General features: G+C 59.8%; 61 protein-coding genes and 1 tRNA gene (2 of these 62 running past the window's edge). 18 read left to right on the top strand and 44 right to left on the bottom strand.

The genetic code is table 11. The features are described from left to right. The 4 genes from MEFOE_RS03420 to MEFOE_RS03405 all read right to left on the bottom strand — a co-directional run. Positions 1–186, bottom strand: the 5' end (the start) of a protein-coding gene (locus MEFOE_RS03420) for a sugar phosphate isomerase/epimerase family protein (protein WP_067048354.1). 549 nt of this gene lie to the left of the window's left edge; 186 of the gene's 735 nt are visible here — the first part of the coding sequence; the start codon lies at positions 184–186; the stop codon falls past the left edge of the window. Further along, positions 183–1,451 carry a heme ABC transporter ATP-binding protein gene (locus MEFOE_RS03415; RefSeq protein ID WP_067048352.1) on the bottom strand — a complete coding sequence of 423 codons (1,269 nt, stop codon included), beginning with the start codon at positions 1,449–1,451 and terminating at the stop codon, positions 183–185. Before MEFOE_RS03415 ends, MEFOE_RS03420 begins: the two co-directional genes overlap by 4 nt. Continuing rightward, on the bottom strand, positions 1,448–2,395 hold the full coding sequence (locus tag MEFOE_RS03410) for a FecCD family ABC transporter permease (RefSeq protein ID WP_067048349.1): 948 nt from the start codon (positions 2,393–2,395) through the stop codon (positions 1,448–1,450). Before MEFOE_RS03410 ends, MEFOE_RS03415 begins: the two co-directional genes overlap by 4 nt. A gap of 143 nt (positions 2,396–2,538) precedes the next feature. Next, entirely contained in the window at positions 2,539–2,739 is a 201-nt protein-coding gene (locus MEFOE_RS03405; protein ID WP_160329479.1) for a hypothetical protein, read from the bottom strand. A 159-nt stretch (positions 2,740–2,898) separates the two neighbouring features. On the opposite strand from MEFOE_RS03405, the gene MEFOE_RS03400 reads away from it, so the two are divergent. The 8 genes from MEFOE_RS03400 (at position 2,899) to MEFOE_RS03365 (ending at position 14,584) form a co-directional block, all read left to right on the top strand. Continuing rightward, positions 2,899–5,652 (top strand): outer membrane protein assembly factor BamB family protein, encoded by a 2,754-nt coding sequence (locus tag MEFOE_RS03400; protein WP_067048345.1) that lies wholly within the window; start codon positions 2,899–2,901, stop codon positions 5,650–5,652. Next, positions 5,637–7,235 carry a DUF4430 domain-containing protein gene (locus tag MEFOE_RS03395; protein WP_067048343.1) on the top strand — a complete coding sequence of 533 codons (1,599 nt, stop codon included), beginning with the start codon at positions 5,637–5,639 and terminating at the stop codon, positions 7,233–7,235. Before MEFOE_RS03400 ends, MEFOE_RS03395 begins: the two co-directional genes overlap by 16 nt. Before the next feature lies 1 nt (position 7,236). Then, positions 7,237–9,207: a helical backbone metal receptor gene (locus MEFOE_RS03390; RefSeq protein WP_083523312.1), complete on the top strand. Its 1,971-nt coding sequence runs from the start codon at positions 7,237–7,239 to the stop codon at positions 9,205–9,207. Then, positions 9,204–10,277, top strand: coding sequence for a WD40 repeat domain-containing protein (locus MEFOE_RS03385; RefSeq protein ID WP_153015859.1), 1,074 nt, complete (start codon positions 9,204–9,206; stop codon positions 10,275–10,277). The genes MEFOE_RS03390 and MEFOE_RS03385 overlap by 4 nt, the downstream gene beginning before the upstream one ends. Before the next feature lie 40 nt (positions 10,278–10,317). Further along, positions 10,318–10,512 (top strand): hypothetical protein, encoded by a 195-nt coding sequence (locus MEFOE_RS03380; protein WP_067048338.1) that lies wholly within the window; start codon positions 10,318–10,320, stop codon positions 10,510–10,512. Between the two features lie 81 nt (positions 10,513–10,593). Continuing rightward, positions 10,594–11,157: a LemA family protein gene (locus MEFOE_RS03375; protein ID WP_067048336.1), complete on the top strand. Its 564-nt coding sequence runs from the start codon at positions 10,594–10,596 to the stop codon at positions 11,155–11,157. Positions 11,158–11,168: 11 nt separating this feature from the next. Then, positions 11,169–12,986, top strand: a complete 1,818-nt coding sequence (locus tag MEFOE_RS03370) for a DUF2207 domain-containing protein (RefSeq protein ID WP_067048334.1) — start codon at positions 11,169–11,171, stop codon at positions 12,984–12,986. 617 nt (positions 12,987–13,603) lie between these two features. Next, entirely contained in the window at positions 13,604–14,584 is a 981-nt protein-coding gene (locus MEFOE_RS03365) for a flavodoxin domain-containing protein (RefSeq protein WP_067048332.1), read from the top strand. On the opposite strand, the gene MEFOE_RS03360 is transcribed toward MEFOE_RS03365, so the two are convergent. Then, positions 14,523–15,119 carry a phosphoribosylanthranilate isomerase gene (locus MEFOE_RS03360; RefSeq protein WP_067052898.1) on the bottom strand — a complete coding sequence of 199 codons (597 nt, stop codon included), beginning with the start codon at positions 15,117–15,119 and terminating at the stop codon, positions 14,523–14,525. The genes MEFOE_RS03365 and MEFOE_RS03360 overlap by 62 nt on opposite strands. A gap of 76 nt (positions 15,120–15,195) precedes the next feature. Between MEFOE_RS03360 and MEFOE_RS03355 the strand changes: the two genes are divergently transcribed. The 3 genes from MEFOE_RS03355 (at position 15,196) to ftsA (ending at position 17,650) form a co-directional block, all read left to right on the top strand. Then, positions 15,196–15,384 (top strand): NUDIX domain-containing protein, encoded by a 189-nt coding sequence (locus MEFOE_RS03355; protein WP_067048329.1) that lies wholly within the window; start codon positions 15,196–15,198, stop codon positions 15,382–15,384. Positions 15,385–15,422: 38 nt separating this feature from the next. Continuing rightward, on the top strand, positions 15,423–15,554 hold the full coding sequence (locus MEFOE_RS14605) for an NUDIX hydrolase (protein ID WP_268872604.1): 132 nt from the start codon (positions 15,423–15,425) through the stop codon (positions 15,552–15,554). A gap of 746 nt (positions 15,555–16,300) precedes the next feature. Continuing rightward, on the top strand, positions 16,301–17,650 hold the full coding sequence (gene ftsA / locus MEFOE_RS03350; RefSeq protein ID WP_067048321.1) for a coenzyme F390 synthetase: 1,350 nt from the start codon (positions 16,301–16,303) through the stop codon (positions 17,648–17,650). Positions 17,651–17,843: 193 nt separating this feature from the next. On the opposite strand, the gene MEFOE_RS03345 is transcribed toward ftsA, so the two are convergent. After that, positions 17,844–18,263 carry a hypothetical protein gene (locus MEFOE_RS03345; protein WP_153015858.1) on the bottom strand — a complete coding sequence of 140 codons (420 nt, stop codon included), beginning with the start codon at positions 18,261–18,263 and terminating at the stop codon, positions 17,844–17,846. A 53-nt stretch (positions 18,264–18,316) separates the two neighbouring features. Between MEFOE_RS03345 and MEFOE_RS13285 the strand changes: the two genes are divergently transcribed. Next, the gene (locus tag MEFOE_RS13285) at positions 18,317–18,604 is read left to right on the top strand and encodes a YwbE family protein (protein ID WP_201785174.1); all 288 of its coding nucleotides are present in this window, start codon (positions 18,317–18,319) and stop codon (positions 18,602–18,604) included. Here the strand turns inward: MEFOE_RS13285 and MEFOE_RS03340 are convergent. Further along, complete coding sequence (locus MEFOE_RS03340; RefSeq protein WP_067048306.1) at positions 18,533–19,459, bottom strand: AEC family transporter; 927 nt, start codon at positions 19,457–19,459, stop codon at positions 18,533–18,535. The two genes, MEFOE_RS13285 and MEFOE_RS03340, sit on opposite strands and share 72 nt — an antisense overlap. 259 nt (positions 19,460–19,718) lie before the next feature. On the opposite strand from MEFOE_RS03340, the gene MEFOE_RS03335 reads away from it, so the two are divergent. Continuing rightward, positions 19,719–19,955: a hypothetical protein gene (locus MEFOE_RS03335; protein ID WP_067048290.1), complete on the top strand. Its 237-nt coding sequence runs from the start codon at positions 19,719–19,721 to the stop codon at positions 19,953–19,955. A 284-nt stretch (positions 19,956–20,239) separates the two neighbouring features. Here the strand turns inward: MEFOE_RS03335 and cmk are convergent, their stop codons facing one another. From cmk to MEFOE_RS03195, 28 genes are all read right to left on the bottom strand, one after another. Beyond that, positions 20,240–20,767 carry a (d)CMP kinase gene (gene cmk / locus MEFOE_RS03330; protein WP_067048279.1) on the bottom strand — a complete coding sequence of 176 codons (528 nt, stop codon included), beginning with the start codon at positions 20,765–20,767 and terminating at the stop codon, positions 20,240–20,242. After that, complete coding sequence (locus tag MEFOE_RS03325) at positions 20,768–21,361, bottom strand: DUF106 domain-containing protein (RefSeq protein ID WP_067048270.1); 594 nt, start codon at positions 21,359–21,361, stop codon at positions 20,768–20,770. 2 nt (positions 21,362–21,363) lie between these two features. Further along, positions 21,364–21,936 carry an adenylate kinase gene (locus MEFOE_RS03320; RefSeq protein ID WP_067048262.1) on the bottom strand — a complete coding sequence of 191 codons (573 nt, stop codon included), beginning with the start codon at positions 21,934–21,936 and terminating at the stop codon, positions 21,364–21,366. Next, on the bottom strand, positions 21,937–23,370 hold the full coding sequence (gene secY / locus MEFOE_RS03315; RefSeq protein ID WP_067048259.1) for a preprotein translocase subunit SecY: 1,434 nt from the start codon (positions 23,368–23,370) through the stop codon (positions 21,937–21,939). It lies immediately after the preceding gene. Positions 23,371–23,393: 23 nt separating this feature from the next. Next, entirely contained in the window at positions 23,394–23,819 is a 426-nt protein-coding gene (locus MEFOE_RS03310; RefSeq protein WP_067052896.1) for an uL15m family ribosomal protein, read from the bottom strand. Between the two features lie 5 nt (positions 23,820–23,824). After that, complete coding sequence (locus tag MEFOE_RS03305; protein ID WP_067048256.1) at positions 23,825–24,286, bottom strand: 50S ribosomal protein L30; 462 nt, start codon at positions 24,284–24,286, stop codon at positions 23,825–23,827. Continuing rightward, positions 24,286–24,903 (bottom strand): 30S ribosomal protein S5, encoded by a 618-nt coding sequence (locus MEFOE_RS03300; RefSeq protein WP_067048253.1) that lies wholly within the window; start codon positions 24,901–24,903, stop codon positions 24,286–24,288. Before MEFOE_RS03300 ends, MEFOE_RS03305 begins: the two co-directional genes overlap by 1 nt. A gap of 1 nt (position 24,904) precedes the next feature. Further along, positions 24,905–25,432, bottom strand: coding sequence for a 50S ribosomal protein L18 (locus MEFOE_RS03295; protein ID WP_067048250.1), 528 nt, complete (start codon positions 25,430–25,432; stop codon positions 24,905–24,907). Between the two features lies 1 nt (position 25,433). After that, entirely contained in the window at positions 25,434–25,886 is a 453-nt protein-coding gene (locus MEFOE_RS03290) for a 50S ribosomal protein L19e (protein ID WP_067048246.1), read from the bottom strand. After that, complete coding sequence (locus tag MEFOE_RS03285) at positions 25,883–26,323, bottom strand: 50S ribosomal protein L32e (RefSeq protein WP_328585434.1); 441 nt, start codon at positions 26,321–26,323, stop codon at positions 25,883–25,885. Before MEFOE_RS03285 ends, MEFOE_RS03290 begins: the two co-directional genes overlap by 4 nt. Then, entirely contained in the window at positions 26,323–26,847 is a 525-nt protein-coding gene (locus tag MEFOE_RS03280) for a 50S ribosomal protein L6 (protein WP_067048243.1), read from the bottom strand. The genes MEFOE_RS03285 and MEFOE_RS03280 overlap by 1 nt, the downstream gene beginning before the upstream one ends. A gap of 9 nt (positions 26,848–26,856) precedes the next feature. After that, a complete protein-coding gene (locus tag MEFOE_RS03275) occupies positions 26,857–27,249 on the bottom strand; it encodes a 30S ribosomal protein S8 (RefSeq protein WP_067048239.1) in 393 nt (130 codons plus the stop codon). Positions 27,250–27,258: 9 nt separating this feature from the next. Next, positions 27,259–27,417: a 30S ribosomal protein S14 gene (locus MEFOE_RS03270; protein ID WP_067048236.1), complete on the bottom strand. Its 159-nt coding sequence runs from the start codon at positions 27,415–27,417 to the stop codon at positions 27,259–27,261. Beyond that, a complete protein-coding gene (locus MEFOE_RS03265; protein ID WP_067048233.1) occupies positions 27,417–27,926 on the bottom strand; it encodes a 50S ribosomal protein L5 in 510 nt (169 codons plus the stop codon). Before MEFOE_RS03265 ends, MEFOE_RS03270 begins: the two co-directional genes overlap by 1 nt. Then, positions 27,926–28,648, bottom strand: coding sequence for a 30S ribosomal protein S4e (locus MEFOE_RS03260; RefSeq protein WP_067048230.1), 723 nt, complete (start codon positions 28,646–28,648; stop codon positions 27,926–27,928). The genes MEFOE_RS03265 and MEFOE_RS03260 overlap by 1 nt, the downstream gene beginning before the upstream one ends. After that, complete coding sequence (gene rplX / locus MEFOE_RS03255; RefSeq protein WP_067048227.1) at positions 28,649–29,014, bottom strand: 50S ribosomal protein L24; 366 nt, start codon at positions 29,012–29,014, stop codon at positions 28,649–28,651. A gap of 11 nt (positions 29,015–29,025) precedes the next feature. Next, positions 29,026–29,424: a 50S ribosomal protein L14 gene (locus MEFOE_RS03250; protein ID WP_067048223.1), complete on the bottom strand. Its 399-nt coding sequence runs from the start codon at positions 29,422–29,424 to the stop codon at positions 29,026–29,028. Between the two features lies 1 nt (position 29,425). Next, the gene (locus MEFOE_RS03245; RefSeq protein WP_067048220.1) at positions 29,426–29,746 is read right to left on the bottom strand and encodes a 30S ribosomal protein S17; all 321 of its coding nucleotides are present in this window, start codon (positions 29,744–29,746) and stop codon (positions 29,426–29,428) included. A gap of 10 nt (positions 29,747–29,756) precedes the next feature. Beyond that, complete coding sequence (locus MEFOE_RS03240; protein ID WP_067048217.1) at positions 29,757–30,032, bottom strand: ribonuclease P protein component 1; 276 nt, start codon at positions 30,030–30,032, stop codon at positions 29,757–29,759. Further along, positions 30,029–30,241, bottom strand: a complete 213-nt coding sequence (gene rpmC / locus MEFOE_RS03235; protein WP_067048215.1) for a 50S ribosomal protein L29 — start codon at positions 30,239–30,241, stop codon at positions 30,029–30,031. The genes MEFOE_RS03240 and rpmC overlap by 4 nt, the downstream gene beginning before the upstream one ends. After that, positions 30,241–30,957: a 30S ribosomal protein S3 gene (locus tag MEFOE_RS03230; protein WP_067048213.1), complete on the bottom strand. Its 717-nt coding sequence runs from the start codon at positions 30,955–30,957 to the stop codon at positions 30,241–30,243. Before MEFOE_RS03230 ends, rpmC begins: the two co-directional genes overlap by 1 nt. A 1-nt stretch (position 30,958) precedes the next feature. Continuing rightward, positions 30,959–31,420, bottom strand: coding sequence for a 50S ribosomal protein L22 (locus MEFOE_RS03225; RefSeq protein WP_067048209.1), 462 nt, complete (start codon positions 31,418–31,420; stop codon positions 30,959–30,961). 5 nt (positions 31,421–31,425) lie between these two features. Then, positions 31,426–31,839 carry a 30S ribosomal protein S19 gene (locus MEFOE_RS03220; RefSeq protein WP_067048205.1) on the bottom strand — a complete coding sequence of 138 codons (414 nt, stop codon included), beginning with the start codon at positions 31,837–31,839 and terminating at the stop codon, positions 31,426–31,428. Positions 31,840–31,848: 9 nt separating this feature from the next. Then, positions 31,849–32,565, bottom strand: a complete 717-nt coding sequence (locus MEFOE_RS03215) for a 50S ribosomal protein L2 (protein WP_067052890.1) — start codon at positions 32,563–32,565, stop codon at positions 31,849–31,851. Positions 32,566–32,575: 10 nt separating this feature from the next. Next, on the bottom strand, positions 32,576–32,824 hold the full coding sequence (locus MEFOE_RS03210) for a 50S ribosomal protein L23 (protein ID WP_067048201.1): 249 nt from the start codon (positions 32,822–32,824) through the stop codon (positions 32,576–32,578). Positions 32,825–32,826: 2 nt separating this feature from the next. Further along, positions 32,827–33,570, bottom strand: coding sequence for a 50S ribosomal protein L4 (gene rpl4p / locus MEFOE_RS03205; RefSeq protein ID WP_067048198.1), 744 nt, complete (start codon positions 33,568–33,570; stop codon positions 32,827–32,829). A 7-nt stretch (positions 33,571–33,577) separates the two neighbouring features. Next, complete coding sequence (locus MEFOE_RS03200) at positions 33,578–34,591, bottom strand: 50S ribosomal protein L3 (protein WP_067048196.1); 1,014 nt, start codon at positions 34,589–34,591, stop codon at positions 33,578–33,580. Between the two features lie 568 nt (positions 34,592–35,159). After that, complete coding sequence (locus MEFOE_RS03195; RefSeq protein ID WP_067048194.1) at positions 35,160–35,564, bottom strand: Tfx family DNA-binding protein; 405 nt, start codon at positions 35,562–35,564, stop codon at positions 35,160–35,162. Positions 35,565–35,697: 133 nt separating this feature from the next. Between MEFOE_RS03195 and MEFOE_RS03190 the strand changes: the two genes are divergently transcribed. Next, positions 35,698–36,540 (top strand): F420-dependent methylenetetrahydromethanopterin dehydrogenase, encoded by an 843-nt coding sequence (locus MEFOE_RS03190; protein ID WP_067048183.1) that lies wholly within the window; start codon positions 35,698–35,700, stop codon positions 36,538–36,540. 378 nt (positions 36,541–36,918) lie between these two features. On the opposite strand, the gene MEFOE_RS03185 is transcribed toward MEFOE_RS03190, so the two are convergent. Next, positions 36,919–37,839, bottom strand: a complete 921-nt coding sequence (locus MEFOE_RS03185; RefSeq protein WP_067048179.1) for a galactose-1-phosphate uridylyltransferase — start codon at positions 37,837–37,839, stop codon at positions 36,919–36,921. Between the two features lie 126 nt (positions 37,840–37,965). Then, entirely contained in the window at positions 37,966–38,955 is a 990-nt protein-coding gene (locus MEFOE_RS03180) for a 5,10-methylenetetrahydromethanopterin reductase (RefSeq protein WP_067048172.1), read from the bottom strand. Between the two features lie 391 nt (positions 38,956–39,346). Between MEFOE_RS03180 and MEFOE_RS03175 the strand changes: the two genes are divergently transcribed. After that, positions 39,347–41,194 carry a tubulin/FtsZ family protein gene (locus tag MEFOE_RS03175; protein ID WP_083523487.1) on the top strand — a complete coding sequence of 616 codons (1,848 nt, stop codon included), beginning with the start codon at positions 39,347–39,349 and terminating at the stop codon, positions 41,192–41,194. On the opposite strand, the gene MEFOE_RS03170 is transcribed toward MEFOE_RS03175, so the two are convergent. Beyond that, positions 41,187–42,134, bottom strand: coding sequence for a DUF128 domain-containing protein (locus MEFOE_RS03170; RefSeq protein ID WP_067048165.1), 948 nt, complete (start codon positions 42,132–42,134; stop codon positions 41,187–41,189). The two genes, MEFOE_RS03175 and MEFOE_RS03170, sit on opposite strands and share 8 nt — an antisense overlap. Then, on the bottom strand, positions 42,131–42,568 hold the full coding sequence (locus tag MEFOE_RS03165; RefSeq protein ID WP_067048163.1) for a dCTP deaminase: 438 nt from the start codon (positions 42,566–42,568) through the stop codon (positions 42,131–42,133). Before MEFOE_RS03165 ends, MEFOE_RS03170 begins: the two co-directional genes overlap by 4 nt. Before the next feature lie 135 nt (positions 42,569–42,703). On the opposite strand from MEFOE_RS03165, the gene MEFOE_RS03160 reads away from it, so the two are divergent. Further along, positions 42,704–42,775, top strand: a tRNA-Arg gene (locus tag MEFOE_RS03160). A 23-nt stretch (positions 42,776–42,798) separates the two neighbouring features. Here the strand turns inward: MEFOE_RS03160 and MEFOE_RS03155 are convergent. The 4 genes from MEFOE_RS03155 to MEFOE_RS03140 all read right to left on the bottom strand — a co-directional run bounded on the left by MEFOE_RS03155 (position 42,799) and on the right by MEFOE_RS03140 (position 52,191). Then, complete coding sequence (locus MEFOE_RS03155; RefSeq protein ID WP_083523307.1) at positions 42,799–45,798, bottom strand: VWA domain-containing protein; 3,000 nt, start codon at positions 45,796–45,798, stop codon at positions 42,799–42,801. A 218-nt stretch (positions 45,799–46,016) separates the two neighbouring features. After that, positions 46,017–49,007, bottom strand: a complete 2,991-nt coding sequence (locus MEFOE_RS03150) for an Ig-like domain-containing protein (protein WP_067048158.1) — start codon at positions 49,005–49,007, stop codon at positions 46,017–46,019. A 237-nt stretch (positions 49,008–49,244) separates the two neighbouring features. After that, entirely contained in the window at positions 49,245–50,654 is a 1,410-nt protein-coding gene (locus MEFOE_RS03145) for a carboxypeptidase regulatory-like domain-containing protein (RefSeq protein ID WP_067048155.1), read from the bottom strand. Beyond that, a complete protein-coding gene (locus tag MEFOE_RS03140) occupies positions 50,644–52,191 on the bottom strand; it encodes an AMP phosphorylase (RefSeq protein WP_067048152.1) in 1,548 nt (515 codons plus the stop codon). Before MEFOE_RS03140 ends, MEFOE_RS03145 begins: the two co-directional genes overlap by 11 nt. 254 nt (positions 52,192–52,445) lie before the next feature. On the opposite strand from MEFOE_RS03140, the gene MEFOE_RS14345 reads away from it, so the two are divergent. Together MEFOE_RS14345 and MEFOE_RS03135 are read left to right on the top strand one after the other, a co-directional pair. Beyond that, positions 52,446–52,901, top strand: a complete 456-nt coding sequence (locus tag MEFOE_RS14345; RefSeq protein WP_328585457.1) for a helix-turn-helix domain-containing protein — start codon at positions 52,446–52,448, stop codon at positions 52,899–52,901. Next, positions 52,817–53,737 (top strand): RNA-guided endonuclease InsQ/TnpB family protein, encoded by a 921-nt coding sequence (locus tag MEFOE_RS03135; RefSeq protein ID WP_235809641.1) that lies wholly within the window; start codon positions 52,817–52,819, stop codon positions 53,735–53,737. Before MEFOE_RS14345 ends, MEFOE_RS03135 begins: the two co-directional genes overlap by 85 nt. A 360-nt stretch (positions 53,738–54,097) precedes the next feature. On the opposite strand, the gene MEFOE_RS03130 is transcribed toward MEFOE_RS03135, so the two are convergent. After that, positions 54,098–55,142, bottom strand: the 3' portion of a protein-coding gene (locus tag MEFOE_RS03130) for an MEMAR_RS02690 family S-layer glycoprotein (RefSeq protein WP_083523306.1). Its footprint extends 1,331 nt past the window's final position; only the last 1,045 of its 2,376 coding nucleotides appear in the window; its start codon lies beyond the right edge, outside the window; the stop codon is at positions 54,098–54,100.

Here is a 55,142-nt window from a genome sequence, read left to right as displayed (position 1 = left end):
GGAGGTGGGGGCATGGACGGTGTACCTGAGATCGAATGATGTGCAGACGTCGGCACAGGAGAAGAGTGAGTGGGAGGAGTCGGAAAGAATTTCGACGAGGGGGACGGCACGGGCAAGGGCCTCCAGCGCCTCGACGAGGGGTCTGTCCATGAGGCAGTAGGTGGAGGCGCCGACAGGGACGGTCATGCCCCGACCGCCACCAGGCCTCCCAGTTTCTCCAGGAGTTCGGGCACGCTCCTGACGGCCACGGCACCGTCACGGCAGAGCGTCGAGAAGATAGCGGTCGCCTCGCCACCCGTATAGTCGCGCACTGAAATGGGTGTCCCCGAATGCGCCAGGACGAAAATGGGAGGGCCCTGCAACCCGGTGAGGGCCCTCAGGTTGGCGATGTTCCCCGGCCCCACCGGCATCTCGGTGACGACGACGGCATTGGCGGTCTGGAGAACACCGGCAAGGGACGCAAGGGACGTGGACGAAATCGGGGCGAAGGGGGATTCCCTGACGACGTCGATGCCGAGGGCCTCGGCTGTAGTACAGTCTGAATCGTTAGCCGAAAGAACGCCAGCCGTGAGGCGGTACCCCCGGGCAGAGAGGGCGTACATCGTCTCGGCCCCGGTGGCCCCGCCGCAGACGACATGGATGTGCAGACCGCCGCCATCCCCGGTCAGGGCCTGATCGTACCGCGGGACGAGGTACGGCCGGCCGGTGAGGGGGTGGGTCCGGACCATCATCCCGACCCCAAAGACCCTGCGGATGGTCTCGTCGGTGAGCACCTCTGCCGGGGTGCCGGCGGCGACGACCCGCCCCTTCTCCAGCAGGACGATCCTGTCGCAGAAGCATGCCGCAAGGTTGAGGTCGTGAAAGACGCCGATGACCGTGACGCGGGGGGTCAGTCCCCTGATAATGGAGAGGATCTCGATCTGGTGGCTGATGTCGAGGTGAGAGGTGGGTTCGTCGAGGAGGAGGACCTTCGGTTGCTGGGCGAGGGCACGGGCGATGAGAACCCGCTGGCGCTCGCCCCCGCTGATCTCGGTGATCAGGCGGTCGGCAAGGTGGGCGGTGTTGGTCTGCTCCATCGCATGGCGGCAGATCGTGTAGTCCTCCTCTTTCAGCGAGGAGAGAGGGCCGAGATAGGGGTGGCGGCCCATCTGCACGATCTCCTCGACGGTGAAGGCAAAGGTGACGCCGGTCTCCTGCGGGACGGCACCGACCCGCGTGGCAAGTTCTCTGATCGAAAATTCCGAGAGTTCTTTCTGCTCGATAGAGACCGTCCCGGCCGAAGGTTCGAGGATCCGGGAGAGCGCACGGAGGAAGGTGGTCTTCCCCGAACCGTTCGGCCCGAGGACCCCGATGAAGGACCCTTCGGTCACTGCAAGGGAGACCGCCTCCAGCACCCGGACGTCTCCGTAGGCGACGCCAAGGTCTTCTGTCCGGACCATTATCTCTGTCATGTCCGTGTCCTGCTCCGGAGGAGGTAGATGAAGAACGGTGCGCCGAAGAACGACGTGACGATGCCGACGGGGATCTCGCTCGGCAGGGTGCGGGCGAGGGTGTCGGCCCAGAGGAGGAGGATCGCGCCAGCCATCATGGAGGCGGGGATGAGGATCCGGTGGTCCGGGCCGACAAGAAGGCGCATCACGTGCGGCGTGATGAGCCCGATAAAGCCGATGGCACCGGCGACCGAGACGGCGATCCCGGTGATGAACGACGAGAGGAGGAGGAGGGCGACCTTCAGCCTCTCGACATCGACGCCGAGGTGGACCGCGTCCTCCTCACCGAGGGAGATGACGTTCAGGTCGCGTGCAAAGACGAAGAGGACGAGGCAGCCGAGAGGTATAGAGAGGGCCACCCAGACGTTGTCCCACGAGATGTTCCAGAACCCGCCCATCAGCCAGAACATGATCTGGTGGAGGCTGCTCCCGGAGAGGTACATGATGAAGGAGAGTATGGCGGAGAGGAACATCGACACCGCAATGCCGGAGAGGAGGAGGGTCTCGACCGCCACCCTGCCGTCCCGGCGGGAGATGAGAAAGACAAGGATGGTGGACGCGGTTGCGCCGACGAACGCGAAGACCGGCAGGCCCATACCCGCAAAGAAAACGATCGCTATGGCGGCGCCGAGAGCGCCGCCCGACGAGGTGCCGATGATGTAGGGGTCGGCCATCGCGTTCTTGAAGAGGCCCTGCATCGCCGTGCCGGCAACGGCAAGGCCGGCGCCGACGAGGAGGGCGGCCAGCACGCGCGGCAGGCGCACGTCAAAGAGGAGCATGGAGACGGTTTCCGGGTCCATCTGGAGGAGGGAGAGACCGCTCGTCCCGATGGCGGTGGAGAGGACGATACTCAGGAGAAGGAAAAAGAATAAGAAAACCAGTATCGTCCAGTTTTTTCTTTGCATGAATTCTTCTACAAATGATGCAATCTTAATGCAAATAAATTTACTCAAGTGAAAAAAAGAATGCATTCCTCGTCACGTGCAGAGCGGCATGTGTGCACCTCCAAAAGAGGGGCACGCGTCCCGCCTTCCCCCACCCGATGATCTCAGACCTCGTACGCGACGAGAGAGAGTCCGAGTTCCTTCTCCAGGGCCTGGATCTTCTTGAGGTCGTCGTCCTTCAGCGTCGAATAGGTCGGTTTCGCGTATGCAAGGAGCGTCACGCCCATCTCCTTCTCAAGTTTCTTCATCTTCTCCACCAGTTCGGGAGAGATGCTTGCATATCCCATGCAGATCATGGCACTCACCAGTATCCTCAATACATAATATCATATTTATATATCGTCTGGGATGGTAGGCGAGATCGAGAGGATCGCAACGCGCGAAAACAAAATATATTTGAACTAAAACCATATCATCTTATCAAATAATTCTGTGTTAAGTATAATAAAATAGGGAGAATGTGAATGGCTGAAAAATCCTATGGTACAGAGATATTCTGCATATTCCTGCTGATACTGGCCGCACCGGCTGCGGCGGCCGATTACCCGATGTTCCACGCGGACAGCGGACGGACGGGGGCGGCGCTCTCCGCCGGTCCCCTGACAAACACCACCCTATGGGTGGCGGAGACCGCCGAGTACGCCGACGGTTCGCCGGCAGTCCATGACGGAAAGGTCTTTGTACCTACCTGGCCGGACATGGACTCCACCAACAGCGGACCGATGGGGCTTGTCTGCTATAACGCGACCACGGGTAGAGAACTCTGGACGAACGAACTCGGCGGTCCGAGCGTCGGGTCAGTCTCGGGCGTTGCCGTCGCCGACGGACATGTCTATCTTGGCGGGACAGACGGGAAACTCTACTGCATCGACGAAGGAACAGGGTCCACGCTCTGGTCGAGCGACCAGATCGACACGACGGGATATTTCGGTCTCTCCTCCTCACCCCTCGTTTATGAAGGGAAGATCTACGCCCTTTCGGCCTCGGACAGCGTGCTGCATACCTTCACGCCTGAAGGCGTCGGGTCATGGTCCTTCCCCACGAGCGGAGCCGTAGGCTACTTTACCTCTCCTGCAGCAGCAGACGGGAAGGTCTTTGTCGCCGGAAATGAGAGCAGTATCTTCTGCATCAATGCCTCAACCCACGCAGAAGTATGGAACGCCACCTTCCCGACCGCCGTGAAATCGACGCCGGTTGTCGGCGATGGAAAGGTCTATGTGACGACGGCAAACAGCCTCTACGCCCTCAATGCAGCCAGCGGTGCGGCGGCCTGGAACACAGGCATCACCGGGACAGCGTCGACGCCCGCCGTCGCGGATGGGACTGTCATCGTCGGCTCGTCCAACGGCCTTCACGCCTACAATGCCACTGACGGCACCGCACTCTGGGTCTACCAGAGTGCACGGATTGATGGTTCGCCGGTGATCGCGGGAGGGGTCGTATATTTCGGAACCAACGAGAAGACCGGCACCGTGTACGCGGTGAACATGACCACCGGAAGTAAAATCTGGTCATATGCCCTGCCAGACCCCGGCGACGGCACCTTTGCCGCTTTCTATGCCTCATCGCCAGCGGTCTCCGACGGCGTCCTGTATATCGGCGCGGAGAACAACAGATTCTATGCCTTCGGTGCAGGAAAACCCGCTCCGACAACGATCTGGGACGGCAGTGTCTCTCTCTCCGACACCACCTTCACATTCGTACCGTCGAACAACGCCTCCGCCTCCTATGAGATCAACCGCACCACCGACCTCGGCGCACTCGACACAGCCGCAACCGAAGTGGGGTTCACCTTTAACGCATCGGACGCGTGGTACGCATCATACGGGTCATTCCTCCTCGAAGACATCGAAGGCATTGCCAACGAGGACTGGACAAAATCCAATGCAAAGTCCTGGTCGATCTTCGTCAATGGTTCGCCGGCACCCTCCGGACTCGGGGCAAACGACCTGAAAGATGGCGATGAACTCACATTCTACTACTGCCCCACGAACTCCACCACCTATGCGCCTCTCATCGACGAGGCGGCATATGTCGTCGCCATCGATATCAACGTCTCATCCGGCCCCACAGTGATCTGGGACGGCAGTGTTGCACTCTCCGACACCACGTTCACATTCGTACCGTCGAACAACGCTTCCGCCTCCTATGAGATCAACCGCACCACCGATCTCGGCGCACTCGACACAGCCGCAACCGAAGGAGGGCTCACCTTTAACGCATCGGACGCGTGGTACGCATCATACGGGTCATTCCTCCTCGAAGACATCGAAGGCATCGCCAACGAGGACTGGACAAAACTCAATGCAAAGTCCTGGTCGATCTTCGTCAATGGTTCGCCGGCACCCTCCGGACTCGGGGCAAACGATCTCGAAGACGGCGATGAACTCACATTCTACTACTGCCCCACGAACTCCACCACCTATGCACCCATTATCGATGAAGCCACGTACGTCCTCATCATCGACATCAACGCCTCCTCCGGCCCCACAGTGATCTGGAAAGGCAGCGTCGCACTCTCCGACACCACCTTCACATTTGTCCCGTCGAACAACGCCTCCGCCTCCCATGAGATCAACCGCACCACCGATCTCGGCGCACTCGACACAGCCGCGAAGGCAGGAAGGTTCACCTTCAACGCATCGGATGCGGATTACACATCATACGGCTCATTCTACCTCGAAGACATCAATAGCATTGCAAACGAGGATTGGACACAGCCGAATGCAAAGTCATGGTCGATCTTCGTCAACGGCGTAGCGACACCCGCAGGGCTCGGGGGGAACGACCTTGTTGACGGCGACAGACTCACCTTCTACTACTGCCCCTTCAACTCCACCACCTATGCGCCTCTCATCGACGAGGCGGCATATGTCGTCGATATCAATGTCACGGTCACAGAGGCAACAGTCGGTACCCCTCCACTGACAAACGGGACGCGCGGCGGGTATATCATCACAGAGGTCGAGGCCTCGGCAGACAGGAGCGGATGGTATAGTATTGTCGTGGGCGGGACGAACAGCGGCGGCGACGCAATCGCCGGGATCGGCACAGTCATGCTGGACGCCGGAGAGACCGTCCGTATCCCGGTGATCGTCTCCGTCCCGGCCAGAACAGGTACCGGCACATACACCCTGTACGCCGGCATCTACTCTCTGGACAACTATCCCGCCGGCCTGATCTCCCACAGCGGAGGATCCGAATGCACCATCGCCTGACCCTGATCTGTCTGCTGCTGGCGGTCGCCGTCTGCGCCCTGCCGGTTGCGGCCCTGACCGTAGAGGTCTCGGGGAGCACGGCAGGATCCGCGGTGACAGTCACCTGCGACGAGGAGGCATTCGTCATCTTCCAGGAGAACAACGGGACGCCGATCTTCGTACAGGGAAGAACGGTCAGGTACATCCCCTACACCACCGGCACCCTCTCCGTCACCGCCACCGCAGGCGGCGAGACGACCACGCGGTCGGTTGCCATTGCGAAGAGTGGTGGCGGCGAAGGCCCCGGCAACGGGGGTGGCGGCGGCGATAGCGATTCGACCGTCTGGAAAGACGTGTACCTCGGGTCGGGCACCTTCAACGTGACCGCGGAGAGCGGGAAGTCCTACTCCGTCGACCGCAGGACCGCCCTTGGTGCGCTCGACGCCTCAGGCGCGTCCTACGTGATCCGCGACTCATGGTACGCCGCCTACGGCACCCTGTACCTCACCTCCGTCAACGGCCGGGCAGGGCAGGGGACGAGCGGGTGGATGTACCAGGTCAATGGCGTCTCCCCGGCCGTCGGCGCCAACTCCCACCATGTGAACAACGGAGATAAGGTCGTCTTCTACTACAGCGAGAGCATGAGCGCCACTCCTGAAACCTCGACAGACCCCATCTATCTCAAGGTCGTCTTCGGGAGCGGGAGTTCTGACGGCGGCGATTCTGAATCCGCCGGCACGGGCACTGTGGCCAGCCCCGGACCCGCCACCGGACCGGTGATCACGCTCGGTCTTCCGGCAGGTGTTTCCATCGTCACCGAAGGCGGCATGTCGCGGATCACGGTCGACACGACCCCCAGAAACACCGGAGAGCAGGTGACCGTGAAGGGAGACCGCATCATCATTGCACGTCCGGGCCTTCTGATGACCGTGCTGACCGGCGACATTACACAGACGAACGGCGTGGCCAGCGGCTTTATCAGGGGCGTCACCGCAGAACTGGACCCGGTCACCGGAACGATCGAGGGGATAGGAGAGGTTGGGGGAAGGATCAGCCTCTCGCTCAGGGGCGTGCCCGCCGAGGCGCAGGTGAACGTGACCTATGTCCCGGCCCTTACCCCTGCGGTACGGTCGGCGATCGCGCTGGTCGCAGCGGATGAAGAGAAAGGCATCGGCGCTGTCGCCTGCGTGATGCACCTGGAGAAGACCGGCATCGCCAACGGCGAGGACATCCTCGGCGCCACGATCAGGATCTCCGTTCCCCCTGCATGGGTTGAGGAGCACGGGGGCGCCGGCGCCGTGCGTATCGCCCATATCGCCGACAACGGGGCGGTGGAGTTCCTGGAGACGCATCAGGCCGGGACTGACAGTGCAGGCAACCCGATCTTCGAGGCCGAATCCCCGTCAGGACTCTCCGGGTTCGCGCTCCTCGCCCTCGGCGAGAAGGAAGCACCGGTGAATGCGACAGATCCAACCGCACCTCCCTCCACGGAAGCGCCGCCGGCAACGACCACACCGCAGAAGACGCCGATCGGCATTTTTACGGTGTTTACCGGCGTTCTTATTGGAATAGGTGCATACATGATACGAAAAAGGGATGACTGAAATGAGACTGACACTTCCTATTCTTATTCTTCTCTGCACCGCCTGCTGCGCCCTCGGTGCCGCCTACCCGACGGACGCGGCCGACCCGGCCGTCCAGAAGAGCATGGACTACATCAGATCCTGCCAGCAGGCCGACGGCGGTTTCGCCGAACCAGGAAGGGAGACAAACCCGGGTACCTCGTGGTTTGCCGTGATGGCGATCGTCGCCGCAGGCGATGACCCCCATACGTGGACGGTGAACGGCACATCGGCTATCGACTACTGGAAAAACAGCGAAGAAGCCTCGAAGCCCGAGGGGACGGCCGAACTCGGAAAGATGGTGACCCTCATCGCCGCCGTCGGCGAGGACCCGCACTCCTTCAACGGGCGCGACTATCTCTCCGACCTGAAGGGGCGGATGAAGGCCGACGGTCAGTTCGGTGACTTCGTCTACACCACGTACTGGGGCCTCCTCGGTCTCGCCGCTGCGGGTGAAAAGACAGAGAAGCCCACGGCCTGGTTGAAGAGCCAGCAGAACGAGGACGGTGGCTACGGCTGGATGCCCGGCGCGGAGAGCGACTCCGACGACACGGCGGCCGTGGTCATGGCACTCATCGCCACGGGTGAACCGAAGGACTCTCCCGCCGTTGCAAAGGCCATCGACTATCTCAGAAAGCACCAGATGGACGACGGCGGCTTCAACTACGGCGGGTCGTCTTCGTCAAACGCTGCATCGGTCGCATGGGTGGTCCAGGCCGCCACTGCCGCGGGCGAAGACCCCTCGAAGTGGTCAAAGAACGGCAAAGACGCGGTCTCGTACCTGCTGGCCCTCCAGCAGACCGATGGTTCGTTCAACTGGACGCCCTATACCGCGGACAACCCCTGCGGCATGACGGCGCGGGCGGTCCCGGCCCTGCTCGGGAAACCCTATCCCATCCTCCCCGGCCAGAAGACGCCGTCGCTCTCCACGCCGAAGGCGAGCGCCACGACGACGACGGTAGCAGCACCGACGGTACAGACGACCGCGGCACCGACCTCCTCTGCGTGGCAACCGGTGACCGTCACCGACGACTTCGGTGTGAGCGTCACCGTCGCCGGGGAACCCCGGCGCATCGTCTCCCTGTCTCCGGCAAACACCGAGATCCTCTTCGCCCTCGGCCTCGGCGACCGGGTGGTCGGCGTCACCGATTATTGCAATTATCCTGCCGAAGCACAGGACAAACCAAAGGTCGGCGGGTATTCCACCGTGAACATCGAGAAAGTAGTGGCGGCAAAGCCCGACCTCGTCCTTGCGGCGTACGGGAACACCGAGGAGGTCGTCAACCACCTCAGGAACCTCGGCCTGACGGTCGTCGCCCTCAACCCCGACTCCCTGCAGGGGACGCTCCGCGACATCGCCCTCGTCGGGGAGGCGACAGGACGCAACGCCGAAGCGGCCGCCCTGAGAACGTCCATGCAGACGCGGATCGACGCCGTGACCGCCACCGTCGGGACGACCACCGAGCGCCCAACCGTGATGCACGCCGTCTGGTACGACCCCATATGGGTGAGCGGCAACGCCACCTTCCAGAACGAACTCATCACCCTTGCCGGCGGGAAAAACGCATTTTCCGGCATTGAAGGCTGGCAGATCGTCACCATGGAGCGGTTCATCACCACCAACCCCGATATCATCCTGGTGAACTCCGGGACAGGGATGGGGGACGGCGGAACCGACATGATCTACCAGTACTTCGTGAACGAACCCCGCTTTGCAAAGATGAAAGCCGTGCAGGACGGCAGGGTATACATCGTCAGTTCAGACATCATCGACCGCGGCGGCCCGCGGATCGTCGACGCCCTTGAAGAGGTCGCCGCCGACATCCACCCCGAACTCTTCCCTGAAGCCGGGGCAGCCGCACCCACAACCGCCGTGCCGGCACCCGGGTTCGGCGCCGTCGCCGGTATGATCTCACTCCTCGGGACCTGTATTCTTCTTCGGAGGACGGGATGAGAACGCCACAGTTGCTCCTCATCGCCGTCCTCTTTTTTTCCATGACAGCGGCTCCTGCACATGCCGGGCCGTCCTTTGCACCCACATGGGAAAAGACGGTTGCAGATACCGTCAACGACGTCGCCATCTCGGCAGACGGATCGACAGTTGCCGTCCTTACCGACTCCACTCTTTCCTGCTACTCTGTCGGCGGCGCACTTCTCTGGGAGGTACCTGGCAACCACGCCCGGACTGTCGGGATATCAGGGGACGGTTCCCTTGTTGTCACCGGTGGGGAAGACCTCAGGGCATATGACGGCACCGGCAGCAGGATCTTCAGGCATGCGAACGGCTACTTTGCCCTCGGAGCCGGGGTCTCCCCGGACGGTTCCTGCATTGCCGGGGCCTTTGACAATGAAAGCCTGGCGCTCTTCAGGAAAAACGCCACCGGAGTCTTTCTGCAGTCATGGTCAGTTCAGACCGACGATGACATCGTCACCCTGGACCTCGCCGACAACGCCACGTCCCTCGTGGCAGGAGCGAAAAACGGGATGGTGCTGAGATACGCGGGCGATGGACGACTGCTGTGGCGCTATGGCACCGGAAGCAGCAGTCTCTCCTGCTCAGTCACAGGTGACGGGTCATATATCGCCGTCGGTGCCGACCACGGCGTGGCCTCCTGCATCAACAGGAACGGCAATCTTCTCTGGACAACGGTTTCAGGAGACAGACTTCCGGGAGTTGGGATTGCAGAGGAAGGAACCCTGATCGCCGTGGGCGGCGAGGGGATCGTCCTCCGCTCGCCAGGGGGCGAGATCATCGGCACTGTCGTCGACACTCCGGCGCATGCCCTTGCAGTCTCCGGCAACGGAAAGAGGATCGTGGCAGCAGACGAAGGAAAAAGAGTGACTCTCTATCAGGCCCGGGAGGAGATGCCTGCTAGAGAAACCGCGACCACGCCGACAGCACCTGCCCTGAACGCCCCCGATGAGACGAGACCGGCAGAGTCAGAGGCTGCCCGCTCCCCTCTCGGGGCGTTTTCTGTCACCCTATCTCTTTTCGCCGCGATGTACGCCGTGCGGCGGGACTGATATTGTATATCGGAACCCGCCAGAGCGCGGGTCCCCCCCCATGGGCCGGGCAGTTCCTGACGCAGAAGCCACAGACGGCACAGCGCTCACGTCAATGACCGGCCGCGCCGCCACAAGACTGCCGACGATCTTCACACCAGAGATCGGCAGGGAGGGACGCAACGAGACGGGGGGCCGGACAAAGACCCTGACGCCCACCCGGTCAAGAGGGGCTGCCGGGCAGAGAGGAGGGTGAGTGTGACAGAGACACGCATGCCGGACCGTCTGACATATATCTTCATATCCCGGGAAAGCGACCTTTCAGCAAGGTGAATATATGGATTTTGGTACTATCATCCTCATCGCCGTCATCGCGATCGTCCTGATCGTCATCGTCGGCTGGTTTATCAGCATCTACAACAGGTTCATGAACCTGAAGAACTCAGGCGAGGCGACCCTCGGCCAGATCCGCGTTGCCATGAAGAAGAGGCTCGACCAGATCGAGCAACTCCTCGGCTCGGTGAAGAGTTACGCCTCCTTCGAGAAGGAGACCCTCACACAGGTCACCGCGATGCGGGCAGGCGTCGGCAAGGCCGACCCCGGCGACCTCAACGAGGTCGAGAAGCAGTCCAGGTCGATCATCGGCAGACTCTTCGCAGTCGCCGAGGCCTATCCCGACCTCAAGACGCAGACGACAGTCTCGGAACTGATGTCCTCCATCAGGAACATCGAGGACGAGATCGCCCGCCAGCGCTACACCTACAACAACATCGCCCAGCAGCTCAACACGATGACCGAGACGATCCCCTCAAACATCGTCGCCTCCCTCATCCACATGAAGAAACTCGATTACCTGGAGTTCGAGGAAGAGATCGAGAAGGCGCCGAAGATCGAGTTCTGAGGTGACAGAGGTTGAGTGAAAACAGGCAGATCGCTGCCCTCGTCCTCATCACCCTTTTTGTTGGTGTTCTCGCCGCCGGTGCCGCAGTCGTCCTGCCCCCCCTCCTCGAGGGCGACCTCGTCGTCGACGACTACCAGGTGACCCTCTTCGAGAATGGTACCCTGATAGAGAGATACACCTACGAGGTGAGTGCGGACGGAGAGTACAGGATGCTCTTCCGCTACTTCGACGACTCCCTCCTCTTCTACGACGGATCGTTCCCGCACATCAGGTACGTCGGCATGGACGTGCCTGCAGGGACCGTCGGTTACGCGAAGGACGACACCGGCGGGATCACCGTCTCGCCGGGCGCGTCCGAGTCAGATAAGGCCTTCATCAGGAGTAAGGCCTACCACAACGAGGTCGGCATCTACAACCCCGGATACTTCGACAAAGGAACGTACTCTGTCGAATATACCTTCCAGGTCAGGCCCCCCATCGAGTACGACAGCACTGCCACTCACCTGAACATCAAACTCGTGAGAGAGCACATCCCCTACCGCCACCTCTCAATCACCCTCCCTGACTGGGAGGGGATCGAATCCGTGTACGCCTACCCGTCGAGTCTTGAGATGAAGCGGGAGGGCGGCACCGTCACGATCACCGGAGAGGCCGCGGAGAACGACCCCGTCGCCGTGGAACTCCTCCTCCCTGCCGGTGCAGCGGAGAAGCTCGATGGGTTCCCGCGGCAGGTGGACGATGTCAGAGGACAGACCGAGTCCGGCGCGTTCTGGTACAACCTCCCGTACCAGGCGGCGTCAGGGTTGCACACCCTTGCCGTCCTGCTGGTCCTCGCGCTCCCCCTCGTCTTCTTCTGGCTGTACCGCCGGTACGGTCAGGAGAACGGCTACACTGTCCCCGAGTACCTCAGTGTCACGCCGAACACCTCCCTCAAGCCCTGGCAGGTGAACCTCCTCTTCAAGGGCGACGTAAACGAGTTCGATGAGAACGGTTTCTATGCGACCGTGCTCGACCTCCACAGGAAGGGCGCGGTGACGGTCAAGGAGAAGACAGACGGGAAGGGCGTGCTGATCACCGTCAACAGGACACGTTCGGACGACAGGTACGAGCAGAGGGTGCTCACCTATCTTTCCAACCTCACGAAAGGCGGGACCTTCGACAGCGCCACTCTGGAAGCCCTCTCGGCAAGGGCCGCACACGACAGGACGGTGGAGACGACGCTTACCCAGTTCCAGAGCAGCCTGAAGGCCCTCCAGAGCAGCGTGGACACCTCCCTCTCCGGGAAATACGCGGTGGACGGCCGGGGCTTTGTCGCACCGCTCCTCTTCCCCGGCCTTCTCGTCCTCGGCCTCGGCATCCTGGTCATCGTCCTCGCTCCGGCGACGGAGTCCATCGCCGTCCCCGCGACTCTCCTCGCCGGCGTCGCTGTTGTCCAGGTGGTCCTCGCCCTCGTCTTCCCCTCCACTCTCTTCGGTCACTGGAAGGACGACCACTACAAGGAAAAACTGGAGTGGGACGCCTTCGCGCATTTCCTCTCCGACCTCGCGCAGATCAGGAAGTACACCCCTGAAGACGTCTCGATGTGGGGCGAGTGGCTGGTCTACGGCACCGCCCTCGGCGTCGGCGACAGGGTCGAGGAGGCGATGAAGGGTCTGAACATCAACGTCGAAGACGTCGGCATGCCCCTCTATTCCAACATGCACATCGCCTTCGTCCCGATCGTCGCCTTCTCCCCGCCGTCGAGCGGCGGCGGTGGCGGCGGTTTCGGCGGTGGCGGCGGTTTCGGCGGTGGCGGCGGCTTTGGCGGTGGCGGCGTCGGCGGGAGATAAAATCCCGACGGCCACACAATCTTTTTTTGACTCTGAGCATATCCCAAAACTCTCGTTCATTCCCCTTTCCCCGCATGCTGACCTCGGGAGAAAATCTCATGATCGGGTCGATGTCTTCCCGAATTCCCTGAAGAATCGTGCGAAACCACCGCCTTCCCCTACCTCTTCGCCGGGGGACTGACGCCCCCTGATCCCCGAAACAGGATAGGGTCGGGGAAGAGAGACCAGAGATCCTGATGAAGGAGATTGTCATCCACCTCCTATCGCAATGGGGGGACCGGGGGGTGAAACCCCCCGGACAGGACGCCAGAACAGGATTTTTCAGAACCACATACCGATCATTCCATCGACAGGACAGAGGGTATGATCAGTTTTGGGATGACCTCTCTGAGAATTTTCAACTCTGAACCTTATGCATTCTTGACGAACCCCTCATTCAGATAGGGGGAGGGAGGGCAATCACCCTCTTCAGAATGCCGTTTTCGTTCTTCCCTGACCCGAGAACGTATCATTACGGAGAGCCGAGAGAGAAATAACGGCGGATTCACCCGGGTCTCTGTCCGGGGTCCGGCCCCGGACACCAGATATTTAATAGTATGCATGCCAGAGGGGAGCACATGCAGCGGACATGTGTCATCTACGAGAGCAAGTACGGGGCGACAAAGGAGATTGCCGGGGCGATCGCACTTGTACTCGGGCCGGCACGCACCTGCAGGCCCGATGAATTCACGGGCGACCTCATGTCCTTCGACCTCTTCGTGATCGGCACGCCCATCTACAACGGCGACATCGCCCCCTCGATCCGGCGCTTTGTCGAGACCAATGCAGGCTGGCTGAAGAAAAAGCCGGTCGCCCTCTTCTGCACCTGCCTGAACATCCCGAAGGGCCGGGCCTACCTTGCCGAGCTCAGGGACCATCTCGGGAGGGAGGTGCCTGCCGTCGCCTTCGGTGGCCGTCTCAGTACCGCACGGCTCGACAGGGACGACCTGACCGCCCTCACCCTCTATGCCCGGAAGACCGGATTCGTCCTCGAAGACCACGACCTCACAGACATGGGGGCGGTCGCCGCCTTCGCCCTGGCCCTGCGGGAGAAGAACGAGTGCCTGGAGGGCCGGGTGCCTGAGGAGGAACTCCTCGCCGGGATCGAGACCTTCCTCCGGGCCCACCGGACCGGTGTCCTCGCGACCGGCCACGGGGACCGGGTGAGGGCGACACCTATCGACTACATCTATGCCAACGGCATGGTCTACATCTACAGCGAAGGGGGGGAGAAGTTCGCCCACCTCATCCAGAACCCCGCGGCCGCCCTCGCCATCTACAATGACGATACCTCGCCGGAGGAGATCAGGGGGCTCCAGCTCATGGGCCGGGCCGAGGTTCTCAGGCCGGAGAGCCCGGGTCACAGGGAGGCCCTCACTCTCAGGGGCATCGACATGGAGAGGCTTGCAGGCCTCACGATCGAGATGAACGTCATCAGGATCACGCCCCTCAAGGCCGAGTACCTTAATGCCGTATTCAAAAAAGAAGGGTGCGCGATCAGGCAGGTCTACCGCTTTCCTCAGGCGAAAAGCCGCGTGCCGCTGCTACAAATGCCCTGATCAGGGCAGGATCCTTTACGCCCGGTTCCTGCTCCACGCCCGAACAGACGTCCACGGCATAGGGGCGGAACGCCTCCACCGCGGCCCTGACATTCCGGGGACCGAGCCCTCCCGCGAGGACCACCGGCACATTGCTCGCCCGCATGACCGCACGCACCGCCTCCGCGTCAAAGAGCCTGCCTGTCCCGCAACTCCTGTCCACGATATAGGCATCGGCACGGGGCGGGAGGGGGACGCCTTCGACCACCCTGATCACCTGCACACCCGCACCCGGCGGCACCGCATGGGGGTGTGAGACCTGCACGGCCGACGGGTGCAGGGCAAACACCCGGTCGAGGTCGGCCGGAGACGTTGTGTGGGTCACCACAACCCGCGCCACAAAGGGGCCGAGCACTGCAAAGATCTCCGCCGCCCTCTCCGGTCCGATGGAGCGGGGGGAGTCGGAGTACATCACCACGCCGATGGCATCGGCACCCGCCTCCTCGGCCGTGACGGCGTCCTCCACGCGCGTCACGCCGCATATCTTCACCCTCACGTAAGGTTTGTTTCGCCTCAGGTCATACATCGCTATCAGAACCTCTTTGCATCGATGAGACCATAACCCTTCTTCGATGGCAGGCGCATACGACCGGCGAAGGGGGACGGCAATCATCGAGAGTCAAAGAGGGATCCTCGTTGTTACTCACGGTAACAGAGGGGCCTATCTCCTCCCTGGCGGAGGTGCAAGAGAGGATGAACTCCAGATCATAGCTGCGATCAGGGAGTTAAAGGAGGAAACAGGACCCTATCCCATGAAGTAAGATATCTCTTCACCCACCTCAAAGCAAAAGTCTTTAGGATGAAGGTGAAAGGGACGCCGAGGCCGTGCAATGAGGTCAAAAAGATTGCATGGTACCGACCGGGGAGTCACATCAATGTCTCCAGGAACACCCGGGCAATCGTCGACAGATATCTTCTGATGAAGGAATGAATTGCTTTTGTATAATCGGGTATGAGTCGAGAGCACGCCTCGGGCATACCGCATGAAATGTTTTTCCATGAGGTCATCCCAAAACTGATCATACCCTCTGTCCTGTCGATGGAATGATCGGTATGTGGTTCTGAAAAATCCTGTTCTGGCGTCTTGTCCGGGGGGTTTCACCCCCCGGTCCCCCCATCATTGCGATAGGGGGTGGATGGCAATTTCCTTGATCCGGATCTCTCTTCCCGGGGCCAATCCTGTTTCGGGGGTCAGGGGGCGTCAGTCCCCCGGTAGAGAGGTAGGGGAAGGCGGTGGTTTCGCACTATGCTTCAGGGAATTCAGGAAGATATCGACCCGATCATGATATTCTCTCCCGATCCCTGCATGCAGAGATGGGGGGAATGAACGAGAGTTTTGGGATATGCTCCATAACAAACTATCCTGCTCAGGTCGATGTATCCCTGATCCCCCCGGGGGTGTCTCGGGTGCCGGGGGACTACGCCCCCGGACCCCCCCTCAGGATAGGGACGGGATGACAATCCCCTTCTCGGGATATCCCGCTCGCTTTTCCCGGGGCACATCCTAATTTCGAGGATCCGGGGGTTGTGAACGGGGTGAGCACAAGAAAATCTCTGATTTTCGGTGTTAGTCCCCCGGTCTCGATTGCGGGGAAGGCAGGGGATCCCCGCTTCCCCTCCAGAAGTGATCCTCCATAACCGAACAAATATAATACCTTCAAACACCTCCTCCAGCACATGGCCCCGGAGATGTACTGGAACGAGGAGGTCGAGACGATGGAGCGCGGCGACCTCGACGCCCTCGTCGACGAGCGGGTGAAGTACACCGTGCGCTACGCCGCCGAACACTCCCCCTTCTACAGGAGGTGGTTTGCCGCCCACCGGATCGACCCGGCCTCCGTCACCGCCCACGAAGACCTCCTCGAACTCCCGATCGTCGGGGGCAACACGATCCGGGAGAACCAGCCGCCGACCACGCCCGACTTCGCCTTCCTCTCCGTCAAGAATAAGGATATCTTCACCATCCACGAGACGACCGGCACGAGCGGCATCCCCAAGTCCTTTTTTCTCACCTGGGAGGACTGGGAACGCTACGCCGAGAAGTACGCCCGCACCTTCACGATGGAGGGTCTCGTCCCCGGCGACCGCCTTGTCGTCTGCGCGTCCTACGGCATGAACATCGGGGCGAACACGATGACCCTCGCCGCACACCTGGTGGGCCTCTCTGTCGTCCCCGAGGGGAAGTGCACCTTCCCGGTCAGGGTGATCCGGCACTACCGCCCGACAGTCATCGTCGGGAGCGTCTTCAAACTCCTCAGGCTCGCGCGGAGACTCAGGGCGGACGGCATCGACCCGGCAGAGTCGGGGGTGCGCCGCCTCATCATCGGCGGGGAGGGCTTTGCCGAGGAGTCGCGCAGGTATCTGGAGAAGGTCTGGGGTTCTGAGGCCTACAACACCTACGGCTCGACTGAAGGGACGATGTGCGGCGAGTGCAGTGTGAAGCAGGGCCTCCACTGCCCCGAAGACCTCGTCCACGTCGACCTCTACGATCCGGCGATGGGCCGTTTCGTGAAGGACGGTGAGGACGGGCGGCTCGTCCTGACCACCCTCCTCCCGCCCGGCGGGAAGGCCGGTACCCTCCTCCTCAATTACGACACCGAGGACTGGAGCAGGGTTGTCACCAGGGAGAGGTGCGCGTGCGGCAGGACGCACCTGAAGGTCCTGCCCCCCTGGCGCGAGGCCGAGACGGTGGTCATCCAGGGCTGCGCGGTCAACAGGATCGAAATCGAGCGCGCCGTCTTTCAGCCTGAGAACCTGAACAGCATCACCGGGGAGTACGAGGCCTTCGTGTACGGCGACGAGGACGAGACAGTCCTCAGGGTGAGCATGGAGTGCGACGACCCCGCCCATGCAGACCGGAAAAGAATAGAACAGGCCTTTATCGCCGCGCTCTTCTCGGACAGACCCGACCTGCGGGAAGCCTATGAGGAGGAGAGGGCCAGGGTCATCTTCAACTTCACCCCGCCCGGCGGTCTGGAACTCGCCGCAGTGAAAGGGCGGCCGAAGAGACTCGTGGACAGGCGGTGAAAAAATCTTTTTGACTCACTCTCAAAGTTAAATGGATAGATTTAATAGGTGGGGCGACGACGGGATAATTGCCGGAGTTTGAGGCGCACCATAGGGCAGCATCAACTTCAGGCTCAGTTTCTGGCACTGAAACTCCCCTTTTTTTAAGGGGGAGAAAAGAATTGTTCACCCCAAAAAGGGGATGGTTATTCTCTCACGCTTTTTCGAGGACCGGCTTGCCCTCAGAGGTCCAGAGGTTGCTCCTCGACCAGATCACCGCACCGTTCTTTACAGCGTAGGAGTTGAGATAGAAGAGGTCGACGCTCCCGGTGTCTGCAGGGGCAGCGATGTTCTGCGGGACGACCAGAACCGCCTTGCTCACCGGCATCCCCTGCTCTGCACTGCGCGTCGCCATCGCCCTGACGCGGCCGAACTCAGCAGCGCCGACCGTCGAGGCGATCCTGACACTCACCAGAATCCGCTCCATTTTCCCGGGCCGCCTCTGGACCAGCATATACACGGGGGCATCGCCAACCCCGGCGCACTGCTCAAGGCGCCAGCCCTCTTCGGCTCTGTACACTTTCTTGAGGTCGCGCTCAACAGTATTATAAACAGCCTCTTTACATGCACCCATTATAAATCCACTCTCAGTACCTATTCCCCTGACAACATTAAAAGCGTTATTCAATGAACCTGAGTACTCCCATGAACGGACAACACAGAAAAGATATACGCCCCGGAATCCTCGTCGATATCGTTCTCAAAGCGGACCAGAGGACAGGAAAGAGGACACGCGGCATCGTTGCGGAGATCCTCACCAACTCGGTCTCTCACCCCCACGGGATCAAGGTGCGGTTGAAGGACGGGAAGGTAGGGAGAGTCCAGGAGATTATCTCCGGACCCTCAGACGACCAGCACGGCAATGCAGGGTATGGTCAGGGTACAGAAGAGGGTCGAGATAAAGACCCCCTGTGATGCAAGACGTGTGTTCGCCTCGTACTCCTCGGCAAGGATAGCCGCATTCGCGGCCGCCGGCATCGCCGCCATGATCACCGGCACCCCCAGCAGATAGGGGTCGGAGATGAAGGGCGAGAGCACCGCCCACACGATAAGGGGGAGGAGGAGGAGGCGGGCCGCCGTGACCACATAGACCCGCCACCCTGCAAAGATCTCGGACGGTGCGATCCTCGCGAGCATCGCACCGATGACGATCATCGAGAGAGGTGTCGTCAGGGATCCGAGGGCCGAGACCGCCCCCTCGACCGGCATCGGCAGTCTCACCGAGAGCAGGAAGAAGAGGAAGCCTACAAAGACGGCAATGATGCCGGGATTCAGGAGGATCTTCGGGTCGAACCTGGCACCGGCATCGTTCTTGTATCGAGTGAGCATGAGGATCCCGATCGAGAAGACCAGCAAGTTGAAGGGAAGGTTGAAGATCGCCGTGTAAAAGAGCGCCTCTTTCCCGAAGACTGCGTCGACAACAGGGAAACCCATGAATGCCGTGTTCGAGAACATCAGCAGAAAGCCATAAACTCCCTTTTCTTCCTCAGAAGACCCGAGCAGTCTGGGGAGGTACCAGGCGACGACCAGGGAGATCGCATAGAAAACCACTGAGATCAGGAGCATCCCCTCGCAGGCCGAGAGAAGATCGGCACTGAAGGGCACCATCATCGACGAGATGATCAGGGCCGGAAGGGCGACCCGGACGAGGAAACTGCATGCCCCGCTCGTCGTATGGTCGTCGAACACACCTATTCTCCGGGCCGCATATCCGGTCAGGATGAGAAGGAAAAGGATTACAATCTGATTGAAGACACTAACAAAGTCCATTATTCGCCTCTCCGCCACCAGGAGCAATCATTATCAGATGCGCCCGACATAGACAGCGTATTCCGGGATACCTGCCCTCATGGTTCTTCCAGATGATCAGGAAAAAGAAGAATGAGGGCGAGGCATACCATGGTGCAGTGTCCATAACTGTTTTTTCTGTTCCCATATACCATTTGCGTCCACAGGGCAGGTTCAATTGAAGAGATTAACTACACCAGATTATATATGCAGTGACGTTGACAGATCTCTGGTGATTGCTATGCACCATTATGACGACGAAACCGTCCTCCAACTTTACCTCTCCGTCAAGGACAGTAACGAACCAATGGTGAACGAGGTCCAGCGCGATGCTGTCGACCTCCTCACCGAGATGGCACAGAACGGAAACACCGAGGCGTTCAGGGCCCTGGAAGACCTCGCCAGCGCACCCATGGTCCACCCGCTCCTGCGCGAACAGATCCGTCCCGTGATCGGCACCCCGATCCAGGCCAGATAAAAAAAATTACCCCACACAGACCCATACACCCCCGGAGAGGGAGACACCTCTCCACACTCTGACTCACCTCGTGCCCGCGCCCTTCATGGGCGACGGGCACATCCAGTATCCTGACGCTTTTTTCACGGCACACCCGTGACTGCTCCCCCGACTGAAGTCGGGGGCATCATGCACCCTCGATGATGAGGAGCGAGACAGAAAATAAAGTGCACGACCAGAAAAAACCAACCGAGCAGAAAAAAAACGTGTTACAGTCCTGCCCCCTCAGACAGGACACACAAAGTTCAGGAACGGAGAGTGGCGATCGCCGCGTCGACGATCGCACCAAGACCCTCGACATCCCAGCGCTCAGAACTGAGCACAATATCATATACCGACATATCATTGATATCTATATTATAATAGCCCAGATATCGCTTCCGTTCGCATTCCTGCCTTTCCTCAGTATGCGCCCGGGCGTGTGTCTCGTCTTCGCTGTCCCGGGACGATATCCTCTTCGTCCGACAGTCCAGCGAAGCGCTCAGCCAGATACGGAGATCCGCATTCGAGACCATCCAGCCGGACAACCTCCCCTCAGCGATGATGTTGTCCTCGCCCTCTGCGGTCTCCTTCTGGCGTGCATCGATAAGTTTGTCTACGGCAGCGTCAGACTCCGCAAGTTTTCCGAAATCGGCAAGAGACATCTCCCGTTCCTTCGCAAGGGACCGGAACATCTCCCCGGCCGAAATTACCCGTAATTCATGTTTTTGTGCAAGATATTTTGCAAGGGACGTCGTGCCGCTCCCCGGCGGCCCGCTGATTGTCATGCGCATTTAGAGCCCTCCGATATTGAGCGCTTTCCGGATCACCTGGCTGATCGTCAGGGAGCAGGTCATATACCACAGCATCCAGAGAGGGATGAACCAGAGAAGAATATCCTGGAAGGCAAGCGTGCCGGCAAAGGGAAGGACCATCGTCTGGGTAATGTGGGGAATACGGTACAGGAGCCAGAAGAAGATCGGCACCGACAGGAGGAGAATATAGGCCATCGGCTGGAACTGCTGCTTCGAGATCTCCATCTGGTCCTGCATCATCCGGTCCCTCTTCGCCTCCAGTTTCTTCAACTTCTTCTCATCCCCACCCAGTTGAGCCTCCCGGAAATCCTTCTGGAACTCCCGCATCGTCTCCTGGACACGCTGCATCTTCTCGTAATCGATCGTATATTTCTGGATCAGCGACGAATACAGGGCCGTGATCGCGGATAGGATCATAATCAGCACAAAGAACGGAATCGTTTCCACAAGAGGCCCGAATATCAGGTCCATCGCCCCGCCCACACCGTCCCGCACCTCAGGGATGCCATAGGAGAGCATCAGCAGGAAGGTGAACAGGATTGCAATCGTGCCGCCATGATCCTTGAGCGCCATTGTCACCTCAGAACAGTAACCATCGCGTCGATGGCGTGGTCGAGAAGGAAGTTCTCGTTCCTCACGATCTGAACCGTGCACCCGGTCATCATTGCATAGGCCGCAGCGAAGGCGCGGTTCATCTGCTGGTGCTCGACGATGGACCGACTACCCTCAGCATCACGCTTGCGACTCTCGTCGCCTATCCTCCGCAACAGGATCTGGTCCTCGTCGGTCTCGACGAGCACGATGGTGTCGGGGTGGAGCTCGGTGAGCACCCACTCGGGCAGGCCCGGAAGATATCCGGCCGGGGTCTTCACCGAGGCATGGGTATCAACGATAATATTCCCTTCCATCGCACCGATACGCTGTGCGGCAAGCTTCTGCAGTTTTTTCTGGATGTCCTTGTCAAGGGTCCGCATCTGGTCGCGGTCCTCGACAAAACCCTCGGCCTTCGCCGTATCAAACATGCAGCTGCCAAAATTGACGGCCTTGTAGGGGATTTTCTCCTCTGCAAGGCGCTTCATTGACGCGTCAATAACCGTGGTCTTCCCGACACCGGGAACCCCGGTAATCACAACTCTCTTTCCGGACATTTACTCTCTCCCAAAGAACTGGCGCATGAACGGATACATCTCCATGATCTGTTCACTTGCCACCTCCTCATAGAGGCGGTACGTGATGCTCACCGTCAGCAGCAGCCCTGTACCAGTAACTGCGCCTATCACACCAAAGAGGTTTGCAAATACACTCAGAAGGCCGACCAGCACACCGCCGATGACCGTCACGCGCGGAATGTACCGGTCAAGGTACCGCTCCAGCACCTGAGTGTTCCGGCGGTAGCCCGGAATTTGCATACCCGACATCTGGATCTGCCGTGCAACGCGGCTCGAGTCGAGACCGGCCGTCTTGACCCAGAACAGGGCGAAGATAGCACCGCCGACGATCATAAACGTCGTATCGATCCCGAGACGGAGGAGCACCTCCCAGGGAGCATGACCGAGGTCGTGCACCCACCACATCCAGTCAGTCGGACCGTTCACCGGGGCAAGGAAGTACATCAACCCGCTCACCGGTGTCTGGCCATCAAACGTTCCGAAGATCGTGATCCCGATATTGGAGAGGAACATTCCGAGCATCTGGACGTTGGCCTGGAGCACACGGACCAGGATCATCGGCAGGACACTTGCATAGATGAGCTTCACCGGGAAACGGGCGCGGGCGCCCCTGACACGTGCATGAGCGAGAGGGATCTCGATCCTCGTCGACTCCACATAGACGACGATGAGGAAGATTGCAATCGTCGTCACGAAAGCGAGCATGTCAGTCCCGAAGTACTGGAGATAATTCCCGCCTGAAAGGCCGATAGCAAAGAGCCTGGGGAAGAAACCTACCGGATAGGGGTCAGCAACCGCTTCCCAGTTGAGGAAACCGTTGATCAGGCTCTGTGAGATCCCGGCAATGATGAAGAGACCGACACCCGAACCAAGGCCCCACTTCGTGACCACCTCATCCATGAGGAAGATCAGGACGCCGCCCAGACAGATCTGGAGGAATATCAGGAGCGAGACCGCAAACGCGTTCCCCCCGAAGAGGGCCTGCGCTATCTCAAGGTCCGGGCGCATAAACCCGCCAAAGAGGTTCGGCGCAGCCTCAAGGACGATCATGACAAGGATGAGCAGTTTCTGAAGCCCCATGTACATGACCTGTCCGCGCGTCTCCGAGGTATCGATCGGGATCAGGTCGGCACCCTTGAGCAGCTGGAGCACGATGGACGCCGTGACGATCGGCCCGATACCAAGGTGCACAATGGACCCGCTTTCACCGGCAAGAAGAGCCCGGAAGTACAGGAATGCATCCTGTGAACTGGGGTCGAGGCCGAAGACAGGTATGTTTGTCAGGAAAAAGTACAGCAGCAAGATCGCAACTGTCCACAACAACTTGTTCTTGAAGTGGACATGACCCTCGGGAGACTTCACCGCAGGCATTGCCGCGAGCAAAGGCTCCATTCTATCCAGCAGATTCCCCATGGTTCCACCAAAAAATGAGGGGCTCACTCGGTCAGAGCCTGACCGCCAGCCGCCTCAATCTTTTCTCTTGCCTGTGCGGAAAACGCCAGTGCCGTCAGTTTCAGGGCATGGGTAACCTGTCCGCCGCCGAGCACCTTCTCGACACCGATGTCGCAGAGGTCGATCGCAATAAGATCGCCCTCCTGCTCGGCAATGCCGGCCTGGACAAGGAACTCGGCCACCTGGTCGATCTCCCCGATGTCCAGCACCTCGACATTCTCCCGGATCTGGTTCACAAAGCCGTTCTTGCCGTTGTGAACCTGACCCGCAAGGAGGAAGTGGCTCCAGCGGTGGTCCCTGTGTCCTGCCCGACCCCTGCCACCGCGGTTACCTGCACCACGGCGGTTCTTGTGCGTGCCGCCGCCGCAGGTCCTGGACCCGCGGAACTTTGAGCGTGTGTTCGTGGGCATCGCATTCACCTCATCCTGTAGAGGAGGTCATTGATCTCCTCACCGTAGTTTCCGAGCGCACCGCCCTGCTGGAAGGTGCGCTTGATCGTCTTGAAACCCTTTCTGGGGGGGTGGAGACGGAGGACCGGCTTCAACTCCGGGATGTCCTGCACCGTTGCCTCGCCCCGGCAAAGAGCAGCCGCGAAATCCTCGATACCGGCAAACGTCGAGTGCTCCCTGACATACTCGTCGGTGAGCTTCACGTTCCCGGTCAGGCGTCCGCGGGTCGAGAGAACCGTTGAAACGGTCTTCCCGTCCACCTCGCCATATGCGACATAGTCCTTGACTTTCCGGATCATACCGAGGTATGCCGGGGTGTCAGGGACGAAGACACAGTGGTTGATGTGGTGGAGACGGAGCATCTTAAGAGTGTCCTTGATATCCCAACGGGTGTTGACCACGCCGCGGACCTGCACAACTGCGAACATTACTCCGAACCTCCGGTCCTGATCATGGTGGTGGCTTTCAGCGCGTGGAAGGTCGCCTTTGCATAGTTAATGGTCGTCCGGGTGTTGCCGCTCGTGGACGCCCAGACATCCTTCACGCCTGCAAGGCCAAGGACCTTCTTGCCGACTTCACCGGTCACAAGGCCGATACCCTGCGGTGCCGGCATCAGAGTAACGCGGACACTGCCCGCCTTACCATGAACCTGCATCGGGATGGAATGGGCGGTGTTGCAGCCGCACTCCCAGCTCCCGCACCCGCGGCGGACCTTGATGATATTGGTCTTTGCGTTATCAATTGCCTTCCGGATCGCATTGCCGACCTGGGCATCCTTTGCCTGCCCGAAGCCGATGTATCCGTTGTGGTTCCCGACGATGACCACGGCCCTGAACTTGACACGCCGCCCTGAGTCGGTCATCCTCTGAACCATGGAAATGTCGATGACCTCGTCCTCAAGATCAGGCAGGAACGTGTCCACGATCTGGTGCTCGCGGATGGGCTTGCCACTCTCAAGCACCTCGTCGATGCTTGCGATCTCGCCGGCGGCGACCGCCTGGCCGAGGCCGGTCAACGGAACCCAGGGTGCCTCTTCGTACGCCATGTCACTCCAGCTCCTTCATGATGGCCTTCGCCACTTCTTCAACATTCTCTACAAGATTCCCGGACTTTTCAGGAGCGTATTCTGCGATGACCGCACCGCTGGTCCGCTCGTCGTCGGGGAGAATCGTCTCGCCGTGCGGCACCTCAAGTCCGGCCTCGACCGCACCCTTCAGTGCGGCAAAGACGCGGGCCCCCTTCTGTGCCCGTGCAAGCCCGATATCCAGGACTGCCTCGTCGTATCCGGCTGCAAGAGCCTTCCTCGCAAAGAGTATCCCGGTCAGGTATGCTGCCGGGGTGCTCGAAGTCGAGCCCTGGTACCCCAGTTCGACAAGTTCCTTCGAGTATGCCGACACAAGCGTCCGGTCACCCTCAACTTCAGGAACGACGAGCTGAATGATGACCTGGCGGTTGGTCTTGCGGACGACCATACGGGGGGTGTCGGAGAGGAGGAGTTTCAGCCGCGCGTAGTAGTCGGTCCGACCCTCCTTTCTCCTTCGGAACGGAACAAAGTATCGTGCTCCGGTCGCCATTTTATTCTATCCTCCCTTTCATCATTTCAACATGGGTCTTCAGGTGCGCCCGGCTCCTGAACTGGCCGCCTGCTGCCCGCCGGTACAGTCTCCGGTAGGTGTGGCGGTCGACGGTGCCGTCTTCCCGCATCTCGCGGAGCGACGACCTGATCGCCCGAATTCTCTGGATCCACTGTCTCTTGGAGGGTGTGCGTGCGCCTGCCTTACCCTTCCGGTTGCCGTAGCCCTTCTGATGACCGTACGAACGGTTTGCCGTCCGTGCACGGACCCGGCCGCGGCTGTTGCCCTTGACAGTTGCCGCCTTGACAACGCCTTCTTCAGCGAGTTTCCGGATCTCCTCGCGGGAGATCGCACCCTCGATGTCGGTGAGGCGGGCCGGGTCGAACCAGACACGGTTGACACCGCACTTCAGGACAGCGGCGGCGATCCGCTTCTGCGTCGAAAGGTCGCTCATTCTGCCTTCGCCTCCTCCTCTTCACCTACATCCGCTTCTGCCGCCGCCGGGGTCAGGTCCTTCGCATTGAGAACCTTGATGCCGGCTTCCATGGCCTTCTGCTGGATAACTGCGCGCTTCTTCATTCCGACACTGCCAGCGATCCTCACTGCCTCAAATTCGGGTTCGACACCCTCGAGGTCGGCAGGGGTGTAGACGAGCACTTCATAGTAGCCGCTCGGGTGCATATACCGCACGGCGAGCGGTGCGTTGTAACCCGCCTGGGGCTGTGCGCCCTTCGCCTTGTACTGCCTCCGCTGCTTGCTGGTGAGGCCGCGGGGTCTCCTCCAGGAGTCCTTCAGCTTCGCTTTAGCGTGAAGGCACTGGCGCTGGAACGTACACCCCTTTCTCTGGGAGCGAACGCGAATTAGCCGATTCTTATCGTCCACCATCTCCATCACGCCTTCTGCACAATGTATATTCCGTCCTGGAAGACCCGCGAGTCACGGTTGCGGACCTTGGTCGCCCGCTCGATCATCGCTGCAGTCGATCCGACGACGTCCTTGTCGATCCCGGTGAGGGTCAGTTCGTCGTTTCCGACCTTGACAGACACGCCCGGAAGGATCTTTGCATATCTCGCCTGCTTTTCGCCAAGGAAGTTGTTGACCTCGACGATATCGCCCTTGAGCTTGATCTGGATAGGGAAGTGGGCGTAGACCACTTTCATCCTGTACTCATAGCCGTTGATGACCCCTTCAAACATGTTCTGGACATGTGCTGCGTGGGTCCCGACCATGGCAATGATCCGCTTCCGGCTCGATTCGGTGGTGATGACAACCTCGCCGTCCTCGATGACGACGGTGACACCCGGATAGCGGAGGTCGCGCACAAGCTCGCCCTTCGCACCCTTCACGGTGAAGATGGTCCCGGCAAGCGTTGCCGTAACCCCGTCCGGGATTGTTACTCTTCTCTCAACAACCATTGTCATCCCTCAGTACACGAACCCCAGAAGTTCACCGCCGATACCGGCGCGACGGGCCTGCTCGTGTGACATGACGCCCTGCGAGGTCGACATGATCAGGATGCCAAAGCCCTTTGCCGGGAGATACCGGTTTTCCCACTTCTCCATTTCCTCAAGGGCCGTGGAGAAGCGGGGGGTGACCGCACCACACTTGTTGATCCTGCCGACCAGTCCGATCCTGAACTGGCCGCCGCGGCCGTCCTCGACGTATTCAAACTCGCCGATGTAGCCGGATTCCTGCATGATCCCGAGCATGGCACCGACGAGTTTGCTTGCGGGCTCGACGATGACTGAGGACTTGCCGCCGTCACTGGCGTTCTTGATGGCGCTCATCGTATCTGCTATCGAATTCAATCGTGCCATTTTTCCACCTCAGTTCATCTTCTTAAAGCCCATCTTCGACGCCCACTCACGGAAGCACTGCCGGCAGAACATGATGTTGTACCTGCTGACAAGGCCCTGCTTCCGGCCACAGATCTGGCACTTGTTTGCGCCGCGTCCTAATTTCTTCTTACTTGCCTCGTCTGCCATCACTGCACCTCCATTCCGTAGTGCTCCTGCACAAAGGTCATCGCCTCTTCACGGGAGACACGCTGGCCTGAGGGGAGCTTACGCGATGCGACGCGCCTGCGGGCGATCCGGACACCGGGCTTCTCAAGGACGACATTGACGTCCATGCCATAGATGCCGATCTGCGGGTCATAAGACTGACCCGGGAAATCGGTGTGCTCTTCGATACCAAAGGAGAAGTTGCCCCCCTTGTCGAAGGCGCGGCCCGCGATCTTCTTCTCGAGGATCGCGAAAGCGGTCTCGACGAAGTCAACAGCCTTCTTGCCTCTCAGGGTCACCTTCGTGCCGATAGGTGCGCCCTTCCTGACTCCGAAAGCCGGCTGGGTCATCTTCGCAATGGAGCGGACCGGCTTTCCGCCGGTGATCTCCGTGAGGATGGTCTCGCCCTTGACGAGCCGGTCACCACTTTCGCCGACGCCCATGTGGACGACAACTTTGGCGATGTGAAGTTCCTGCATCGGGTTCGTCATCAGGCCTCAATCCCCCATTCAGCAACTGCAGAGGCCTCGCGACCGATCATGAAGACGTTCTCTTCGATCGTCTCGAATGCGACCGCATTCTCGTCCTCAAGGGCGATGCGGTTCGGCGTGCTGCCCGGGGAGACCCGGATCTCGGTGATCTTGCCGATCCTGCCGGAGTGCTGACCGCCGATGACCATCGCCATGTTGCCGACGGCGAAGGGGTAGTGGTCGACGATCGTGAAACGCTCTTCGCCCTCGAGGGTGAGGACGATCGAGTCCTTCGGCTTGTAGGTGTTGTCGGCAAGGACATTTGCACCGTACAGGAGGTTCAGCTGGACCTTTCCACCCTTGACGGTGGTCTTGTCCGCGATCTTGCAGAGCCGGGTCTTTGCGGCTTCGGCGTCGATCTCGATCGAGACCAGGCGGCCAGCCTTGTTCATCAGGATCCGGTAGTGCTTGTCCATCTTCGGGATGGAGATGATATCAAAGATCCCGAGGCCGATCTTCGGGTTGGTGACTGCCTTGCCGTTGACGATGATCTGGCGCTGGCCGAGGATCCGCTTGACCTCTTTCATGTTGCCGGCAAGCCCCATCTTGTCACGGAGCCAGACGGCGACCGGGAGAGCACCGGAACGGTGCGGGCCCGGACAGGTCTTGGTGATGAACGTCTCCTCTTTCTTTGCGATCTGCCAGGACGTCGGCGCTGTCAGTCTCTTCAGGTGATATGACATTTACTTCCTCTCCTCCAGCTTCGCCACCCGGCGCGGGTCTTTGGTGTTCAGCTTTGTCACCATGACATTCGAGGCGTTCACCGGCCGCGGGACTTCGGTCCCGTCGGTCTTGGTGACCGTCACGCCATGGACCTGGAGGGCTCCAGTCTTCGCGTGCACGCTGTCAACAACACCTTCGGTCCCCGCGTGGTCGCCGCGGAGCACCTTCACCGTGTCGCCAGTGACGACGCGGACGGTGCGCTTCTTGTACACCTCACGCAGTTCCTTGGCAAGGGGTGCCGAGAGGAACATGCTCATCTGGTGTGAGGGTGCGTTGTAGCGCGCTTTGCGCTGCTTTCTGGGCTGCTTACTTGCAATCCGTACCATAACACAACACCTCACACGATGATCGTTGCCGTCGAGCCGATCTTCGGGAAACGCTCGGCGACCTCGCGGGCGACCGGACCCTTGATGTCGGTGCCCTTCGGCTCGCCGCGTTCGTCGACGATCACGACGGCATTGTCATCAAATCCGACACGCAGACCGTTTGGCCGGCGTATCTCCTTTCTCTGCCTGATAACGACCGCCTTGAGGAGCTTGCGCCGCATGTCGGGCGTGCCCTTCTTGACCGAAACGGTCGCCACATCGCCGATACCGAGCTTCGGCTGTCTCCTCCGAACACCGTGGTAGCCGTCGACCGAGACGATCTCGACGACGCGTGCACCGGTGTTGTCGGCACAGACGAGCTTGGTTCCGGTTGCGACCGAGCGCGGGATCTTGGACAACTTTGCCTTCATCTCAGATCACCTCGACCACGACGAAGTTGGTTGTCTTGGAAAGGGGCCTGCACTCGGCGATCTTTACCGTATCGCCCACCGCAAGGGTGAGGCACGGGGGCAGGTGGGCGTGGTACTTGGAGGACCTCTTCTCGTAACGGTTGTACTTCCGCACATAGTGGAGGTACTCACGTCCGACGACCACCGTCCCATTCATACGGTCGCTCACGACCTTGCCGGTGATCACCTGGCCGTGCACCGGCAGGGTGCCGTGAAACGGACAATTTACGTCGCTGCATTCCTTCTCAGGAACAGGGACGTTTAACCCAATATCTCTCGCCATTCTCTATCCTCTATCTCTTGTTGCGCATGCTGATCCGTTTTTCAGGTCGTGCCACAAGGGCAGACCCGTCCACTTCGGCGCGAACTCCCCCGGGGAGGGTGAAGAGAAAGACACAGCCTTTCTTCTCCACCCTTCTGGTTCCCGACGGGGTGAGGATCACCAGCATATTGCGAGTCTCATCCATAATCGGGCCGGAGATCCCGACATATGCGGGGTTCCCGGCCTTCACCACAGAGACTGCAAGCCCGATCAGTTCGTGCCAGAGGAGGGTCTGCGCTGTGATCATGCCTGTTTACCGGCCCCCCGTGCGTTCTGCTCGGTCTGGATGCGGGCGATGGTCCGCCGCACCTCGCGGATGTGCCCCGGGTTTTCCGGGGCGCCGCCCGCACTGACCTTGCCTCGGCCCTGCATCAGATCGAGCTGCAGCTTTGAGAGCTGCTCGGCCAGCTCCACGTCGGAGAGCTGGTGGACCTCATGTGCCCGGAAGATCGCCATTACTGTTCCTCCTTAAATTCGGCTTCAGGAGCCTCGGGGAACTCAGCAAGTTCTGCATCGACGTCGTCGCCGAGATCGGCGAGTGCTTCGACCTCTTCTGCCGCGGCCTTCGGGACGACCTTCGGCTCAAGGACTTCGAAACTGTCGGGGAGTTTGGCGTCGCCCGGAACGATCATGACCCGGACACCGATGATGCCGAGTTTCTTGATCGCAACGGCGTAGCCCTTCTCGACGATCGTTTCTGAGGGTTCACCGCAGTGCTTGATGTAGCCCTGAATAAACTTCTGGACACGGGAACGAGCACCGGTCAGCTTGCCGGCGAGGATGACCTCACAACCAAGTGCACCGGAATCCATGATCCGGCGGATGGTGCTCTGCCCGGCCTTCCTGAAGTACCAGCCACGTTCAAGGGCGGTGGCAAGGCGTTCGGCCATGATCTGAGCGTTCAGGCTCGGGTTTGCCACCTGCTGGACTTCGACCTGCGGGGACTCGATGTTGAAGTTGGTGGCAAGGTCCTGGGTAAGCTGGCGTACCAGCTTGCCGCCCTTGCCGATGACGATACCCGGCTTCTCGGCGAAGATGGTGATCTGCGTGCCGAGAGGGGTGCGGACGATGTCCATGCCGCCGTAGCCGGCGCGCTTCAGTTCGCGGGCGAGGAACTGCTCGATACGGGCCCTGGTGACACCCTCACTGACGAATTTCCGCTCAATTGCCATCTTACTCCACCTCCCTGAGGATCAGTTCGATGTTGACGCTCTCGCGTATCTTCGGCGTTGCCCTGCCCATTGCACGGGGGAAGACACCGCGCGTGCTGCGGCCACGGTTGGCCATGGCATGGATGATGACGAGTTTTCTGGCGTCAAGCCCGGCATACTCGCCGTTCTTCTGTGCCGCCTTGATCAGGGTGATGAACTCGCCGGCCGCCTTGACCGGGTACCGGCCGGCGTCCCAGCCGACAAGACCCTTCTTGTGCGCCACGTCCATGTTGAAGCGCTTGAACGGGATCGCCTTCTTCTTTGCGACGACGGCCTCGAGGTACTCGAGGGCCGCATCCGCCTTCATGCCCCTGATAAAGTGGGCAATCTCAATGGAGTGCTTCGGAGAGACGGAAACCTCGTTCGCTTTGGAGCGGGCGAGGTTTTCACCCTCGATCTGCATTGAATATCCGATTCGTGCCATTGCCATCACTTCAGGGGTACGTACTTGGAGGACCTGGTCGCACCGATACCGGCCGTGCCGTGGGATACTCTCCTTCTGGTGAGCGAGAACTCACCGAGGTAGTGGAATACCGACTCCGGCTGGAGTTCGACGGCGACAAATTCCTTGCCGTTGTGGATCTCAATCGTCTTTCCGATCATCTCGGGCATGATGATCATGTCGCGCAGGTGCGTGCGGATACCCTCGTCGCCTGCCCGCACCTTCGCAAGGAGGCCCTCATGGTCCCGTGCAAGCCCGCGGTTAACCTTCCGGCGTGCCCTGGCCGGCATGAGGGGGACAAGCTCGCTTGCTCCCATCTGCTGGAGCTGCTCGATCGTGTAGCCCCGGTAGGTGAATTCCTCACGCCGTCTTGGCAGCCGCTTCTGCGTTTTCTTTGCCATTCAATCCCCTCACTTCTTTGTCCTGCCAGTCCTGCGGGCAGCGATACTTCCGACCTTGCGTCCCGGAGATGTGCCGCGAGCAACCGTCTTTGGTCTGCCACAGTGCTGGTGACCACCGCCACCGAACGGGTGGTCGATGACGTTCATCTTCAGACCGGACGACCTGGGCCACTTCTGGGCCTGCGACTTCATCTTATGATATTTGTTCCCGGCCTTGACGAACGGCTTCTCGCTGCGGCCGCCGCCGGCAACGATGCCGATAGTGGCCAGGCACAGTTCGTTGAACCACTTCTGCTTGCCGCTCGGCATCTGCACGGCGACCCTGCCGCCGGATTTTGCCGCAAGCATTGCCTGGACACCGCTTGCACGGACGAACTTGCCACCGTCGCTTGGTCTGGCTTCGATATTACAGACGAAGGCACCGATCGGGATGTCTCTCAGGGAGAGGGTGTTGCCGTTCTGGATCTTGGCTTCGGCACCCCATGCGACTTCGTCGCCGATACCCATGCCCTCGGTAACGAGCATGTACATCTTCTTCCCTTCAGCGAGTTCGACGAGGGCGATCGGGGCGTGACGTGCCGGATCGTGCTCGATGTCGAGGATCCGTCCGTTCACGTTCTCGGTGCACCCGCACGCGTGCTTCAGCTCGGCCTTGTACTTGTGAGACGGCGCCCGGTAGGTTGGGCCTCCGCGACCGCGGTTCTGCTGGATAATTCTATGTCCCATCTCCACCACCTTACATGACGCCGAGCCGGCTGAGGATCTCCTCGGCGGCCTTTTCGCTCTCAAATCCGATGATGGCCTTCTTCTGGCCCTTCATCGTCATGACGGTCCGCACAGAGGCGACCTTCTGGTCGAAGGTCTTCTCTATGGCGCGCCTGATATCGTCCTTGGAGGCGTTGTTGTGCACGAGAACCTGGATCTTGTTCTCATTCTCGAGCATCATCATCGCCTTTTCCGTAACATACGGATTTCTGAGCACCATATTTAGTCCTCCATCCTCTTGAGGGCGCTTTCGGACCAGATGGTCAGGCGACCGGCATGGGTACCCGGCGCGAGCATTTCGACGTCGAGGTCGTAGATGCTGACGGCGTCAACACCGGCAAGGTTCTGCGCTGCACGCAGGGGTTCGTCGCCGGTGACGATCAGGACACTTTTGCGGCTCTTGTACCGGCGGCCACGCGTCTTGCCGCGGCCTGCACGGACCTTCTTGCTGTCCTTTGCACGCTCGACATCGGCGTAGACTCCGAGCACGGAGAGGGCCTTGATGACGTCGGCAGTCTTTTCGATTGCCTCGAAACTCTCGTCCACGACGAACGGGGCTTCACCGTCAAAGAGGTGGCCACGCATCTCGACGAGGTCGGAGATCGCGGTTGCGGCGATTGCCGACCGCAGGGCCATCCACTTCTCCTGCTTGTTGATCTTCAGCGCGAGGATCTTCGCGACGACTGGCGGGTGTGCTGCACGGCCACCCTTGGCCTGCGGGACCTTTGCTGCTCTCGAACCGTTCTTGAGACGGGGCACATGCGATACGCCGCGTCCTGATCCCCAGCCGACCGCGGAACTCCTGATGCCGGCAAGCGGGTCGGTGCCATGGGGCTGGAACCGCTTGCTCTGGATAGAGAGCACGGCCCTCTTGATGAGGTCGGGCCGGTAGTATTCGTCGAAGACGGACGGGAGTTCGATTTCACGGACGACGGAACCGTCGATTGATCTGACATTTGCTTTCATCCGCTCTTCACCCCTGCTTGCTCTCAAGGCTGACATAGTTCACAGACGGTGCCCTGACAGCGTGTTCGCCCTGCCGGATCGCCGGGCGGATGCGCACGAGACGCTTGACCGGACCCGGGATCGAACCCTTGATCATGACATACGCGTTCTTGACGACGCCATAGTGGAGGAAACCACCTTCCGGCACGACGTCGGAACCGTCGGTGCCGACCTTGATGATCCGCTTGTTGAACTCGGTCCTCTGCTGGTAGCCCATCTGACCCATCTGCGGAACCTGCCACCTGACGTGGTGCGGGTTCCAGGGGCCGAGGTTGCCGATGTGGCGCTTCTTGCCGCCGCGGGAGTGCTTCCTCTTCCGGACCATGATGCCCCAGCGCTTGACCGGGCCCTCGGTGCCCTTACCCTTGGTAACGGCGGTGACGTCGACATACTGCCCTTCGCTGACGAGGGTCAGGGGGTCGACCTCTTTGCCGAGGAGTGATGTGGCGAGGGCGAAGCGCTCTGCCATGGAGCCGCCGTCGATCCGGGCTTCCATCAGTTCGGGAGCCTTCTTGGGGATACTGGTGACTGCGGCGGGCTGCGTGTACACGAGGGCGAAGATCTCGGTGACCTTGCCTGTGGCGACGTCGTCCTGGATCGCCTTGAGTACGGCCTCACGGTCGTGTTCCTTCGGCATGGTGATCCGCTTCGCAAGGGCGGGGTCGAGTTCCTCGGCCCAGGCCTCGGTCAGCGGGTGCCGACCATAGCTGTCAGTGGCGTATGCGCGCACGGCGGCGACCTTCACCTTCGGCACCTCGACGATGGTGACGGGGACCATGATCTCCCGTCCCTCAGTCGGGCTGCTCTTGTGGTCATCCACCATGATGACGTGCGTCATACCTACTTTATACCCTGCAATACCCTGCAGCATGGGCTCGCCATCGTGCCTGGGCCAGGCCTGGTACTTCGGTACCTGGCTCTTTGCCCGCTTGCGCGGGCTGTAGGCAAGCGAACCCCTGCGTGGTCTGTGTACGTTCGGCATGTTCTAATCAATCCTCTGCGTTTGGTTCTCTCCGAGATTCCCAGGTTTCCGCCAGGACTGTACAAACACTTGCGAACGGGACCACAACGCCCGTATCCCCAGGGGGATGACGATCAGGCACGCTTCCGCACAACAGGTATTGCTCCTGCTGTGGTGGTGTCGGGAGTGATGTGCCGCGTGTGGTCTCCAGTGTGGAGATCATTCTGGTGTGCACCAGAATACCTCGTCTCGCGAAGAGATCCTGATCTTGTGCACGCCGGCATATGCCGGCAGGGCTCGTCTGCACTGACGGAGGCCCGGCGCACGGATCAGATCCAGCGTCTGTCTTCTCCTTGGGACTGCTCTAGTCCTTCTCGGTTATGCCCCCTGTCGGGGCAGCCGGGGCATCATGCCCGTCCCCTGTCGGGGGGACCGGCAGTATTATCCGCCAAACGGTTACAGAATGGCCACTCTACCACCATGTGGCCATTATTCTGTGCCCGGTTGCGCAGGATACCATCGTCTCCGGTTCTCTAATTATTCCCCGGAAACGAATATAAATCTTCCCGTATTCTCCGGGAGGCGGGGGTCATCCGAAGAAGAGGTCGCCCTCCTTGTTGATGTAGACCTCGACGTCCTCGCGGACGTACCTGGCCCTGAACCGGCTCGGGTTGGAGTCGTGGATCCTGTTGATCAGTTCGAGGGTGTTGTACTTCACCTTGATCCCGAGTTTTTCGGCTTCCTGGAAGATGAGGGTGGTTGCTTCGATGAGGTCGGTGCCGGACTTGATGGTGCAGAGGTGTTCGGAGTCGAGGGTATAGAGAAACTCAAGCGTTTCTTTTGCCCGTTCGATGTTTTCGTACGCCGCTTTTTCGATGGTGCAGACGTTTGCCTTCGAGGTCCGGATGATGTCGGCGACCTGCTGCTGGGTGAGGCCGGTCTTGCGGTACCGGAGTACTTCCTTCTGTCTGTCGGTGAGGAGCCCCTGTTTCATTGGATATAACTTAACATACTATGACTTAAACACTATCATTTAACATCGCGCGACCGGAACAGACAGGCTTTCACAATCTTTATATCAGATTTCGCCGATACTATGTCTGTTCTCTAATTTGAGAGGTGTATAGATGGTAGTTAAAGTAGGAATTGCAAAACTGGGCAACATTGCCAGCGGCGTGATGGCAGAACTGCTCCTTGATGAGCGTGCAGACCGTGAAGACATGCAGACCTTTATGGCCACCTCCGGCACCAAGCTCCAGCCCGAGGACATCGACCGTGTCGTCAGCACCATGAAGGCATGGGTCCCTGACTTCTGCATTGTCGTTTCCCCGAACGGTGTCCTCCCCGGTCCGAAGGGCGCCCGCGAGTCCCTCGCTGAGGCAGGGATTCCGTGCATCGTCATCACCGACGACATCACCACGAAGAAGGACGACTTCGCCGCACTCAAGGAGAGCGCCTTCGGCTACATCATCATGAAGGCCGACTCCATGATCGGTGCCCGCCGCGAGTTCCTCGACCCCATCGAGATGGCTGACTACAACGGCAACCTCGTCAAGGTCCTCGCCCTTACCGGCGCGTTCCGCAAGCTCCAGATGGAGCTTGACAAGGTCATCGACCAGGTCAAGGAAGGCAAGAAGGGTGCAGACCTCGTCCTCCCGAAGGTTGTCATGAACTCCGACAAGGCGGTCGACGGCGAGTTCTCGAACCCGTACGCCCTCGCAAAGGCCCGCGCGGCCTACGAGATCGCTCAGGCGGTCGCCGGCGTCAACGTCAAGGGCTGCTTCATGACGAAGGGATTCGAGAACTACGTCCCGATCGTCTGCTCTGCCCACGAAATGATGCGCCAGGCCGCAGTCCTCTGCGACGAGGCGCGCGAGATGGAGAAGGCCACCGACGCTGTGATCCGCAAGCCGCACAAGAAGGACGGCGTCATCGTCTCCAAGACCACACTCATCTCCAAGCCCGAGTGAATACTCACAAAATCTTTTTTCTCCTTTTTTTCGCGGCCAGACGGGTGACCGGAGGGTCGGCGCGCAGGGACCAGGGGGCAGGATATTTCTCTCTATCGAGATTGAGGTCTAACACAGGATATCAGAGATATCCTGTTCGAGCAGATCTCCGAACTGCCACGGACGGCAGATCTTCGAGTAGTCCCTCAGTGAAGAGCGCCGACCTACTGCCTTCCCCACAATCTGAGCCGGGGGACTGCATCGAAAGTCTTCGACTTTCTCAAACTCGCTGACACTCGCACCTCGAAGACCTGATGGTCTTCTCATGCTCCCTTCGGTCGCAGCCCCCGGATATCTCGAAAGCCAGAGGGTTTTGCGCCTCGCCGTCGGGCATCCCCCTCAGCACCCGTTCTCCCGGAAGTACCGGCCGAACTCCTCGGGGAGGGTCATCACCACCGGCTCGAAGTGGAGGCGTTCCATGAAGGCCGAGTCGGTCATTGAAGACGGGTTCGGGTTGAGCCGCGCGATGATGGAGCAGACGGCGGAGAAAGAGTCGGCATCGTCGGGTGTCCCGCAGTACAGGGCCATATTGAAGGCGCGCGTGCCGAGGGAGCGATAACAGTCGATGACCCGCAGGATCCCCCGCGCCAGAGGGCGGATGCAGGGCCCGATATCGGCGGGGGAGGAGGCCGGCAGGATGCCCCGCACCTCGCGCTCTCCAATCGGCACGGCACTTGCAAACCAGGGGAACGCGTCTTCAAAGAGGAAACGATCGGTGGCGGCCTCCTCTTCGATGAAGTCGGCCCAGTACGACCGACCGTGCTCCCGACAGTATGCCCGGCTCGCCGCGAGGTACCGGCCCTGGAGGGAGGTGGGGCAGGGGTCGGCGATGCCCTGGAGATGGGGGTGGGCGATGCTCGCACCGGCAGAGGGGAGATAATTCCAGTTCAGCGACATGTAACCTCCCCGTCCCTTCACCCCGTCCAGCAGTCCAGAGAGGGCATCGGCGACCTGGTCGACGGTAAAGCGCTCGACGGTATGGGCACGGGTGATGACGGTCACGAGGTGCCAGTCGGCAAAAGGGTAGAGGTTCGGAAAGGTGACACTCTCGCCCCGGAGGATCCGGGTGCCGTCGGTAAAGGTGGGGGTCTCGCGTTCCACACGATCAGGACAGAAGGGACAGTCTCCAGAAGGCGCACCGGCATAGGGCAGGTCGAGGTTCCGGCCGATCCGCTCGGGGGAGATGCGCGACGCGATTCCGGTCAGGGCCTCCCGGCGGACCTGAATCCTGCCACCCGCATACTCGTCGACGGAAAACATACCTCCATCCTCCGGTAGGGGTGAGGACGTGATAAAAGCACCTCTTTGAGGCGTTAGCGGTGGATGGAAAATGGAGGATAGGGATATCCCCCAAAAAATATTGCTGCAGGAGACCTGCAGTCGGGTTCAGACAACGTACTTGCCGAGGAGGCGGATCGAGTTGGTCATGTCGGGGCCGAGCGGGGACCCGAAGATGATCTGGGTGACACCGGCCGCCTTGAGGTCGTCGCACTTCTGCCTGACCATGTCCGGGGTACCGGCGATGGTGAAGGCGTCGATCTCGGCGTCGCCGACGAGGCCGCCGACCGCCTTGAAGTCAAAGCGTCCGAGGGCGTCCTTGATCTTGGCGACGTTGTTCAGGTCAAGTCCGTGGCGCTGGAGAAGTGCCGGCGGGGAGCCCGCGGCGATGAAGGCGGCGACGATCTTTGCGGCGTTGCGGGCCTTCTTCTCGTTCTGGTCGATGGACATGGCGGTGTACGCACCGACATCGTGCTTCTTCCGGCCTGCGGCTTCCTGAGCCTTCTTGATGATCGGGATGGCGATCTCGAAGTCCTTCGGGTTGGAGGCGTTGATCAGGGAACCTTCGCCCATCTCACCGGCGAGCTCGAGCATCTTGGGGCCCTGAGCACCGATGTAGACGGGGATACCCTTCTTGCCGGGGAGCTGGACGCCGGTGAGCTTGGCACCGTCGTAGTCGAAGAACTCCATGTCGCCGGTCTTCTTGATCTCTTCACCGCTGCAGAGGCGGCGGATCTGGGTGATACCCTCCTTCAGGCGAGCGACGGGCTTCCCACCCGCAATCGCAAGCTTCGGAAGGGTCGAAAGGTCGCCGGGGCCGATACCGAGGACTGCACGGCCGTCGGAGATCTCGTCCAGCGTGCACATGAAGGACGCAATTGCCGCCGGGGTGTCGGTGAAGGTGTTCATGATACCCGGGCCCATCTTGATCGAGTCGGTGTTCGCTGCGATCATGGCGAGGGTGGGGTAGCAGTGGCGATTGTTATAGTGGTTGGTGATCCACGCGTAGTCGATGTCCTTGGACTCGGCAAGCTTGACGTATTTCACGACCTGCTTGACGTTAATGTTGCCTGGCACAAATTCAATTCCATAACTCAAGGCATTTCACCTCAGAGAGAGTAGTTATCGCACAAAGATAAAAGTATTATCATTTGCCCTGAGAAGAGAGAAAAATAAACGCTTCCTACTTGAGATAGAGGTATCAAATGGATATAGTGCCTCAACTGTTTCCCTATCGCGGAGGAACGGGCGAAACGCCAAAAGAGAAGTATTTATGATCATCAGCACAAATACCCAAGAGAGTACGCAACCGGAACCCGGCCGCCGTCCGCGAATGATCCGGGGGCACGCACCAGGCATCCATTCTTTTTCCAGAAAGGTGCGATGCAGAGGGGGGGAAAACGTGTTCCCGGCATGTGGGTCAGGTGCAGGGCAGACCAACCGGTGACGGAGGGTGCCGCCCGCCCGAAACGGGGCGGAGAGAGAATACATGCGGGTCTTGGCAATAGGACTGGGGGGTGCAGGCAGCAGGATCGTGGACAGGCTCTACGATCACGACCGGAGGAGCAAGGTCCTCTGCATGAACGCACTCGTGATCGATTACGACTCCAATACGCTTATCCAGCTCGAGCACCTTCCCGAGGAGTCCAAGTTATTCTTCCCGCCGATCGATCCGTCCTTCACCTTCGATGTCGAGACGGTCGTCGATATCGAAGAGGTGATGACCTGCATCCAGAAGGTGGACACCGTCGAGATCGACGCCATCATGGTGATCACGGGTCTCGGGGGGACAATGATCGATACTCTCCCCCAGATTATCCCGCAGTTGCGCCAGTCCTTCGTCGAGCCGATATTTGCCGTGGTCACCCTGCCGTGCAGGGATGAGGGTTTAAAACGGGCCGCCAAGGCCGCAGACGATCTGGAGATGATCTCCGGACTCGTGGACGGCACGATCGTCTTCGACAATGAGACCTGGGTGGGACGGGTCCGCTCCGGGGACGAACCGGGCCGGACCGGGTTTTCGTCGAAGATCGCAGGAAGGAGGGGCCCATTCATGAACCCCCGCAGGATGTATTCCCTGCTGAACGACGAGGTCGCCCGGAGGATCGGGCTCCTCCTGCGTGCAGGGGAGTTCAATGAATCAGGCCTCGATGTGGGCGAACTCGTCCTCGACGCCGGGGAGGTGCTCAACACCCTCAGCGGCACGGGGATCGTGGCCGTCGGCTACGCTGCCGAACGTCTCCCCCTTGGCCCTCTCGAATTTCTGACACGGTGGAGCTCGGCCCGCAATTATATGGAGGGGTCCAAGAAGCGGGCGGCACGGATCGTTTCCCTCGCAAAGAAGGCGGTATATGAGGAGATATCCGTGCCGTGCGACCTCACGAGTGCCGAAAAGGCGCTGGTCCTCATTGCCGGGCCTGACAGAGAGTTGAGCATCAGGGGATTTGTCACGGTCAGGAAGTGGATCGACCGGAGCATCGCCGGCCTTGAGATGCGTTCGGGCGACTACCCGATCAAAAATACCCGCTTCGTCGGGATCATCGTCGTTCTTGCCGGGGTGCGGAATGTACCCAGGATCGACGAGTTGAAGGTCCACAGGGAAGAGTACAGGCAGGAACTGGAGGAAGAAGCGGCCAGGGAAGCGGCGGTCGAGGCCGGGGGGCAGAGGCCCGCGGACGTCGATGAAGATGCGGAAGCGGAGGCAGCTTTTTTCACGGGGTACTCGGGAAGAGATCCTCTTGCACCGGGAGGAGGTGGAATGGAGATGACGGAAGAAAAGGACGACATGATCGCAATCGCAGGACAGAAGCGGAAGAAGGAAAGAGAAGACGGGAAACTCCGGATCCACCTCTCCAGTGATCACCTGAAAAAAACCGGAGGCGATGAGGGGGCCGTGGTGGTGCCCGGCGCGAAGAAACAGACGCCCGGGGATATGACCCGGATGACCTCTGTCGGTCTTCCCCAGGCTCCGAAGGACTCGACTCTCGGGATCGGGGGGCAGTTTTCGGCCGTGAAAAAACCGAAGGAGATCGAGGAGACAGGTTTCAGGGTCGAGGCGATCCCGGCGGCAAAGGACGATGTCCTCTCCGGGGAGAAGGTCAGCCTGAAATGGGTCGTGAAGAAGGCGAAGGACGAACTCCCGGGGAAGGATGCGGTGCTCCTGAATGATCCGGGCACCCGGCCGATCGACGATGTCCTGAGGGGCGGGATGCACCTGGCCCCGAAGCAGATGCCGAAGGAGATCGAGCCGGGGCGCGGAAAGATCACGGGCCCGGAGACAAAAAAACAGGACGAGGAAGAAGAAGAGAGTCAGGACAGCATCGACTGGATTATATGATCCGGGAGAAGGGGATGTTCCCGGCGCCGATTTCGGTCCTGATGGAACAGCCCTCTTCGACGGCATGGGCGATGAGGTTCATGCCGGAAAACGAGGCGATGGAGAGGCGGTACGGGTCTCTCTGAAGGTTAAAGATCTGTTCTCCGGTCGTGAGAGGGAAGACGAACCCGGCCGACCGCATGGTCGCGACGATCTCCTCCACTTTGTCCTGTGCGGGGAGGGGTACCTGCCTGATATTGGCGAGGGCGATGCCGTCGCCGGACGTGACATAGGCATGGACCGAGGTGAGGCCGGCGGCGATGAAGAGCTGGAGGGGGTCGATGCTTGTGCCGCGATACGCGAGGAGATCGAGGAACTGCGTCGGTTCGTCCTTGCGGATCGCGATCCTGCCGCCATACTTCATCTCGACGGGGATGCCCTGTCTCTGGAAGACGCCGTCCATCGTGACCGAGCAGACGGTCATGAAGCCTGTATGGCCGGCGGGTATGCGGGGGTCGCTGGTGGTGATGCCGTAGGCGTCGAAGAACCCGCACCCTGCGGCGAGGACGGCGTCGAAGGCTTTCCTGACGCGGTCGACTTCGGCGTCAGGAACGACGGAGAGGTTGTAGGCGACGTCGCCGGTGCCGCTCCTGGGGTCGAAGGTCGTCCTGACGGCGAGTCTTTCGAGTTTGGAGATGACGAAGCCGATGCGTTCGCCGACGAGGGCGTTTTCGATCTCGGCGGTGCCGCTCGGCGTGAGGATGCGCCCCCGGTTTCCGATCTTCTCGGTAAAGCCCATCTCGTCGAGGGAGCGGAGGTAGTACTGGACGGCACGGTCGGAGAGGACGAAGCCGTGCTCGGCCATGAGTTCGGAGAGGCGTTTCGCCCCCATCGGTTCGGGGTGTTCCTTGAGGAGCCTGAGGATCTCGATGCACTTCCTCTCTGTCCTGATCCCGCTCATCGTGCCCTGACCACCCCGGTGCTGTCCTGGTACCGCCCGTTGTAGGTGCCGGCCCCGTCGCCGACGTCATGGAGGATCATCTGGACGACGCGGTCGCCGGCTGCAAGGTCGACAGTAGTCTCGCCCATGTTGGTGAGGCAGAGGGTGAGCTGTCCCCGGAAGCCGGGGTCGACGAAGCCGCCGCCGAGGAGGAGGCCGCGGCGCGCGTAACTTGACCGGCACCGCAGGGTGGCGGCGACGTCCGCCGGGATCTCCACGTGCTCAAGGCTCGGGACGAGGGTGCACTTTCCCGGCGGGAGGGAGATGTCGGCGCCAGCCCGCAGGTCGTACGAGGCGGGTTGGAGGGAGGCGTCGCCGAAGGGGGTGATGACAAGCCGCGTCCTCGTATCGTCTGCTCCGAGGCGGGACCGGATCTCAGCGGAAGAGAGGATCATATTCTATAGGGATGGTCCTCGAAAATGCTTAATAACTTGTGATATGATATATACCACTGTACAATTCATCCATTTCCTTCTAAATCGGGAGTTTTGCGGCCCGTGAATGGACGCCGCCGACGCTCCGGTTGCTCTGGACCCATGGGGTAGAGGACATCCTTCTGGGCTTCGAACCCAGGGACGCGGGTTCGATTCCCGCTGGGTCCGTTTTTCTGATTTTCAAAAAAAGATTATTGCAGTCTGATCTTCTTTGCAGTGGTATTGCCAACGAAGAAAGATACTGACGTTTCATTTCCTGCTGGTGGTGCATCTGGGGCGGCGGCCCTGACCCGTATCCAGTACTGCGCCGCCGGGAGGGCGCGGACGTCGAGCGCGGCCTCTTCCTCCCACAGGCCCTTCCGCCGCGGGGACAGTGTCGCGAAACCGACCCACGTCCTCTTCTCGTCGGTGGAGTAGAAGAGTTTCTGTGTGGCGGTCTTGTTACCGGTGTAGTTGAGGCTCCATTTCATCCGCAGGAAGTCGGTGATCGGGCCCGACTCAACACGGGAGGGTTCACTGACCCAGAGGTACGAGGTGTTAATGCCGGTGTTGTTCAGGCCGGGGAGAGCGGTGATGAAGGTTCTCGGGAGGGCGAGGGTTTCAGTACCGTTATCGAAGGAGATCGTCGAGCCCGGACCGAAGATGTTGATGTTCCCGTCCCTGAGAACCGCGAGGGTGTAGGTGGCTGTCCAGGTCTGGTTCAGGTGGATGGTGCCGATGTTGAAGTGGAGGTTGTGGTCGTCGTTCCAGTCGGCAGTCTGGTCCTCCGTGTAGGGGTACGATGGATTATGGGGAGGGACATACGGAGGTGTCGCGTTGTCGATCCAGGTGTCGATATAGGTGGATTTTTCGGGGATGTGGAGGTAGGTAAAGACCGCGTCACCGTTCACAATCTCGTTGTTCACTTCGACGCCCTTGAAGGAGATGTCCATCGTGGTGTTCACGCCGGCCTCGGTCTTGAGTTCGCCGGCGATGGCCGTATAGATGGCACCGATGTTGGCGGCACTTCCATCATAGTATTTCCCGCCCGTGGACTCGGCAAGTTTTTGCAGGGTCTTTTTGCCGTCATCTGAGATGGTGTCCGCATACCCGATTGAGTATATCTTAATACTGTGATTTTTGGCATAGACCGCCATATTCTGTTCAGAAGAGGAGAGATCGCTGTATTTATAGTAGTCCCTATCGCGATCCTCATATTGTTCAGGATTATATTTTGTGTAACCATAGCGCCGTGCCAGGGGGTCGCCATACCAGTTGTAGTCCCCATCCGAAAGGACAATGATCGCTTTGATAGCATCTGGATCAGGCTTTGAACTTCCAGAATCAGTAAGTTCTTTTATTGACTTATACAGTCCCGCACGCATGGGGGTTCCAGAGTCCGGGACAATATTGTCGAGTTCTGTTTTCACCGAAGGGAGAGCATCGGTGAGCGGCAGGTCGACGGTCGCGTAGTCGAGATATTTTTTGGGAATATGGTAGGCGTTGTCAATATAGTAAGAAGGACGATCAAACGAACTTTCCCCGGGAACGTCGATCTGATTCCCTGAGCCTGTATTTCTCCCGAAGGTGACGAGCCCCACCTTATCGTTCGTGGTCATCCTGTCAACAAACTTCTTTGCCGCCTCCCTCACTGAGTGCATGCGATCCGGGTCGTCGTAGAGCATACTACCCGATCGGTCGATCACCAGCACCACATCGATCGGGTCGGGCTGGAGGGCGTAGCCGTCTCCCCTGAGGCTGACGGTGACGTTCACCGTCCCGTTCACCTCGACGGTCTCGGGGTCGACCGCAGTGGAGACCGAGAGGTAGGGATAGTTCTTCCAGGTGAGAGTGAGGTCTTCGACGTCGTCACCCCACCGGGCTATGACTTTGCAGGTGCCGGTTGCCGAAGTTTTGTTTTTGCGGTCTTGAACAAAGGCCCCGGGCCTGAAATGGACAATCGCAGAGCCGTTCTTGTTCGTGACCGCCGACGTCTCCACCAGTTCGGGTAATGCCGTGGCAGTATACCCTTCCGTATCGATATTGGAGAGTGAAAACGTGACCGTCTGCCCATCGACAGGGTTGCCCTTCACATCCACGACCTTCGCCCTGATCTCGGCGGTCATGTTCTTCACATCGCGGCTCGGCATGGTCTGCGGAGAGGCGGTGAGGATCATGTCCACAGGATCTGTGCTCGTGAACTCGACAGTCTGCGAACAGGTCACCGAAGAGTTGTCCGCCGAGGTTGCCGTGATCGTCACCATCCCGATCTTATCCTTCGGCCCGTAGGTGAACATGACCCGACCGTCGTCATTGGAACGAAGGGTCTTCTCCTCATCGCGGAGGGAGGTGCTCACATAGACAGACCGGTTGACCGAAGGGTTACCGTCAGCATCCATCAGCGTGCAGGTGATGGTGAATGTACTCTTGCCGTCGGCATAGACCCACGGGAGGGGTGTGCCGTCTGGAGAGACAGCACAGGTGATCGAAGCGGGAGGAGCGTCACTGAGACCATAGAATGTGAAATATGCATCGGGGATCGGAGATGGCAGGTCTACGAATACGATGTTCTCCCCGGCTTTTCTCGCAAGCCGGAGGGTCACCGTCACATTTCCTCCCCCGTCCACCGGGCAGACAGTGGTATCGCCGGTTACACTGCCGTTGACAAGGAAGACAGCAGAGTCTCCCGGAGACCCGACAGAGAAGGTAACAGACTCGGCATCCCTGCCTTCCGCCACTTCCCGCAGGTTATCGATGCGGTTGCCGTAGTAGTCCACCATCGCAAGGACGATCGGCACCTCTGATCCCACCGTCGCCTCACTCCTGTAGTCCGTGAGGGCGAGTTTGTACGGCCCCGCATGGTCGACCTTCTGGACGACCGTGTTCTCCGCCGCCACCGTGCCATCGGGATTCAGCGCCGTCGCCGTGATCGTCGCGTCCCCGCTCTTCTCCCCTACAGTGAACTTTGCTGTCGCCTTGCCGTCGGTGCCGGTCGTCACTGTGGACGGCGTGACCGTGCCCATCGCGGGATCGCAGGAGAGCACGACCGTCGTCTCATCGGTCGTCGTCACTGTGATCGTCGACGAGTCCCCGCTTCCCGCGACAAGCCATGTGGGGTCTGTATTCAGAGTGATCTCTGCATCAGCAGCGGCCGGTGCCGAACAGAGGAGGAGGAAAACCACCAGCACAATCCATGAACATGATATTCGCATACCCTTGCCACCGAAGATCCATAAAATCCGCCATGATTGATTAACCTTGCGATACAATACGACGATCAATACGCCCCAAAAATATCTGGAGGATCTCCAGACATTCTAAAAAGAAAAATAGACTACAAAAAAAAGAGATACTATCAAAAAAATGATTTTTTTCGGATCAATTGCAGAAATAGAAAGGAGATGCAACAGCGGGAGCAGACAAAAAAAAGTTATTCCAGCCTGATCTTGTTGGACTGGAGGTCACCAACCGTGATCTCATCGATGAGTTGTATTCTGTCGCTGCGGGTGTCGGGCGCCGTCGCATCGACGCGGACCAGATACCTGCCGGCGGCAAGAGAGCGAATGTCAAGACTTGCCACCTCGTCACGCTCGCCTGCAGGCCTGGGCGTCATCGTCAGGAAGGGCGTCCAGGTCTTCCCCCTGTCGGTGGAGTAGGAGAGCCACTGGGTGGCCGTATAGTTGCCCGTGTAGTTCAACTGCCACCCCACCTTCAGGAAGTCGGTGACCGGACCAGAACCGACACGCTGGAGAGGTTCGACGAGGTCAAGGGTGGCGTTCATGATCCCGGTGCTGTTCAGGTCGGGGACGGCGGTGAGGAAGGTGTCGGGGAGGGTGAGGGACTCGGCGCCGCCGTTGAAGGAGATCGTCGAGCCCGGGCCGAAGACATTGATGTTCCCGTCTTTCAGCACCGTGAGGGTGTAGGAGGTCGTCCATGTCTGGCCGAGGCGGACCGTGCCGATGGCGAAGTGGAGGCTCTGGTCGTCCTCCCAGTCGGCCGTCTGGTCCTCGGTGTGGAGGGGGACAGGGTCGTAGTGGCCGGTCTCATTGTCGATCCAGCTCGCGATATTCGTCGAGACACCGGGGATGTACTGGTAGGCAAAGACGTCATCGCCCGGGACAGAGACACCGTTCACCTCGACGTTCTCGAAGGAGAGGTCCATCATGGTGTCCACGCCCGCCTCCGTCTTGAGGTCGCCGGCGATCTGACTGTACACTTCATTGATATTCGCGGCATCGCCGTCGTAATATTTTCCGCCCGTCGTCTCGGCAAGGGTCCGGAGCGTACTCCTGCCGCCGGAGGATATGCTATCCGCATAACCGATCGAGTAGATCTTGATATCGTGGTCCAGCGCATAGGTGGCCATATTCTGCTCGGCATGCGAGAGGCCGGAATAATAGTAGTACCTGCTGTCGGGATCGTTGTAATACGTAGGAGTGGAGCTACCCTGGTATCCCCGGGCCAGCGGGTCGCCATACCAGTTGTAGTCCCCGTCGGAGAGCAGAACGATTGCCTTCACCGCGTCGTCCCGCCCGTCAGATACAAGTTCGCTGACAGACTTGTAAAGACCGTGACGCATGGGAGTGCCGTGATCCGGGACCAGGGAGTCGAGTGTCGTATCGACAGCAGCAGCGTCGCTGGAAAGATCGGAATCGACCGTGGCATAGTCGCTGTAGGTGACCGGGCACACATAATTGTTGTTGATATAACTCGTTGAGATCCCGGAACTTGATCCAGGGCGACTGATGTATCCATTTCTCCCGAAGGAAACGACCGCAACACGATCCCGGTCCGACGACATGCTGCCGACAAACTGCTTTGCCGCTTCCCTCACCGAGTGCATGCGGTCGGGGTTGTCGTAGAGCATGCTCCCGGACCTGTCGACGACGAGCACCACATCGATCGGGTCGGGCTGCAACGCCCAGCCGTCGCCCTTGAGGGCGAGGGTGACGTTCACCGTCCCGTTCACCTCGACGGTCTCGGGGTCGACCGCGGTGGAGACAGAGAGGTAGGGATAGTTCTTCCAGGTGAGAGGGAGGGTGCGGCTGACGTCGCCCCACACGGCGACGACCTCGCAGGTCCCGGTGGCCGTGTTGCTGTAGGCAGGATCAGAAGGATCGCGGGTGAAGGCACCGGGCCGGAAATGGACGACGGCATAGCCGTCCCCATCCGTGGTCGCCGACGCCTCCACCAGTTCGGGGGGTGTGGTGGCGGTATACCCGGCCGTGTTGATGCTGGAAAGGGAAAACGTGACGGTCTCACCCATGACACGGTTGCCCTTCTCGTCCATGACCTTCGCCCTGATCTCCGCGGTCATGTCGTCCTTCACGTCTCGACTCGGCATGGACTGGGGGTTTGCCGAAAGGAGCATGTTCACCGGGGCCGTGTTCGTGAACTCGACTGTCTGTGAGCAGGTCACAGAAGGGTCGTCCTTCAGACTCGCCGTGATCGTCACCGTGCCGGTGGACTCCTTCGGCCCGTAGGTGAACATGACAATGCCATCGGAGTTCGAGGTCAGGACCTTCGGGTCTTCATCAGAAAGGGAGGTTTCCACATGGATGGCACGCCCCCCGGCAGGGTTGCCGTAGGCGTCCTTCAGGGTGTAGGTGATGGTGAACCTGCTCGCCCCATCGGCAGGGACCCAGGGAACGGGGTCGGCGTACGGGGCGACCGACGATGTCATTGAGGCAGCGGCGGCATTGCCGAGGCCGTAGATGGTGAGAGTGGCGGCGGGGATGGTGCCGGGGAAGGAGACATAGACGATGTTCTCGCCGGCCGTCTGGTCGGCCCTGAAGTCGGCCGTCACATCCCCGTTCCCGTCCACAGGAAGGACGACGTCGTCGGCATAATCGCTGCCGTCGGAGGTCCCGGCACGGCCGCCGGGCGACCCCACCTGGAAGCGGACGGTCTCGGCAACCTTCCGGGCGTCGACGCGGTTGCCGTACCGATCCTCCATCGCAAGGACGATCGCGGTCGTGGACCCGACCGTGATCTCGCTCTCGTACTCGAGGGCTGCAAGCCTGTACGGGGTTGCGTGGTCGATCATCTGGTCGCAGGACGAAGAAACAGTCTGAGGGACATCGTTTTCGTCGAGGTACCCGGACGTCGCCGTGATCGTCGCCGTGCCGCTCCGCGTCCCGGCCCTGAATGTCGCCGTTGCCGTGCCGTCGGTACCTGTCGTCAGCGTGGACGGGGACACCGTACCCAGCGCAGGGTCACAGGAGAACGCGACGCTCTGCCCGGCAAGGGGCGCCCCATCGCTATCGGTCACCGTCGACGTGACCGTCGACGTGCCGTCACTGCCGGCGACAAGCCATGCAGTACCGGTCTGGAGGTGCATCTGGGGCTCCGCAGCAGCGGTTCCGACACAGAAGAGGAACAGCACGCCAAAAAGGAGTATTCCGAAACGTTGTATCGACATATCTTCTCCCTCAGGTATGTACAGACCCGATCCCCATATAAAACAGGACGATTCATATTATCTTGAAAATATAGTCCGATATTCAAAAAGATAGATTAATAATGGCATAATTGGGATGATCCGAAGAAATGAAGGATTAAAAAAGAGAAAGTAATATAATTCATTGCCGGCGATTGAGAGAGCCAGCACTGCAATGCCAAAAAATTCTCCCGGATCCAAAAAAGGGGAATAGAATGTTTAGAAACCGCCACGCCGACCGGGCCTGTGGGTGCGGCGAGTTGGCGTCCGCATCTTCCCTGCTACGACCACACCGGCGACCGCCACAAGGACGAGGATGACCGCGACCACACCGATGATGCCGAGAGGAAGGCCGGAAGGCTGCATCGTGAGGGAGCAGGACTCACCCGAGGAACCGACCGGGACCTGTTGCACCAGGTATGTGGGTTTGTAGCCGTCGAACATTCCCGAGACATTGTAACTGCCGGGCGCAAGGTCGAGTTTCAGGGTTCCGTCCGCCCCGGTGACACCCCGGGCCGCCCCATCCACGCCGATTGCCACGCCGGCAAGGGGCTTGTGGTCGGGACTCCCGACGATGACCACAACAGGAACAGAGACAGGCACCAGTTCGGCGACGAGGTCGGCCTTCTGCTCACGGGAATCGCATGTCCCCTGCCAGGAGACATAGCCGGGAGCGCTCACCTCGACGGAATGCGTGCCCGCCACCACCGACTCAAGGCTGAACCGTCCGTAATTATCGGTCTCACCGACATTTTTTCCGTCGACAGAGACGCTCGCTCCGGCCAGCGGGGCCTTCGCGGCGTCATAGACGGAGATGAAGACCGGGTACGTGGACTTCGAGAGGAAGATGTCGGTGCGGACAGCATTCTCCTGGAGAGACACCTCCTGACGGTAGTCGCTGTACGCCGGGTGGGTCACCTCCACAAGATACTGCCTGTCCGTATCCACGACCGTGGTAACGAAACCGTCGCTGCCTGTTGTCCCCCGCACCGTCCCGCCGACCTTCACCGTGGCATTGACGACCGGAAGATGGTCCTTGGCATCAAGCACCCGGAAGGCGAACCTGCCCTCGGGATAGAGCCAGAACTGGACGGGTTCGGCCTCGTCGTCGACCTCGATATCCCGCTGCAGGAGATCATACCCGTCCGCGTCGATCGTGACCGTATAGTCCTTGTTCGCCTTCACCTCGAAGGTGGCAAGACCTGTCGAATCGGTCTTTTCAGACTCCCTTTCACTGTCTTCCTTGCTGGTGATCTCGACACGGATACCTGAGACAGAGAGAAATGTGTCGGCGTCATAGACGGTGATCTTCAGGTCAAGGGTGTCCCTGTCCATCTGCACCGTCACCGAGGTTTCATCGGCGTCGATGCGTTTCGACCACTCTTTGTAGCCCGACTTCGTCACTTTCAGGGTGTACCGACTGGACTTCGAGTGCCGGTAGGACACCTCGCCGTACGAGTTCGTGGTGCCTTCATCGCTGCCGTCGACATAGACCGTCGCCCCTTTGAGAGAGGTGCCGTCGTCCGCGTCCTTCACCGTCACATCGACGAGGGTGGACGCCTGCACGGCAGTGCCGCAGAGGAGGAGGGCAAGGACGGCAATCGTCAGGAAACGTAGTTTACATACCATGGAATTCACCTTCAGGTCCCCAGTGTCTCCCGGGGACGCGGTCGAGGAGCATCCCCTCGACGACGACCGGCATCAACTGGCGGCCGACTTCGAGCGCCTTCTGGAGGCGCCATTTCCGGTCGGCATAAACGGTGAAGATAGGTTCGCCGACCCGGACCTGTGTCCCCTTCTTTGCATGGACAGAGACCCCGGCGCCCGGGTCCTGCGGTGCGCCCGCGGCCCGGGCGAGGCTGATGAGGGCCTTGTTGTTCAGTTCGACCACATACCCGCTCGTCGGGGCATTGACGACGAACTGGAACTCGCCGGGGACGATCTCCTCGGCGGTCACGTCGGCGTTGCCGCCCTGCACCCTGATGATCTCCTTCATCTTTGCAAGGGCCTTTCCTGAAGCGAGGGTCTCCTGGGCCACCGTATAGCCCTGGCCGGGTGCCGCCTTCCCCGACATCTCCAGGAGGATGCCGGCAAGGGAGAGGCTCTTCTGGATGAGGGAGTTCGGCTCTTTCGCACCTTCGAGGACAGAGAGCGCCTCCTTCACTTCGAGTTTCGGGCCGATAGTGTGGCCGACAAGGGACTCGCCGTAGGTGAGGGCGCACTCCACGCGCATGCCCAGGCGTTCGCCGAGGTCGATGAACTCACGCGCCATTTTTCTCCCCTCCTCGACGGTCGGGACCTTGGTGTGCTCGCCGACCGGGATGTCGATGGCGACAAGGTTCGCGCCGACCGCGAACTTCTTTGCCATCACCGAGGCGAGCATCTGGCCCCGTGCATCGATCTTGAAGGGGTACTCGACGGCGATGAACCGGTCGTCGGCCGGGGCGATGTTCGTCGCCCCGCCCCAGACGATCACCGCTCCCACCTTCTCGGTCATCTGCTGGACCTCGGCGGCGGTGAACTCCACGGGGGCGAGCACCTCCATGAGGTCGGCCGTCCCTGCGGCGCCGGTGATCGCCCGCGAACTTGTCTTCGGGATCTTCAGGCCGACGGCGGCGACGATCGGGACGACAAGGAGGGTGATCTTGTTGCCCGGCACCCCGCCGATCGAGTGCTTGTCCACGATCGGGTACGAGGGGAAGCGGAGGTGCTCGCCCGTGTCCACCATCGCCCGCGTGAGGTATTCCACCTCGTCCATGTCCAGAGGGTTTGTGTAGGTGGAAACGATGTAGGCGGTGAGTTCGCCCGGGGAGAGGACGTCGCCGACGACGTCCCTGATGATCGCGTAGGTCTCTTCCTTGGAGAGGCGCTGGTTGTCCATCTTCTTCTTGATGTAGTCGAGGGAGGCCGGGCGGTCTGCGGGCCGCACCTCGACCTCGGCGCCGTCAAGGACGTCGATCTGCCGCTGGGTCTGCCGGTAGACGCCGATAACACCCTGGTCGATGAGGGAAGCGGTGGTGTCGACAAAGGCGGAGACCGACTCGCCGGTGACCCGGTTCTTCACCTCGACGCGGTCGCCGTCCCGCACGCTGACCTCACGTGCATCGGCAGCGTGGAGGAGGACACCGCGGTGGGCGATGTCGATCAGCCTGGTTACGAGTTTCATGGATAATGATGCTCCTGTCTTGTTTAAATTGTGGGGGTGAAGAGGGAGGAGTGGGAAGTGTGCACCACCGGAGAGAGATACCCATGTACAGTTCCTTTGGAAGTGCACGGTCACCAGTCAACGGACTGGAGATACCACCGCACAACCAAAGGGGGTTAGACCCGTCAGGCACATTTCCGATTTGATGTGAAGCGGATCCACCGGTCTTCACCTTCGCCACGCATAGAACAGGTATATCTTATGAGTGGGTGGATATGATACTGTCGATGCTCTTTTCCTACAAGTATCGAGCATATCCAGACGTAACCGTTGAGACACGGCTGGATGCTGCACTCGGTACCTGCAGGTGGTTATATAACAATCTTCTTGAAGAGTGCAACACTGCACGAGAGAATGGGATCACTCCGAAGATGCAGAAAACGCAGGCGCGGATCGTCACGTTGAAAGACGAGAATCCTGCACTGAAAGAGGTATATTCCAAAGTGCTCCAGATGGTGAACTATACCCTCTGGAGCAACATTGCCACACTGTCACATACACAGAAGAAAGGACGGAAGATAGGCAAACTCCGGTTCAAGAGCACATTCCGGTACCGGACACTCAACTACAACAGTCCGGGTTCAAGATCGACCGTGAACACAGCACGATCACGTTCTCAAAGATCGGGACAATTCCGTTCAACATGCACCGATCATACACCGGGAAGGTGAAAGGTGTTCTGATCACCCGTTCAGGTGATAGATGGTACGTGATCATTCAGGCAGAGCAGGAGGCTTCCGGATCAAAACGTGAAGGACGGTCTGTTGGGATCGATGTCGGTCTGAACTCGTTTGCAGTCGATAGTGACGGTGCAGTGATCGAGAACCCCCGGTTCTATGAGCACTCACTTGACCGGATCAAGAAGTTGCAACAGAGCATTGCCCGGAAGAAACGATTTTCGCAGAACTGGAAGAAGGCAAAGAGCAGACTGGAAGAGATCTATGATCATATCACGAATCAGAAAAAAGATTTTCTGCACAAACTCTCCCGGGGGTATGTTGATACCTATGCAACGATCTGTGTTGAAGACCTGAATATCAAGGATCTGAAGGAGAAAGGCAACCCTACAGGGCTGCACAGGAGTATCCACGATGCTTCATGGGGACGGTTCTATTCTTATCTTGCGTACAAGGCTGAAAGTGCTGGTACGAAACTCATCAAAGTCAATCCCCGGAATACGTCGCAGATGTGCTCGAACTGTGGTATCATCGTGAAAAAGACGCTCTCCGAGAGAGTCCACGAATGTCCATACTGTGGGTTTGTTGCCGATCGAGATTACAATGCCGCGGTGAATATTCACCGCTTGGGGATGGAACAGCCCTTTGAGCCTGTGGAAATGCAGAGCATTTCCCAGCCGGGGAAATCTTCGATTTCCCGTGCTGTGGTGACAATACCTCTCCATCACATCTCTGTGATGCAAGTATTGTCCATGAAGCAGGAAGCCACGCCCAAACAGGTGCGGGGTAGTTCACAGGGTATCGGCATTCCTGACAGAAAAACCCGTTGAAATTGACTCCTTTGATCCTCGCATAGAATGCTTCCTGGAGAGGTTACTCTCGAATTCCTGTTCAGAAGCACTGGTTCCAGGGGTGCCTTGCCCCCCCATACTCGTGTGCAAATGAAGTGAGATATAGAGAGTCAAAGACATTCGATTTAGTCCCTAACGAATGATATGAGAAAGGCAGGGGATCCTACATTCTTCCTGCGATCAGGGAGAGGCAGCAACCACAGCATGAGGACTTACCATGAAAGCCACCAGAGGAGGCTTTCAAAAAACCGCTTGAAACTCCGTTTCAGGAGCGATTCGGCAGAGCGCCGGAATGAAACGGGAGCGAGAATAGAAGAGAGACGCAAAAAAAAGGGGGGATTAGTTCCTGCGCATGACCAGGAACGCAACTGCACCGAGGCCAATCAGGGAGATCAGCGCACCGAAGCCGGGCTGAGTCGGGGTGGTGGCCGGGACGGTGGTGGTTGCGGTCTGGGTCGGCGGCACAGTGGTCGCAGCGCCGGTCGGGGTGACGGTCGGGGAGACCGGGCCCTCGATCACGTTGAAGGTGGCGGTGGCGGTCGCGTCGGCGACGTCGATGCCTTCAACCTTGACCTGGTACTGGTCGGGCTTGAAGTTGGTGGCGTCGACCTCGAAGGACCACGTGTTGGCGTCAGTGCCCTCGATGACCTTCACAGTGCCGGACTTGCCGCTGAAACCGGAAGACTCGGTCTTCTGGGTTGCGCCGAAAGCCGCGGAGGTGACGTCGACGGTGAGTTCGTCGCCGATGGCGAGGTTGGTGGTGCCGGTGACGGTGAACTTCGAACCGACGGACTTGTCGCCGATGCTGTCGATCCTGACCCAGGCTTCCTGAACCATGAAGGTGAGCTTGGTGTAGGTGTCGTCAACGTTGGACGAGTCCATGGCGTTGATGAGTGCGGTCGCCGCATCGGAGGCCTGCAGGTTCTTCAGTGCGACATCGGTCTGGCCCGGAGCCACCAATTTCTGGCTGGCGGTATCCCAGTAGACATCGTTACCCGGTCCGGTCTTGGCCATCGGGTGCTGGAGGATGACGAAATACTGGCCGGCTGCGAGGTTGTCGGTGTCCTCGAGCTTGTACTCGAAGGTGCCGTCGTCCTCGACAGACTCAGAGGCCTGGGGGTTGTTGGAGTCCTGACCGTAGAAGTTCTTGCCGAAGATCCAGACATAGATGTTGGACGGCTTGCCTTCCGCGGTACCGGTGATCTTCAGGTCGTCACCCTTCGCGAGGGTGTTGACGTTGGTGGCACCGGTGATGAAGCCCTTCCTCAGGTTGACGGACATGGTCGCGTACTCAACATTCGAAAGGTTGCCCTTTGCACGGGGCTGGCTAGCGGCGTAAACCGTGTAACTGCCCTCACTGAGGACGCCATTCTGGATGTCGCCA

This window comes from Methanofollis ethanolicus (assembly GCF_001571385.1).
GTDB classification, from domain to species: domain Archaea; phylum Halobacteriota; class Methanomicrobia; order Methanomicrobiales; family Methanofollaceae; genus Methanofollis; species Methanofollis ethanolicus.
This window is presented reverse-complemented; position numbering and strand designations above follow the sequence as displayed.

Coding starts and splice junctions, on each gene's coding strand:
- MEFOE_RS03355 (WP_067048329.1), top strand. CDS start 15,196: ATGGCAGGCGCATACGACCGGCGAAGGGGGACGGCAATCATCGAGAGT.
- secY (WP_067048259.1), bottom strand. CDS start 23,370: ATGGGGAATCTGCTGGATAGAATGGAGCCTTTGCTCGCGGCAATGCCT.
- MEFOE_RS03395 (WP_067048343.1), top strand. CDS start 5,637: ATGCACCATCGCCTGACCCTGATCTGTCTGCTGCTGGCGGTCGCCGTC.
- MEFOE_RS03225 (WP_067048209.1), bottom strand. CDS start 31,420: ATGGCACGAATCGGATATTCAATGCAGATCGAGGGTGAAAACCTCGCC.
- MEFOE_RS03365 (WP_067048332.1), top strand. CDS start 13,604: ATGCAGCGGACATGTGTCATCTACGAGAGCAAGTACGGGGCGACAAAG.
- MEFOE_RS03295 (WP_067048250.1), bottom strand. CDS start 25,432: ATGGCGACCGGAGCACGATACTTTGTTCCGTTCCGAAGGAGAAAGGAG.
- MEFOE_RS03210 (WP_067048201.1), bottom strand. CDS start 32,824: ATGGTGCTCAGAAATCCGTATGTTACGGAAAAGGCGATGATGATGCTC.
- MEFOE_RS03270 (WP_067048236.1), bottom strand. CDS start 27,417: ATGGCAGACGAGGCAAGTAAGAAGAAATTAGGACGCGGCGCAAACAAG.
- MEFOE_RS03195 (WP_067048194.1), bottom strand. CDS start 35,564: ATGAAACAGGGGCTCCTCACCGACAGACAGAAGGAAGTACTCCGGTAC.
- MEFOE_RS03310 (WP_067052896.1), bottom strand. CDS start 23,819: ATGCCCACGAACACACGCTCAAAGTTCCGCGGGTCCAGGACCTGCGGC.
- MEFOE_RS03335 (WP_067048290.1), top strand. CDS start 19,719: ATGCACCATTATGACGACGAAACCGTCCTCCAACTTTACCTCTCCGTC.
- MEFOE_RS03305 (WP_067048256.1), bottom strand. CDS start 24,286: ATGTTCGCAGTTGTGCAGGTCCGCGGCGTGGTCAACACCCGTTGGGAT.
- MEFOE_RS03185 (WP_067048179.1), bottom strand. CDS start 37,839: ATGTTTTCCGTCGACGAGTATGCGGGTGGCAGGATTCAGGTCCGCCGG.
- MEFOE_RS03170 (WP_067048165.1), bottom strand. CDS start 42,134: ATGAGCGGGATCAGGACAGAGAGGAAGTGCATCGAGATCCTCAGGCTC.
- MEFOE_RS03385 (WP_153015859.1), top strand. CDS start 9,204: ATGAGAACGCCACAGTTGCTCCTCATCGCCGTCCTCTTTTTTTCCATG.
- MEFOE_RS03145 (WP_067048155.1), bottom strand. CDS start 50,654: ATGGTATGTAAACTACGTTTCCTGACGATTGCCGTCCTTGCCCTCCTC.
- MEFOE_RS03155 (WP_083523307.1), bottom strand. CDS start 45,798: ATGCGAATATCATGTTCATGGATTGTGCTGGTGGTTTTCCTCCTCCTC.
- rplX (WP_067048227.1), bottom strand. CDS start 29,014: ATGGTACGGATTGCAAGTAAGCAGCCCAGAAAGCAGCGCAAAGCGCGC.
- MEFOE_RS03300 (WP_067048253.1), bottom strand. CDS start 24,903: ATGGCGTACGAAGAGGCACCCTGGGTTCCGTTGACCGGCCTCGGCCAG.
- MEFOE_RS03200 (WP_067048196.1), bottom strand. CDS start 34,591: ATGCCGAACGTACACAGACCACGCAGGGGTTCGCTTGCCTACAGCCCG.
- MEFOE_RS03230 (WP_067048213.1), bottom strand. CDS start 30,957: ATGGCAATTGAGCGGAAATTCGTCAGTGAGGGTGTCACCAGGGCCCGT.
- MEFOE_RS03215 (WP_067052890.1), bottom strand. CDS start 32,565: ATGGGACATAGAATTATCCAGCAGAACCGCGGTCGCGGAGGCCCAACC.
- MEFOE_RS03325 (WP_067048270.1), bottom strand. CDS start 21,361: ATGGCGCTCAAGGATCATGGCGGCACGATTGCAATCCTGTTCACCTTC.
- MEFOE_RS03260 (WP_067048230.1), bottom strand. CDS start 28,648: ATGTCATATCACCTGAAGAGACTGACAGCGCCGACGTCCTGGCAGATC.
- MEFOE_RS03140 (WP_067048152.1), bottom strand. CDS start 52,191: ATGAAACTCGTAACCAGGCTGATCGACATCGCCCACCGCGGTGTCCTC.
- MEFOE_RS03380 (WP_067048338.1), top strand. CDS start 10,318: ATGGGCCGGGCAGTTCCTGACGCAGAAGCCACAGACGGCACAGCGCTC.
- MEFOE_RS03285 (WP_328585434.1), bottom strand. CDS start 26,323: ATGGAGATGGTGGACGATAAGAATCGGCTAATTCGCGTTCGCTCCCAG.
- MEFOE_RS03410 (WP_067048349.1), bottom strand. CDS start 2,395: ATGCAAAGAAAAAACTGGACGATACTGGTTTTCTTATTCTTTTTCCTT.
- MEFOE_RS03250 (WP_067048223.1), bottom strand. CDS start 29,424: ATGAAGGCAAAGTTGTCCAAGATCCCGCGCTCGGTCGCAACCGGAACC.
- MEFOE_RS03290 (WP_067048246.1), bottom strand. CDS start 25,886: ATGAGCGACCTTTCGACGCAGAAGCGGATCGCCGCCGCTGTCCTGAAG.
- MEFOE_RS03320 (WP_067048262.1), bottom strand. CDS start 21,936: ATGTCCGGAAAGAGAGTTGTGATTACCGGGGTTCCCGGTGTCGGGAAG.
- MEFOE_RS03375 (WP_067048336.1), top strand. CDS start 10,594: ATGGATTTTGGTACTATCATCCTCATCGCCGTCATCGCGATCGTCCTG.
- MEFOE_RS03345 (WP_153015858.1), bottom strand. CDS start 18,263: ATGGGTGCATGTAAAGAGGCTGTTTATAATACTGTTGAGCGCGACCTC.
- MEFOE_RS03400 (WP_067048345.1), top strand. CDS start 2,899: ATGGCTGAAAAATCCTATGGTACAGAGATATTCTGCATATTCCTGCTG.
- MEFOE_RS03150 (WP_067048158.1), bottom strand. CDS start 49,007: ATGTCGATACAACGTTTCGGAATACTCCTTTTTGGCGTGCTGTTCCTC.
- cmk (WP_067048279.1), bottom strand. CDS start 20,767: ATGCGCATGACAATCAGCGGGCCGCCGGGGAGCGGCACGACGTCCCTT.
- MEFOE_RS03220 (WP_067048205.1), bottom strand. CDS start 31,839: ATGGCAAAGAAAACGCAGAAGCGGCTGCCAAGACGGCGTGAGGAATTC.
- MEFOE_RS03340 (WP_067048306.1), bottom strand. CDS start 19,459: ATGGACTTTGTTAGTGTCTTCAATCAGATTGTAATCCTTTTCCTTCTC.
- MEFOE_RS03240 (WP_067048217.1), bottom strand. CDS start 30,032: ATGATCACAGCGCAGACCCTCCTCTGGCACGAACTGATCGGGCTTGCA.
- MEFOE_RS03390 (WP_083523312.1), top strand. CDS start 7,237: ATGAGACTGACACTTCCTATTCTTATTCTTCTCTGCACCGCCTGCTGC.
- MEFOE_RS03190 (WP_067048183.1), top strand. CDS start 35,698: ATGGTAGTTAAAGTAGGAATTGCAAAACTGGGCAACATTGCCAGCGGC.
- MEFOE_RS03265 (WP_067048233.1), bottom strand. CDS start 27,926: ATGACGAACCCGATGCAGGAACTTCACATCGCCAAAGTTGTCGTCCAC.
- MEFOE_RS13285 (WP_201785174.1), top strand. CDS start 18,317: ATGAACCTGAGTACTCCCATGAACGGACAACACAGAAAAGATATACGC.
- MEFOE_RS03245 (WP_067048220.1), bottom strand. CDS start 29,746: ATGGCGAGAGATATTGGGTTAAACGTCCCTGTTCCTGAGAAGGAATGC.
- rpl4p (WP_067048198.1), bottom strand. CDS start 33,570: ATGAAAGCAAATGTCAGATCAATCGACGGTTCCGTCGTCCGTGAAATC.
- MEFOE_RS03175 (WP_083523487.1), top strand. CDS start 39,347: ATGCGGGTCTTGGCAATAGGACTGGGGGGTGCAGGCAGCAGGATCGTG.
- rpmC (WP_067048215.1), bottom strand. CDS start 30,241: ATGGCGATCTTCCGGGCACATGAGGTCCACCAGCTCTCCGACGTGGAG.
- MEFOE_RS03165 (WP_067048163.1), bottom strand. CDS start 42,568: ATGATCCTCTCTTCCGCTGAGATCCGGTCCCGCCTCGGAGCAGACGAT.
- MEFOE_RS14605 (WP_268872604.1), top strand. CDS start 15,423: ATGAAGGTGAAAGGGACGCCGAGGCCGTGCAATGAGGTCAAAAAGATT.
- MEFOE_RS03275 (WP_067048239.1), bottom strand. CDS start 27,249: ATGGCACGATTGAATTCGATAGCAGATACGATGAGCGCCATCAAGAAC.
- MEFOE_RS03415 (WP_067048352.1), bottom strand. CDS start 1,451: ATGACAGAGATAATGGTCCGGACAGAAGACCTTGGCGTCGCCTACGGA.
- MEFOE_RS14345 (WP_328585457.1), top strand. CDS start 52,446: ATGATACTGTCGATGCTCTTTTCCTACAAGTATCGAGCATATCCAGAC.
- ftsA (WP_067048321.1), top strand. CDS start 16,301: ATGGCCCCGGAGATGTACTGGAACGAGGAGGTCGAGACGATGGAGCGC.
- MEFOE_RS03280 (WP_067048243.1), bottom strand. CDS start 26,847: ATGGTTGTTGAGAGAAGAGTAACAATCCCGGACGGGGTTACGGCAACG.